The organism is Amycolatopsis sp. NPDC049253 (assembly GCF_040678995.1).
GTDB lineage: Bacteria > Actinomycetota > Actinomycetes > Mycobacteriales > Pseudonocardiaceae > Amycolatopsis.
The window spans coordinates 115,344-170,920 of the sequence record NZ_JBFAQX010000010.1 but is presented as its reverse complement, the minus strand read 5'-3'; the positions used below and the strand labels follow the sequence as shown (position 1 = coordinate 170,920).

At 70.3% G+C, this 55,577-nt stretch carries 56 protein-coding genes (2 of these 56 cut by a window edge); 30 read left to right on the top strand and 26 right to left on the bottom strand.

Translation table 11 applies throughout. The annotated features are described in order from the left end of the window. Together AB0K15_RS23850 and AB0K15_RS23845 are read right to left on the bottom strand one after the other, a co-directional pair. A protein-coding gene (locus AB0K15_RS23850; RefSeq protein ID WP_364054284.1) for an ABC transporter substrate-binding protein crosses the window boundary here: on the bottom strand, positions 1-306 show its start. 636 nt of this gene lie to the left of the window's left edge; the window shows 306 of its 942 coding nt (coding positions 1-306); its start codon is at positions 304-306; its stop codon lies off the left edge, out of view. Positions 307-541: 235 nt separating this feature from the next. Then, positions 542-1,972 (bottom strand): M20/M25/M40 family metallo-hydrolase, encoded by a 1,431-nt coding sequence (locus tag AB0K15_RS23845; RefSeq protein ID WP_364054281.1) that lies wholly within the window; start codon positions 1,970-1,972, stop codon positions 542-544. 351 nt (positions 1,973-2,323) lie between these two features. On the opposite strand from AB0K15_RS23845, the gene pdhA reads away from it, so the two are divergent. The 9 genes from pdhA (at position 2,324) to AB0K15_RS23800 (ending at position 11,655) form a co-directional block, all read left to right on the top strand. Beyond that, positions 2,324-3,553, top strand: coding sequence for a pyruvate dehydrogenase (acetyl-transferring) E1 component subunit alpha (gene pdhA, locus AB0K15_RS23840; protein WP_364054278.1), 1,230 nt, complete (start codon positions 2,324-2,326; stop codon positions 3,551-3,553). Beyond that, a complete protein-coding gene (locus AB0K15_RS23835) occupies positions 3,553-4,545 on the top strand; it encodes an alpha-ketoacid dehydrogenase subunit beta (protein ID WP_364054275.1) in 993 nt (330 codons plus the stop codon). Before pdhA ends, AB0K15_RS23835 begins: the two co-directional genes overlap by 1 nt. A gap of 16 nt (positions 4,546-4,561) precedes the next feature. After that, positions 4,562-5,905: a dihydrolipoamide acetyltransferase family protein gene (locus AB0K15_RS23830; protein ID WP_364054272.1), complete on the top strand. Its 1,344-nt coding sequence runs from the start codon at positions 4,562-4,564 to the stop codon at positions 5,903-5,905. 281 nt (positions 5,906-6,186) lie between these two features. Next, on the top strand, positions 6,187-6,753 hold the full coding sequence (locus AB0K15_RS23825) for a TetR/AcrR family transcriptional regulator (RefSeq protein ID WP_364054678.1): 567 nt from the start codon (positions 6,187-6,189) through the stop codon (positions 6,751-6,753). A gap of 62 nt (positions 6,754-6,815) precedes the next feature. Continuing rightward, the gene (locus AB0K15_RS23820; protein WP_364054269.1) at positions 6,816-8,702 is read left to right on the top strand and encodes an ABC transporter ATP-binding protein; all 1,887 of its coding nucleotides are present in this window, start codon (positions 6,816-6,818) and stop codon (positions 8,700-8,702) included. A 5-nt stretch (positions 8,703-8,707) separates the two neighbouring features. Further along, a complete protein-coding gene (locus AB0K15_RS23815; protein ID WP_364054266.1) occupies positions 8,708-9,298 on the top strand; it encodes an ABC transporter ATP-binding protein in 591 nt (196 codons plus the stop codon). Between the two features lie 225 nt (positions 9,299-9,523). Further along, on the top strand, positions 9,524-10,630 hold the full coding sequence (locus AB0K15_RS23810) for a hypothetical protein (protein ID WP_364054263.1): 1,107 nt from the start codon (positions 9,524-9,526) through the stop codon (positions 10,628-10,630). Positions 10,631-10,640: 10 nt separating this feature from the next. After that, a complete protein-coding gene (locus AB0K15_RS23805; RefSeq protein WP_364054260.1) occupies positions 10,641-11,141 on the top strand; it encodes a DNA topology modulation protein FlaR in 501 nt (166 codons plus the stop codon). 49 nt (positions 11,142-11,190) lie between these two features. After that, complete coding sequence (locus AB0K15_RS23800) at positions 11,191-11,655, top strand: FxsA family protein (RefSeq protein ID WP_364054257.1); 465 nt, start codon at positions 11,191-11,193, stop codon at positions 11,653-11,655. Here the strand turns inward: AB0K15_RS23800 and AB0K15_RS23795 are convergent. Genes AB0K15_RS23795 through AB0K15_RS23785 form a run of 3 tightly spaced genes read right to left on the bottom strand, consistent with a single transcriptional unit; the run spans position 11,652 to position 13,847 of the window. Next, positions 11,652-12,548: a YDG/SRA domain-containing protein gene (locus tag AB0K15_RS23795; protein WP_364054254.1), complete on the bottom strand. Its 897-nt coding sequence runs from the start codon at positions 12,546-12,548 to the stop codon at positions 11,652-11,654. The two genes, AB0K15_RS23800 and AB0K15_RS23795, sit on opposite strands and share 4 nt — an antisense overlap. 56 nt (positions 12,549-12,604) lie before the next feature. Continuing rightward, positions 12,605-13,207, bottom strand: coding sequence for an SCP2 sterol-binding domain-containing protein (locus AB0K15_RS23790; protein WP_364054251.1), 603 nt, complete (start codon positions 13,205-13,207; stop codon positions 12,605-12,607). 19 nt (positions 13,208-13,226) lie between these two features. Further along, entirely contained in the window at positions 13,227-13,847 is a 621-nt protein-coding gene (locus AB0K15_RS23785; RefSeq protein WP_364054248.1) for an SCP2 sterol-binding domain-containing protein, read from the bottom strand. 117 nt (positions 13,848-13,964) lie between these two features. Between AB0K15_RS23785 and AB0K15_RS23780 the strand changes: the two genes are divergently transcribed. Beyond that, a complete protein-coding gene (locus AB0K15_RS23780) occupies positions 13,965-14,639 on the top strand; it encodes a TetR/AcrR family transcriptional regulator (RefSeq protein ID WP_364054245.1) in 675 nt (224 codons plus the stop codon). Here AB0K15_RS23780 and AB0K15_RS23775 read toward each other — a convergent pair. Both AB0K15_RS23775 and AB0K15_RS23770 read right to left on the bottom strand, forming a co-directional pair. Then, positions 14,628-15,464 (bottom strand): MaoC/PaaZ C-terminal domain-containing protein, encoded by an 837-nt coding sequence (locus AB0K15_RS23775; protein ID WP_364054242.1) that lies wholly within the window; start codon positions 15,462-15,464, stop codon positions 14,628-14,630. The two genes, AB0K15_RS23780 and AB0K15_RS23775, sit on opposite strands and share 12 nt — an antisense overlap. 2 nt (positions 15,465-15,466) lie before the next feature. Continuing rightward, positions 15,467-16,801: a 3-oxoacyl-ACP reductase gene (locus AB0K15_RS23770; RefSeq protein ID WP_364054239.1), complete on the bottom strand. Its 1,335-nt coding sequence runs from the start codon at positions 16,799-16,801 to the stop codon at positions 15,467-15,469. Positions 16,802-16,895: 94 nt separating this feature from the next. On the opposite strand from AB0K15_RS23770, the gene AB0K15_RS23765 reads away from it, so the two are divergent. Then, on the top strand, positions 16,896-18,185 hold the full coding sequence (locus AB0K15_RS23765) for an acetyl-CoA C-acetyltransferase (RefSeq protein ID WP_364054236.1): 1,290 nt from the start codon (positions 16,896-16,898) through the stop codon (positions 18,183-18,185). A 41-nt stretch (positions 18,186-18,226) separates the two neighbouring features. Here the strand turns inward: AB0K15_RS23765 and AB0K15_RS23760 are convergent, their stop codons facing one another. Then, positions 18,227-18,730 (bottom strand): DoxX family protein, encoded by a 504-nt coding sequence (locus tag AB0K15_RS23760; RefSeq protein ID WP_364054675.1) that lies wholly within the window; start codon positions 18,728-18,730, stop codon positions 18,227-18,229. A 196-nt stretch (positions 18,731-18,926) separates the two neighbouring features. Here AB0K15_RS23760 and AB0K15_RS23755 point away from each other — a divergent pair, with 196 nt between their 5' ends. From AB0K15_RS23755 to AB0K15_RS23735, 5 genes are all read left to right on the top strand, one after another. Then, a complete protein-coding gene (locus AB0K15_RS23755; protein ID WP_364054233.1) occupies positions 18,927-19,676 on the top strand; it encodes a MerR family transcriptional regulator in 750 nt (249 codons plus the stop codon). 1,037 nt (positions 19,677-20,713) lie between these two features. Continuing rightward, positions 20,714-21,904, top strand: coding sequence for an ATP-binding protein (locus AB0K15_RS23750; protein ID WP_364054230.1), 1,191 nt, complete (start codon positions 20,714-20,716; stop codon positions 21,902-21,904). A gap of 256 nt (positions 21,905-22,160) precedes the next feature. Continuing rightward, positions 22,161-22,310: a hypothetical protein gene (locus tag AB0K15_RS23745; RefSeq protein WP_162836041.1), complete on the top strand. Its 150-nt coding sequence runs from the start codon at positions 22,161-22,163 to the stop codon at positions 22,308-22,310. A 245-nt stretch (positions 22,311-22,555) separates the two neighbouring features. After that, positions 22,556-23,485, top strand: coding sequence for a helix-turn-helix domain-containing GNAT family N-acetyltransferase (locus AB0K15_RS23740; protein WP_364054227.1), 930 nt, complete (start codon positions 22,556-22,558; stop codon positions 23,483-23,485). After that, complete coding sequence (locus AB0K15_RS23735) at positions 23,486-23,773, top strand: hypothetical protein (protein ID WP_364054224.1); 288 nt, start codon at positions 23,486-23,488, stop codon at positions 23,771-23,773. Here AB0K15_RS23735 and AB0K15_RS23730 read toward each other — a convergent pair. Further along, positions 23,761-24,330, bottom strand: coding sequence for a peroxidase-related enzyme (locus AB0K15_RS23730; protein WP_364054221.1), 570 nt, complete (start codon positions 24,328-24,330; stop codon positions 23,761-23,763). The genes AB0K15_RS23735 and AB0K15_RS23730 overlap by 13 nt on opposite strands. Before the next feature lie 70 nt (positions 24,331-24,400). Here AB0K15_RS23730 and AB0K15_RS23725 point away from each other — a divergent pair, with 70 nt between their 5' ends. After that, entirely contained in the window at positions 24,401-25,060 is a 660-nt protein-coding gene (locus tag AB0K15_RS23725; protein WP_364054218.1) for a hypothetical protein, read from the top strand. Between the two features lie 3 nt (positions 25,061-25,063). Here AB0K15_RS23725 and mctP read toward each other — a convergent pair whose 3' ends face one another. After that, positions 25,064-26,725, bottom strand: coding sequence for a monocarboxylate uptake permease MctP (gene mctP, locus AB0K15_RS23720; protein ID WP_364054215.1), 1,662 nt, complete (start codon positions 26,723-26,725; stop codon positions 25,064-25,066). Then, entirely contained in the window at positions 26,722-27,000 is a 279-nt protein-coding gene (locus AB0K15_RS23715; RefSeq protein WP_364054212.1) for a DUF3311 domain-containing protein, read from the bottom strand. The genes mctP and AB0K15_RS23715 overlap by 4 nt, the downstream gene beginning before the upstream one ends. A 373-nt stretch (positions 27,001-27,373) precedes the next feature. Here AB0K15_RS23715 and AB0K15_RS23710 point away from each other — a divergent pair, with 373 nt between their 5' ends. After that, positions 27,374-27,661 (top strand): helix-turn-helix transcriptional regulator, encoded by a 288-nt coding sequence (locus AB0K15_RS23710; RefSeq protein ID WP_364054209.1) that lies wholly within the window; start codon positions 27,374-27,376, stop codon positions 27,659-27,661. Here the strand turns inward: AB0K15_RS23710 and AB0K15_RS23705 are convergent. From AB0K15_RS23705 to AB0K15_RS23660, 10 genes are all read right to left on the bottom strand, one after another. Then, positions 27,658-28,233 (bottom strand): EndoU domain-containing protein, encoded by a 576-nt coding sequence (locus AB0K15_RS23705; RefSeq protein WP_364054206.1) that lies wholly within the window; start codon positions 28,231-28,233, stop codon positions 27,658-27,660. The genes AB0K15_RS23710 and AB0K15_RS23705 overlap by 4 nt on opposite strands. 45 nt (positions 28,234-28,278) lie before the next feature. Then, the gene (locus AB0K15_RS23700) at positions 28,279-29,556 is read right to left on the bottom strand and encodes a DUF6297 family protein (protein ID WP_364054203.1); all 1,278 of its coding nucleotides are present in this window, start codon (positions 29,554-29,556) and stop codon (positions 28,279-28,281) included. Continuing rightward, positions 29,550-29,951 (bottom strand): hypothetical protein, encoded by a 402-nt coding sequence (locus tag AB0K15_RS23695; protein ID WP_364054200.1) that lies wholly within the window; start codon positions 29,949-29,951, stop codon positions 29,550-29,552. Before AB0K15_RS23695 ends, AB0K15_RS23700 begins: the two co-directional genes overlap by 7 nt. Next, positions 29,945-30,550 carry an ABC transporter ATP-binding protein gene (locus tag AB0K15_RS23690; RefSeq protein WP_364054672.1) on the bottom strand — a complete coding sequence of 202 codons (606 nt, stop codon included), beginning with the start codon at positions 30,548-30,550 and terminating at the stop codon, positions 29,945-29,947. Before AB0K15_RS23690 ends, AB0K15_RS23695 begins: the two co-directional genes overlap by 7 nt. A 136-nt stretch (positions 30,551-30,686) precedes the next feature. Next, a complete protein-coding gene (locus AB0K15_RS23685; RefSeq protein WP_364054197.1) occupies positions 30,687-32,507 on the bottom strand; it encodes a phosphoenolpyruvate carboxykinase (GTP) in 1,821 nt (606 codons plus the stop codon). Positions 32,508-32,862: 355 nt separating this feature from the next. After that, positions 32,863-33,558 (bottom strand): hypothetical protein, encoded by a 696-nt coding sequence (locus AB0K15_RS23680; protein ID WP_364054194.1) that lies wholly within the window; start codon positions 33,556-33,558, stop codon positions 32,863-32,865. Between the two features lie 99 nt (positions 33,559-33,657). After that, positions 33,658-35,484 (bottom strand): dynamin family protein, encoded by a 1,827-nt coding sequence (locus AB0K15_RS23675; RefSeq protein ID WP_364054191.1) that lies wholly within the window; start codon positions 35,482-35,484, stop codon positions 33,658-33,660. Continuing rightward, positions 35,481-35,810, bottom strand: coding sequence for a nucleotide exchange factor GrpE (grpE, locus tag AB0K15_RS23670; protein ID WP_364054669.1), 330 nt, complete (start codon positions 35,808-35,810; stop codon positions 35,481-35,483). The genes AB0K15_RS23675 and grpE overlap by 4 nt, the downstream gene beginning before the upstream one ends. A gap of 204 nt (positions 35,811-36,014) precedes the next feature. Further along, a complete protein-coding gene (locus tag AB0K15_RS23665) occupies positions 36,015-36,641 on the bottom strand; it encodes a hypothetical protein (protein ID WP_364054188.1) in 627 nt (208 codons plus the stop codon). 32 nt (positions 36,642-36,673) lie between these two features. Further along, a complete protein-coding gene (locus AB0K15_RS23660; RefSeq protein WP_364054666.1) occupies positions 36,674-38,173 on the bottom strand; it encodes a dynamin family protein in 1,500 nt (499 codons plus the stop codon). A 197-nt stretch (positions 38,174-38,370) separates the two neighbouring features. On the opposite strand from AB0K15_RS23660, the gene AB0K15_RS23655 reads away from it, so the two are divergent. From AB0K15_RS23655 to trmB, 8 genes are all read left to right on the top strand, one after another. Then, positions 38,371-39,573, top strand: a complete 1,203-nt coding sequence (locus tag AB0K15_RS23655; RefSeq protein WP_364054663.1) for a sensor histidine kinase — start codon at positions 38,371-38,373, stop codon at positions 39,571-39,573. Beyond that, positions 39,570-40,226, top strand: a complete 657-nt coding sequence (locus AB0K15_RS23650) for a response regulator transcription factor (RefSeq protein WP_364054185.1) — start codon at positions 39,570-39,572, stop codon at positions 40,224-40,226. Before AB0K15_RS23655 ends, AB0K15_RS23650 begins: the two co-directional genes overlap by 4 nt. A gap of 204 nt (positions 40,227-40,430) precedes the next feature. Continuing rightward, positions 40,431-41,372, top strand: coding sequence for an ABC transporter ATP-binding protein (locus tag AB0K15_RS23645; protein WP_364054182.1), 942 nt, complete (start codon positions 40,431-40,433; stop codon positions 41,370-41,372). 39 nt (positions 41,373-41,411) lie between these two features. Continuing rightward, entirely contained in the window at positions 41,412-42,161 is a 750-nt protein-coding gene (locus AB0K15_RS23640) for an ABC transporter permease (RefSeq protein ID WP_364054179.1), read from the top strand. Between the two features lie 157 nt (positions 42,162-42,318). Next, entirely contained in the window at positions 42,319-43,227 is a 909-nt protein-coding gene (locus tag AB0K15_RS23635; RefSeq protein WP_364054176.1) for an ATP-binding cassette domain-containing protein, read from the top strand. Next, positions 43,224-43,967 (top strand): hypothetical protein, encoded by a 744-nt coding sequence (locus AB0K15_RS23630; protein WP_364054173.1) that lies wholly within the window; start codon positions 43,224-43,226, stop codon positions 43,965-43,967. Before AB0K15_RS23635 ends, AB0K15_RS23630 begins: the two co-directional genes overlap by 4 nt. A gap of 284 nt (positions 43,968-44,251) precedes the next feature. After that, complete coding sequence (locus AB0K15_RS23625) at positions 44,252-44,746, top strand: hypothetical protein (RefSeq protein WP_220245320.1); 495 nt, start codon at positions 44,252-44,254, stop codon at positions 44,744-44,746. Positions 44,747-44,867: 121 nt separating this feature from the next. After that, positions 44,868-45,575, top strand: coding sequence for a tRNA (guanosine(46)-N7)-methyltransferase TrmB (trmB, locus tag AB0K15_RS23620; protein ID WP_364054170.1), 708 nt, complete (start codon positions 44,868-44,870; stop codon positions 45,573-45,575). Positions 45,576-45,784: 209 nt separating this feature from the next. On the opposite strand, the gene AB0K15_RS23615 is transcribed toward trmB, so the two are convergent. Next, positions 45,785-48,049: an ABC transporter permease gene (locus AB0K15_RS23615; protein WP_364054167.1), complete on the bottom strand. Its 2,265-nt coding sequence runs from the start codon at positions 48,047-48,049 to the stop codon at positions 45,785-45,787. Next, on the bottom strand, positions 48,046-48,741 hold the full coding sequence (locus AB0K15_RS23610) for an ABC transporter ATP-binding protein (RefSeq protein WP_364054164.1): 696 nt from the start codon (positions 48,739-48,741) through the stop codon (positions 48,046-48,048). The genes AB0K15_RS23615 and AB0K15_RS23610 overlap by 4 nt, the downstream gene beginning before the upstream one ends. Before the next feature lie 179 nt (positions 48,742-48,920). On the opposite strand from AB0K15_RS23610, the gene AB0K15_RS23605 reads away from it, so the two are divergent. Continuing rightward, positions 48,921-50,720: a histidine kinase gene (locus AB0K15_RS23605; protein ID WP_364054161.1), complete on the top strand. Its 1,800-nt coding sequence runs from the start codon at positions 48,921-48,923 to the stop codon at positions 50,718-50,720. Beyond that, entirely contained in the window at positions 50,717-51,370 is a 654-nt protein-coding gene (locus AB0K15_RS23600) for a response regulator transcription factor (protein ID WP_360606276.1), read from the top strand. The genes AB0K15_RS23605 and AB0K15_RS23600 overlap by 4 nt, the downstream gene beginning before the upstream one ends. 62 nt (positions 51,371-51,432) lie before the next feature. Here AB0K15_RS23600 and AB0K15_RS23595 read toward each other — a convergent pair whose 3' ends face one another. Next, a complete protein-coding gene (locus tag AB0K15_RS23595; protein WP_364054158.1) occupies positions 51,433-52,455 on the bottom strand; it encodes a CHRD domain-containing protein in 1,023 nt (340 codons plus the stop codon). 140 nt (positions 52,456-52,595) lie between these two features. On the opposite strand from AB0K15_RS23595, the gene AB0K15_RS23590 reads away from it, so the two are divergent. Next, complete coding sequence (locus AB0K15_RS23590; protein WP_364054155.1) at positions 52,596-53,075, top strand: hypothetical protein; 480 nt, start codon at positions 52,596-52,598, stop codon at positions 53,073-53,075. 34 nt (positions 53,076-53,109) lie between these two features. After that, on the top strand, positions 53,110-54,417 hold the full coding sequence (locus AB0K15_RS23585) for an amidohydrolase (protein ID WP_364054152.1): 1,308 nt from the start codon (positions 53,110-53,112) through the stop codon (positions 54,415-54,417). A 4-nt stretch (positions 54,418-54,421) separates the two neighbouring features. On the opposite strand, the gene AB0K15_RS23580 is transcribed toward AB0K15_RS23585, so the two are convergent. Both AB0K15_RS23580 and AB0K15_RS23575 read right to left on the bottom strand, forming a co-directional pair. Further along, entirely contained in the window at positions 54,422-55,099 is a 678-nt protein-coding gene (locus tag AB0K15_RS23580; protein WP_364054149.1) for an SDR family oxidoreductase, read from the bottom strand. Between the two features lie 17 nt (positions 55,100-55,116). Then, positions 55,117-55,577, bottom strand: partial view of a hypothetical protein gene (locus tag AB0K15_RS23575; RefSeq protein WP_364054146.1) — the 3' end only. The gene runs 1,210 nt beyond the window's last position; only the last 461 of its 1,671 coding nucleotides appear in the window; the start codon falls outside the window, past its right edge — the gene reads right to left on this strand; it ends in the stop codon at positions 55,117-55,119.

Below are 55,577 nucleotides of genomic sequence, written 5' to 3'. Positions count from 1 at the left end.
GCCGAGGTCGACGTCGAAACCGGTGACCTTGCCGCTCTCGTCCTGGAACTCGTTGGGCGGGTAGCTCTGGTCCTGACCGACCAGGATCTTGCCGTCGCTGGTGACCGAAGCCGGCACCATCGCGGCGAGTTTGTCGTCCTTGGCCACGGCCGGGATGTCCGACGAGCCCCCAGGAGCCGCAGCCAACGGGCTGCCGCTCCCCGCATCGCCCGCGCCACTGCCGCCCGCGCCGCAGGCCATGGTCAGGCCGACCAGCGCGAAAGCCGGGAGAAGGGCGAGCGCCTTCATCTGGTGTCCTCGGGCCACTTCGTCACTCCTCGTAGTTCTCAACTGTCGAGAGCACGCATATTGCCACTCGTTAGCGGGTTAGCACAGCACCTGTACGTTACGGCGCAGTTTCACCCTATGCAGTCGTGACTCCCGGTGTCAGCTGAGACGCGAACAGTGTGTGGTCCAAACCACAGCACGTCTACAGTGGAGCACCCGCGGTTGGCAAAGTCCCGGCACCAGCCAACCGGCGCCGGGACTTTTCACCGCGACCTCAGCTGCGCGCGTGCGCGTCCAGGATGTGCGCGACGGCCTCCGTGACCTGCTGCGCGTAGTCCAGGTTCAGCCACTCGTCCGGCACGTGGATGTTGGAATCCGCGCCGCACGCGCCCGTGACCAGGAACTGCGCCTGCGGGTACTTCTCGCCGAGCAGGCCCATGAACGGGATCGACCCGCCCATGCCGGCGGCGCGGTGGGGACGGCCGAACACCTCGTCGCTGACGCGGCGCAGCGCCGCCGAGAGCCACGGGGCTTCCTCGGGCGCGTTCCAGCCGTTCTCGGCCTGCGCGTCGTCGTGGATGGTCACCGAAGCGCCGTACGGCACGTCCGTGGTCAGCGCGCGCTTCACGGCTTCGAGAGCAGGCGCCGCCTCGGCCGTGGGCGGCAGGCGAAAGCTCAGCGTGAGCGTGGTGCTCTCGCGCAGCACGTTGCCGGCGTTCGCGGGCAGCGGGAAGCCGTCGGCGCCGATGATCGACAACGTGGGCCGCCAGTAGTTGTTCAGCAGCAGCTCCAGCGCGTCTTCCGACATCGTCCGACCGCCGCTGACCAGCGGGAACGCGGTCCGCAGCTTCTCGGGCGCCACCTCGGCCACGGCCTCGATCTCGGCCAGGCGGCTCGCCGGCACCTCGACGTTCAGCTCCGCGAGCTTGATCTCGCCCGTCTCGCCGCTCTCGATGCGCTCCAGCAGCTGCCGCAGCACGCGGAACGACGAAGCGACCACGCCGCTGGCCAGGCCGGAGTGCTGCGCCGTCGCCAGCAGCTGCACGGTGACGGTGAGGTGCAGCATGCCGCGCAGGCTCGTCGTCAGCCACAGCCGCTCGTAGTCCATGCCGCCGGCGTCGAGGCAGACGACGAGGCCGACCTCGCCGAGCCGCTCCGAAAGGTGCTCGACGTATGCGGGCAGGTCGGGGCTGCCCGACTCCTCACCCGTCTCCAGGAGCAGCACGGTGTGTGCGTGCTCGCCGCCGGCCGCGCGCACGGCCTCCAGCGCGGACACGGCCGCGTACCCGGAGTAGCCGTCGTCGACGGAGCCACGGCCGTAGAGGCGGCCGTCGCGGATCACCGGCGTCCACGGGCCCAGGCCCTCGGACCAGCCGCCGACCGGGGGCTGCTTGTCGAGGTGGCCGTACATCAGCACGGTCGGCTTGTCCGTGGCGCCCGCGGTGGCGGGCACGTCCACGAACAGCAGCGGGGAACGCCCCTCGAGCTGCACGACCTCGATCGACACGCCCGGCAGGTCACGCCCGGCGATGAACGTCTTCACGTGTTCGACGGCCGCGGCGAGGTGACCGCTCGCGGCCCAGTCCGCGTCGAACGCCGGGGACAATGCCGGGATCGCGACGAGACCGGACAGGCTCGGCACGACCTCGTTGATCCACGTCGAGACGACGGTTTCACGTACGGATTTCTGTTCCACGCCGGCCATCCTGCCATGGTGACCGACCTCACGACCGCGGTCGAGGTCGTGAGGTCGACACCCGGACGCGACCGGTGCCCGCCCGGTGACGCCTGGTGGGCAGCGGTGCGGATTCCCGATCATCGTCCGTCCCATACTCGGATCTCCCAACGTTTTGCCTGTTCAGGCGCCCGGATCTCAGCAACAAATCAGCATCCGCGGCTCACCATCGCGGCGGGCTTCGTGCCAGGATGGCGGCGAGAACCGTCAACGCCGACGGTGGCCAGGCGCCCCGAATCCGGGGCGCAGGTCCCCGCCGGTGCAGTCGCTGTGGCCGCCACAAGCGGCCACCGCGGCACCGACACCGAGGAGATACAGCGCATGCCGTCCGAACAGTGGACGCACCCGGAACCTGGAGACGGGCCCGCCGCCGTAGCGGCCAAGCCCTCGCCCGAACAGGTGATCGCGGGTCTGCGAGCAACGAGCGAAGGTGGCGCTGAGCTGACTCAGCTGCTCACCCCCGAAGGTCAGCGAATCCCGTCGCCGCAGTTCGACAAGTACGTCACCGACGTCGACGACGAGGTGCTGCGGAACCTGTACCGCGACATGGTGCTGGTGCGCCGCGCCGACCGCGAGGCCAACGCGATGCAGCGCCAGGGGCAGCTGGGGATCTGGGTCCCGCTGCTGGGCCAGGAGGCCGCGCAGATCGGCTCCGGCCGCGCGCTGAAGCCCACCGACATGGCGTTCCCGAGCTACCGCGAGCACGGCGTCGCGTACACGCGCGGCGTGGACCTGCGTGAGCTGCTCGGCATCTTCCGGTGCACGGACCAGGGCGGCTGGGACTTCGCCGCCCACCGCTTCCACCCCTACACGATCGTCATCGGCAACCAGGTCCTCAACGCGGCTGGTTACGCGATGGGGCAGAAGTTCGAAGGCAGGGTTGGAAACACAGACGGGGACGGCAATCCTTCTGACACCGACGAAGCCACCATCTGCTACTTCGGCGACGGCGCCACTTCGCAGGGCGACGTGCACGAAGGCTTCGTGTGGGCCGCCGTCTACGACGCGCCGCTCGTCTTCTTCTGCCAGAACAACCAGTGGGCCATCTCCGAGCCGACCGAGCGCCAGTCGCGCCTGCCGCTGTACCAGCGCGCCCGCGGCTACGGCTTCCCCGGCATCCGCGTGGACGGCAACGACGTGCTCGCCTGCCTCGCCGTCACCCGGTGGGCGCTGGAGGAGTGCCGGCATGGCAACGGCCCGGTGCTGATCGAGGCCTTCACCTACCGGATGGACGCCCACACCACCACCGACGACCCCACCCGCTACCGGCTCTCCGACGAGCTGGAGGAGTGGAAGCTCAAGGACCCGATCGAGCGCGTGCGGGCCTACCTCGCGCGTGGCGGCGGCGCGGACCACGGCTTCTTCGACCAGGTGCAGGCCGAAGCCGACGAGTTCGCGACGCAGCTTCGCGACTACACGTTCAACATGCCGGAGCCGCCGCCCGAGCGGATCTTCGCCAACGTCTACGCCGAGCCGTCGCCGGTTCTCGACGCGGAGCGGGAAGAGTTCCTGTCCTACTTGGACGGTTTCGCCACGGCGGGTGAGCACTGATGGCCGACCTGCAGAAGCTCACGATCGGCAAGGCCATCAACCTCGGCCTGCGCCGCGCGATGGAAGAGGACCCGAAGGTCCTGATCATGGGCGAGGACGTCGGCAAGCTCGGCGGCGTCTTCCGCATCACCGACGGCCTGCAGAAGGACTTCGGCGAGCAGCGCGTGCTCGACACGCCGCTGGCCGAGTCGGGCATCATCGGCACCGCCGTGGGCCTGGCCGTGCGCGGGTTCCGGCCCGTGTGCGAGATCCAGTTCGAGGGGTTCATCTTCCCCGGGTTCGACCAGATCTCGTCGCAGCTGGCAAAGCTGCACTACCGCACGCAGGGCAAGATCAAGATGCCCGTGGTGATCCGCGTGCCGTTCGGCGGCGGGATCGGCGCGGTGGAGCACCACTCGGAGTCGCCCGAGTCGCTGTTCTCGCACATCGCCGGCCTCAAGGTCGTCTCGATCTCCAACGCGGTCGACGCCTACTGGGGCATCCAGGAGGCCATCCGCTCCGACGACCCGATCCTCTTCTTCGAGCCCAAGAAGCTCTACCACTCGGGCGCGCTGAAGATGGAGGTCGACACCGACACCTCGCCGGGCCGCGTGTTCGGCTCGCGCGTGGTGCGCGAGGGGACCACCGCGACCGTCGTCGCCTATGGTCCGTCGGTGAAGGTGGCGCTCGACGCCGCAGCGGCCGCCGAGGACGAGGGCAAGTCGCTCGAGGTCATCGACCTGCGCACGCTCTCGCCGCTCGACCTGGGTCCGGTGTTCGAGTCGGTGCGCAAGACCGGCCGGCTGATCGCCGTGAGCGAGGCCCCGTCCGAGTCGTCGCTGACCTCCGAGATCGCGGCCCGCGTGCAGCAGGAGTGCTTCTACTCCCTGGAGTCGCCCGTCCTGCGCGTCGCCGGTTTCGACACGCCGTACCCGCCGGCCAAGCTCGAGGAGCACTACCTCCCCGACCTGGACCGGGTGCTGCACGCCGTCGACCGCTCGCTGAACTGGTAAGGGGGAACGCACTGAAATGCCTGAGTACAAACAGTTCCCCCTGTCGGACACGGCAGAGGGGCTGACCGAGGCCGACATCCTCGCCTGGCACGTGAAGCCGGGCGACGCGGTCACGGTCAACCAGATCGTGATCGAGGTCGAGACCGCCAAGGCCGCTGTCGAGCTGCCGATCCCGTGGGCCGGGGTGATCACCGAGCTGCTCGTCGAGGTGGGCCAGACGGTCGAGGTCGGGGCTCCGTTGCTGACGCTGGACGTCGATCCCGACGGGAAGGCGGCGCCTGCTGCTGCGCCTGCCGAGGCCGCGGCTCCGGCCGAGGAGGAGATGAAGCCGCTGGTCGGCTACGGCTCCAAGGCGGTGGAGACGAAGCGGCGGGCGCGTAAGGCTGCTCCGGCAGCCGCGGTGGCCGTTGCCGCTTCGCCGGCTCCTGCGCCTGTTGCCGCTGCGCCGGCTCCTGCTCCCGCGGCTCCCGCCGGTGGTTACGTGCCGCTGGCCAAGCCGCCGGTGCGCAAGCTCGCCAAGGACCTCGGCATCGACCTCCACGCGCTCACCGGCACCGCCGACGGCGGCGTCATCACGCGTGAAGACGTCGAGCGCGCGGCCAACGGCTCGGCTCCGGCAGCTGCCGTGGCGTCCACTGTGGACACCACTTACGACGCCGCCACCCGCGAGCGTCGCGTGCCGATCAAGGGCGTCCGCAAGGCCACCGCGGCCGCGATGGTCCAGAGCGCCTACACGGCACCGCACGTCACGGAGTTCCTGACCGTCGACGTCACGCCGATGATGGAGCTGCGCGAGAAGCTCAAGTCCTCGCGTGAGTTCAGCGGCGTGAAGCTGACGCCGCTCGCGTTCGCCGCCAAGGCCGTGTGCCTCGCGGCGAAGCGCACACCCGACGTCAACGCGGTGTGGGACGAGGCGGCGCAGGAGATCGTCTACAAGGACTACGTGCACCTGGGCATCGCCGCGGCGACCCCGCGCGGGCTCGTGGTGCCGAAGATCTTCGACGCCGACGCGATGTCGCTCAAGCAGCTGGCCGTCGCGCTGACCGAGCTCACCGACGTCGCGCGTGAGGGCAAGACCACGCCCGCGGCGATGGCGAACGGCACGTTCACGATCACCAACGTCGGCGTCTTCGGCGTCGACACCGGCACGCCCATCATCAACCCGGGCGAGTCGGCGATCCTCGCGGTCGGCGCGATCCGCGACACGCCGTGGGTCGTGGACGGCGAGATCAAGGTCCGCAAGGTGATGCAGCTGTCGCTGAGCTTCGACCACCGCGTGGTCGACGGCCAGCAGGGCTCGGAGTTCCTCGCCGACGTCGGCGCGCTGCTCGCCGACCCGGCGGTGGCGATCACGTACTGATCCGTTCCGGCACGGTTGCGGCCCGGTGGTTTCCGGGCCGCAACCCGTTCACCGGTTCCTGCGCCACAGCCCGCGCAGGAACCCACCCCTCGCTTCGATCGCCACCGGCGGACAGGACCTCACGCGCCTGGCGCAGGCGTTCCGCGGTCGGCTCGTCGAACGGCTTGCCGCGATCCGGCGTCCCTACACCGACGGCACGTCGGATCGCGTTACCGAGTTGACGGAGTGAGCACTCACTCCGTAGCTTGGTCCGCATGGAGACGAGGAAACGTGCGCCGGGGATGGCACCCGACGACCGCCGCCGGATGATCGTGCGCGCGGTGCTCCCGCTGGTCGTGGAACACGGCCGGGGGGTCACCACCGCGCAGATCGCCCGGGCGGCCGGCATCGGCGAGGGCACCATCTTCCGCGTGTTCACCGACAAGGACGAGCTGTTCGACGCGTGCGTGGAAGCCGCGCTCGACCCGGGGGAGGCGTTGGAGATGATCGGAGAGATCCCGAGTGATCTGCCGTTGGAGCGGCGGCTCCTGGAAGCCGTCGACGCACTGACCGCGCACCTGCAGCGGATCGGTGCCGTGATGGGCGCGGTCCGGGCCGGCCGGACGCGCCCGGAGGAGGCGCGCAACCGCAAGTCGGTGACCGGCGACAGCCGGCGCGAGTCGTTCGAGGCGATGCACCGCGCCGTCCGCGAGCTGTTCGTCCCGGACGCCGACCGCTTGCGGCTGCCGGTGAACAAGGCCGCGGCCATGTTCCTCTCGATGCTGTTCACGCAGAGCCGGGCGATGCCCGGTTCGCCGGAGACCACCGAGCTGATCGACGTCTTCCTGCACGGCGCGGTGTCCGCGTGATCCCAGGCGGATTCCTCCCGGGCGGACGGCCCGGAGGCCGGGGACGCAGACCGGCACAGACGGTGCCCGACAGCGGCCTGACCGGTCCCGTCGACATTCCGGAATCCCCGCAGCCGGACCAGCCCAAAGACCTGAAGTCGCGGTTCAACCGGATGAAGACGTCGGTCTCCGGCACTGTCCGCGGCCTGCCGAAGGTCACGCGGCTGACGTGGCAGGCCAGCCCGACGCTCACCATCCTGCTGGCACTGGTCACGCTGCTGTCCGGCCTGCTGCCAACGGCCACGGCGTACATCGCGAAGCTGCTGCTGGACGCCGTGGTCGCGGCCATCCAGCACCAGGGCTCGATCGGCGACATCGTGCGGATCACAATGTTCCAGTTCGGCGTGCTGGCCGCGACGGCGATCAGCAGCGCGATCACGTCGATCGCGCAGACCCTGCTGCAGGAACGCATGACGCTGACCATTCGCCACCAGGTCATGGACCACGCGAGCAAGCTGCAGCTGGCGTACTTCGAGGGTTCGACGTCCTACGACATGCTGCGCCAGGCCGCGCAGGAGGCGCCCACGCGGCCGTTGTCGATGATGAACTCGGCACTGGGGCTGGTGCGCACGGCGATCACGTTCTCGAGCATGATCGCGCTGCTGGTGTCGATCAGTCCGTTGCTGGCGCTGGTGGCGCTGCTCGCGCCGATCCCGGCGTTCATCTCGCAGTCGAAATACGGGTCGCGCGCGTTCTGGCTGACGTTCCTGATGTCGCCGATCAAGCGGCGGATGGACTACCTGTCTTCGCTGGTCACCACGGACACGTATGCCAAGGAGACGAAGCTGTTCGGCCTCGGGCCGTACTTCGTGGAGCGGTTCCGGCGGCTCGGCGTGGTGTCGTACGAGCGGCAACGGCGGCTGACGGTTCGCCGCAACGTGAGCTCGACGTCGTGGGGGCTGCTGTCGACGCTGGCCGGCTCGGCGATCGCGTTGTACATCGCGCTGGAGGCCGTCGGCGGGCGCCTGACGCTGGGCGACCTGGCGCTGTACACGGCCGCGGCGACGTCGGTGCAGGCTTCGGTGTCGGGACTGTTCACGGCGTTTTCGGGAATGTACGAGAACAATCTGTACCTGGACACGTTGTACCGGTTCTTGGACACCTCGCCGGAGATCGTGGCGCCTGCGTCGCCACTGCCGCTACCGTCCACTGTGGAGGGACATATCCGCTTCGAGTCGGTGAGCTTCACCTACCCGGGCGCCGAGGAACCGGCACTGGACGGGGTTTCGTTCGAGATTCGGCCGGGCGAGACGGTGGCCGTGGTCGGCCGCAACGGCGCGGGCAAGTCGACGTTGTTCAAGCTGTTGTGCCGGCTCTACGACCCGACCGACGGCCGCATCCTGCTCGACGGCGTGGACATCCGCTCGTACGACCCGGACGAGCTGCGCACCCAGATCAGCGCGATGTTCCAGGACTACGTGACGTACCAAGGCACCGCGGCGGAGAACATCGGCCTGGGCGACCTCCACCGGCTGGAAGACCGCCCCCACATCGAGGACTCCGCCCGCCGCGCCGGCGCCGACGAACGCATCGAACGCCTGCCGTCCGGCTACGACTCGCCGTTGGGCCGCTGGTTCGACCAGGGCGTCTCGCTGTCCGGCGGGGAGTGGCAGAAGATCGCCCTCGCCCGCGCGTTCCAGCGCGAGGCCCCGATCCTGATCCTCGACGAACCCACGTCCGCACTCGACGCCCAAGCCGAACACGACCTGTTCACCCGGCTGCGGTCGTTGGCCGCCGGCCGCACGACGCTGTACATCTCGCACCGGTTCTCCACGGTCCGCCAGGCCGAACGGATTTTGCTGCTGGACCACGGCAAGGTCGCCGAGTACGGCACGCACGAGGAGCTGATGGCGGCTCAGGCGGGATACGCCGAACTGTTCACCTTGCAGGCGCAGGCCTATCTAGTGTGACGGGCATGCTGGTTCAGACGAGGGGGCTCGGCGTCACGGCCGGTCCGACGATGCTCTTCGAGGAGCTGGACCTGGCCGTCGACGCCGGCGAGTGCCTGGTCATCACGGGCGCGAACGGTGCCGGCAAGTCCACGCTGCTGCGCTGCGTGTACGGGACGCAGGCGCCGACGTCCGGCACCGTTTCCGTCTGCGGGCGCGCGCCGGACGAACGATCGGCTCCGTTCCGGCGGCGCGTCTCGGCGGTGCTGGACGACTCGGCGCTGTTCGACGAGCTGACCCCGCGACAGCACCTGGACCTGCTGGGCCGTTCGTTCGGCGGGTCCTGCGCGGTGCCGGCCTCGCTGGCCTCGCGCGCGGACGTTCCCGCGGGCGACCTTTCCGCCGGCCAGCGTCGGCGGTTGCTGTTGCACGCGGCCGTCGCGCGGCCGCATTCGGTGCTGCTGCTGGACGAACCGGAGCGTGCGCTGGACTCGGCCGGCCGCGCCGGACTGGCGGACCTGGTGTCGACGAGCCTGTCGTCCGGCGCGGCTGTGGTGGTGGCGACCCACGACGCGGTGTTGGCCGAGGCCGTGGCTGATTACGTAGTTGAGCTGTGAAGCGGTTCGTTGTGCTCATCGCGTGGTGCCGCGCAACGCAGCTCGGCGGCGAGACCCGGTGAACCGGTTGAGCCGCTTCGGCACGCCGCGCCCGGTCGGCTCCCGGCCTCTGCTCGTCGGTGCCGGCCGCAGCCACGTGGTGGCCTCGTTGAAGCGCCCCGACGTGCTGCTCGGCCTGTTCATCGCGGTCGCCTGCTCGGCTCGCCGCTCTACAACACCGCGCTCGTGCGGTCGCAGCTCATCGGCGCCGCGGCGGTCGGGCCGCACGGTTGCGTCGCCGTCCTGTGCGCCGGGCTGGCCCTCGCGTGGCGCGCGACGCTGCGGCGCGGCCACGTGTGGGCCGACCCAGCCGCGCTGACCTGGTCGGACTTCGACGGCGACCGCCCGCGTGTGCTGCGGCAACGGCTGCTGGCCGGCTGGGCCGCGCGGTTCGCGACGGTCGCGTACTTCTTCGTCGTCGCCGGGGTGCTCATCGGTTTTCCGCCGGACGTGGTGGGACCGCTCGCGCTTTCCGTCGCCGTGGCGGCGCTGGCGCTGGTGATGGCCCGCCGCCGGCCCCTGCTCGGCGAGGCCGCGCTGCCGTTCGTGCCGGCCGTCCTGGGCGTTTTCCCGAACACTCCACTGTGGATATTCACGGCGGCGGCCGCGGCCGCCGCGTTGCTGCTGGCCTGGTCACCGCCCCTTTTCCCGACGCGCGAGACCCTCGTGCACCACTTCCGCGAACGCCTGGTGCGCCGCACGTCGGCGGCGTTCCTCGACGTGTGGGCCCTGCTGCCCGCCGGCCGCCCCGTCCGCTGGCGCCGCGGGTTGGACGGTCGCTTCATCGTCACCCGGTTCGTCGTGACGGGGACTCTCGCACGCCGCCACGCGCTGGGCCTGCCGGTGTTCCTGGCACTCGCCGTGACGGCGACCCACACGACGTTCCCCGGCGTGCCGTCCGTCTGGCTGCTCGGGCTCGGCTCGTACCTGGGGTTGCTGCCGTTCGCGGCGCCGATCGCGCAGCTGCACCGCGTGGCGGGCCTGCGCCGCTGGCTCGACGCATCGGAACTGCGCCTGCGGCTGGTGATGGCTTCGGCGCTGGTCGTGCTGGCGGCCTGCTGGACGGCGGCGGTCGCGCTGCTCGGCGTTCCGGTGCCACTCGGCTCGCTCGTCGCCGTGGTGGTGGCCGCGTACTCCGTGGTGCGGACCGTCACGCGCGGCCCGCTCGAGTTCTCGTCGATGGGGCTGGTGTTGTACGAGGGCGTCCTCATCCCGACCGGTTTGCTGCGGCAGCTCACCCGTGGCCCTGACCTGCTGATAATTGGGCTGCTGCTCTGCGGGCTGCTGCCTTAGGGTTCACGCGGTGAAGCGGCGTGTCCTCGTCCTCGGCCCCTCCGGCAGCGGCAAATCCACCCTCGCCCGGCGCCTCGGCGCGATGCTGAACGTACCCGTCACCCACCTCGACCAGCTGTACTGGCGCCCTGGCTGGGTGCCGGCGCCGCCCGAGGAGTTCCGCGCCGCGCAGGCCGCCGCCGTCACCACGGACGGCTGGGTGATCGAGGGCAACTACAGCTCCAGTTTCGACCTACGCCTGCCGCTGGCCGACACCGTCGTATTCCTCGACGTCTCCCGCACGACGAGCCTGCGCCGCGTTCTGCTGCGCCACCTGCGCGAACGCGGCCGCGACACCCAAGCGCCCGGCTGCGTCTCGAAGCTGGACCTCGATTTCGTGAAGTGGATCTGGGACTGGCCGCGTACCCACCGCAGCCGCCTCCTGGCATCGCTCGCCGCGGACGCCCCGCAGGCCCGCCACCTCCTGCTGCGCACCCGCGCGGACGTCGCGGCTTTCCTGCTCTCGGTCTAGCCGGCTCACGGGCCGGGAGAAAACCGGACACCTCGTTCGTTGAGGAGATATGGCTGTCGCGTTCCTGCTCTACGTCATCGCCGAGGTCGCCGCGATCTGGGCCGTGGGCTCCCTGGTGGGCGTCCTCGGCACGATCGCGCTGCTCATCGCGGGCGCCTTCGTGGGCTCCTGGCTCGCCCGCCGCGAGGGCGGCAAGGCGATGCGCGCCTTCGTCACCAAGGCCCAATCGGGCCGCCCCGCCGACAAAGAACTGACCGACGGCATGCTCATCGCCGTGGGCGGCCTCCTGATCATGGTGCCGGGCTTCGTCAGCGACCTGCTGGGGCTGTTCGTGCTGCTCCCGCCCTCCCGCGCGCTGGTGCGCCGCTGGTGGCTGCGCCGAGCTGAGAAGCGCGCGATCCGGTACGCCAACACCCGCCGCGGCCCGGTGATGGTGGTGGACAGCGAGGTCGTGGCGGAAGACCCCCGGCCGACGACGCATCCGGTGATTGAGGGGCGGATCGTCGAGGGCTAGGACTCCTTGCGCGACTCACGGCGATGATTGAGGTACTCCTCGCCGACGAGGTGCTTGTCGTCCACGTGGAGCTTCCCCGCAGGGCTACCGTTCAGCACAGCTGGCTCCCCGTTGAGCAGCAATGATCGATCCTCCTCCACCGTGAGCGCGCCGCCGTCGAAGAGCACGTGGCAGTTTGGGCAGAGGCACAGCAGGTTTTCGACAACATCTTCGCCCTGGTGTAGGCCGCCCAATGGCCGGATATGTGCGCCTTCGGAGTAGCCACGGTTGCCCATGGTGAGTCGAGTGCCGCACATCTGGCACGTGTGGTCGTAGAGTTCCTTCACCCAGTCAGCGACGTTCGTTGCGCGAATGATGCGCTGAACGTTGGTGGAGCGTCGCCCCGGAGCAGGATTGCCGATCGGCTGACCGGCGTGGTGTTCCTCGGCCGAGAGCTTTCCCTCGATCGGCGCGTACGTGGCGTCGACAGCCTTATCGATCTTGGCCATCTCGAAGCGGCAGACTTTGAACTCCCCGCCGTCGGGATAGACCAGCATCGACTCCTCAACGCGGTAGAGCCCGTCGTATCGATAGCTGGTGCCCACCTTGCGGATGACCCGGACCGCCATCCCTTGGATCCGGCTAGTCTCCAGCGCCGCGTTGCCCGGTGAAGCGAAGCTCTGGTGTTTGGTCTGCTGACCTGTTGAAGCGTCCCGGCCGCCGTGCCCGGTGTAGAGAAGTCTCGCGCCGTCGTCGACATCGGGATAACCACCCGACACCACAACGGACTGCGCCCCCGTGGCAGCAGTTCCGACGATGCCGGCCTGCAACGCCCGATGCACGTGAGCGTCATAGGCTTCCCTGCGGCTGGCGAACAGCGTCCCCTCGGGTACCCCAGCGATCTCACCGAACATGCTGATCACTGTAGGACGCCCCACCGACAAAATCTGCAACTTGCCAATCGTCGTGGCTAGTTGCCAGTGCTGGGCTTCGGGATGTCGAAATAACTCGAGAACCGCACCGCCGGCGCGTACTCGCCCTTCACCTTCACCCGCCCGGTCACGAACATCGCCGCGGGGGCGGAGGTGCCAGTGGCCATGCGGATGAAGTCGTCGACCGAGAGGGTGAGGGTGGTGTCCGGGGTGCGGGACAGGTCGGTGCTCGAGACGCACGCGCCGGATTCGATGACGGTTTGGAAGCGGTCGTAGCCGTCGTCGCCGGTGCCGCCGGAAAAGCGCCAGGAAACGACGAAGTCGACGTGGCGGGCGCGGTCGGCGCGGAAATGCTCGGACATTCTGCGGAAAATCTCGTCGAGGAACACCGCGCGTAACTCGGGGTGGTCGGCGAGTGCCTTGAGTTGGTCGCGGGAGGCGCGGTGGACAACATCGACCAGGGCTTGGGTGGTCAGGCTGCTCAGTTCGATGCCGGCGCCCGCGTTTCCGAGCATGTGGAGGGTTTCCAGGACCTGCACGAACTGCGCGGGCGTGAGCTTGCCGACGTCCAGCTTGCGGGCGAAGCCGTTGACCGCGTGCCCCTCGGTGGCGGAGGAACGGGAACGCGAGAATCGGGACACGGAAACGAAGTCTAACGGCTCAGGCGGGCTTCGGGAGGTCGAAATAGCCGATCAAGCCGGCCGCGAATGCGAGGTCGCCTTTCACCTTGATTTTGCCTGTCACGAACAGCACGGCGGGAGTTGCCTGGTGCGTGATGAGGCGGAAGAAGTCAACCGGCGACAACGTGATGGTGACACGGGGGCGGGCGCCCTCGACGGTCCGCGAGACCGTGCACGCGCCGCCGGAGATGGCGGTGGCGTAGCGGTCGTAGCCGCCGGCGCCGGTGCCGCCGGAGAGGCGCCAGTGGATGACGGCGTCGAGCGAGCGGGCGCGGTCCACGCGGATGTGTGCGCCCATGCGGGCGAAGATCTCGTCGAGCACGCGTTCGCGGAGGGCGCGGGAGGCGACGACGGCCTCCAGCTGCGCTCGGGAGGCCCGCGAGACGAGCGTGGCGAAACGTGTCGGGTCGATCTTGGCCAGGGAGAAGGCCGGGGAGTCTTCCGACAGGCGCACGAGGGACGAGAGCAGGCGGCGGAAGTCGTCGCGGCCGAGTTCGCGGGGGTCGATGGCGTCGGCGACGGTGTTGACGTCGAGGCCGTCGAGCGCGACGCGGTCGAGGGCGTCGAGCAGGGCGGCGCCGCGCAGGCCGGCCAGGTCCATCGACAAGCCCCTTCCGTGATCTTCCAGCAAAGGCTACCCATGAGTAGGTAAGCGGGCAAGCACGCGCCGACCACGGCGGCAGGTACCGTCTCCTGCTGGCGAGAGGGAGGTCGGAGAGTGCCCGACGAAGATCAGCGCCCGCCCGAGCGGGCGCGGCGGCTGCCGCGCGCGGTGCGTGAGCGGCAGATCCTGGACGCCGCCGTGCGTGTGTTCTCCCGCCACGGCTACCACGCGGCCTCGATGGACGAGATCTCCGACGTCGCCGGCGTTTCCAAGCCGATGATCTACACCTACCTCGGCTCGAAGGAAGACCTCTTCGGCAAGAGCATCCAGCGCGAGGCGACGCGCCTGCTCGAGGCCATCCAGGCGGGCGTCCAGCCGGATCTTCCCCCTGACATGCAGCTTTGGCACGGGCTGCGGTCGTTCTACCGCTTCGTCGCGGAGTACCGCGAGTCGTGGACGGTGCTGCACCGCCAGGCGCTGACGGTCGGGGGCACCTTCGCTGCGGAGATCACGGCGATGCGCGGGCGGGCGATCGAGCTCGTCGCCGCGCTGGTGGTGTCCGCGGGGACGCGGAAGGGGCTCGGTGAGCAGGCCGAGTTCTCAGGCGCCGGGTTGGCCGCCGCCCTGGTCGGTGCGGCCGAATCGCTGGCCGACTGGGCGCTGGACCACCCCGAGATCTCCGACGGCGTGCTCGCGTCGTGGCTGATGAACCTCGTGTGGCTGGGCTTCAACGACCTCGTCGAAGGCGAGGTCTGGAAGCCGCTGCCCGAGATGAACTCAGAGAGCTGAGATCACACCGTCCAGATGAGGCTTGGGCTTCCGGGCATTCCACAGCTCGAAAGCCCACCCCTCGTCCGTCGGCCAGGCGGTGAAGGCCGCGCGGGCCGGCAGCAGCACGGGCTGCTTGAAGCGGACGTCCACCGTGTACGCGTCGGGCAGGCGGCCCTCGAACGACGCCAGGGCACGGGCCTTCGTCCACATGCCGTGGGCGATGGCGCGGGGGAAGCCGAACAGGCGCGCGGTCAGCGGGTGCAGGTGGATGGGGTTGCGGTCGCCCGAGACGTCGGCGTAGCGGCGGCCGATGTCGGCCGGGACGGTCCACAGGGCGGTCGGCGTCGGGGCGACCAGCGAAGCGCGCGGCCGCGAGGAACCCGGGGAACTCGAGCGGCGCAGGTAAGTCGACACCTCCGACCACACCAGCTCCGTGCCGGCCCACAGCTCGCTCACCATGTCGAACTGCCGGCCCTTCTCGTGCGGCCGCAGGTTCTCCGCCCGTACGCGCGCGGAAAACGTCTCGGTCAAGGACAACGGGCGCCGAACCGTGATCGAGTTCGCCACGTGCACCAGGCCGAGCAACGGGAACGGGAACCCGGGCTCCGTCATCAGCGCCATCTGCAGCCCGAACACCAGCATGTGCGGGTACGTCGCGGGCAGCACATCCGAATACCGGAACCCGCACACCTCCGCGTACGCAGCGACATGCTCAGCCGAGGCCGTGACCGACGGCCGCACCAGCTCCGTGTCCGGCAGCGTCGAGCCGCCGCCGCGGCGCAGCAGGGCCTTCGGGTACAGCGTCGCCAGGCTGGGTGCGCTGGTCAGCTCGCGAACGGACATCGTCACGCTCCCAGCAGGGCCTGGCCGCACACGCGGACCACGTTGCCGTTGACCGCGGCCGACGCCGGGTTGGCGTACCAGGCGATCGTCTCGGCGACGTCGACCGGCAGCCCACCCTGGCCGAGGCTCGACAGGCGCCGCCCGGCTTCGCGGATGAACAGCGGGACGGCGGCGGTCATCTTGGTCTCGATGAAGCCCGGCGCGACGGCGTTGATCGTGCCGCCGTACTCCGCGAGCTGCGGGGCGCCGACGTTGACCATGCCGATCACGCCGGCCTTCGACGTCGCGTAGTTCGTCTGGCCGACGTTGCCGGCGATGCCCGCGATCGACGAAACGCCGATGATGCGGCCGTTTTCACGCAGGACCTTGTCGGCGAGCAGCTTGTCGTTCACCGCGAGCTGCGCGGCGAGGTTCACGGTGAGCACGGCGTCCCAGCCACCCTCGGTCATGTTGCCGAGGGTCTTGTCGCGCGTGATGCCGGCGTTGTGCACGACGACGTCGACGCCGCCGTGGCGCGTGGTGAGGTACTCGGCGAGCTTGGCCGGCGCGTCGGCCGCCGTGATGTCGAGCTGCAGCGCGGATCCGCCGACGCGATTGGCCACTGTGGACAGATCCGCGCCCTGCGCCGGGATGTCCAGGGCGACGACGTGGGCGCCGTCGCGGGCGAGCGTCTCCGCGATGGCCTCGCCGATGCCGCGCGACGCGCCGGTGACCAGCGCGACCTTGCCGGCCAACGGCTTTTCCCAGTTCGACGGGGCCGCGGCGGAAGTTCCGTGCGTGCCGACGCGGATCACCTGCGCGTCGACGAACGCCGACTTCGCCGACAGCAGGAACCGCACCGTCGACTCGGTCGCCGCTTCGGCGCCCTCGGCCACGTACACGAGCTGGGCCGTCGCGCCGCGCTTCAGCTCCTTGCCGACGGAGCGCACGAAGCCCTCCAGCGCCCGTTGCGCGATCCGCTCGCGGCCGTCGACCAGCTCCGGCGGCGTGCCGAACACGACGACGCGGCCCGACGGCCCGACCTTGCGGATCACCGGGTGGAAGAAGCGGTAGACCTCACGCAGGTCGGCGGGGTCCTTGAGGCCGCTGGCGTCGAAGACGAGGGCCGCGTGGCGTTCGGCGGGGCTGCTCAGGACCTCGATGCCCGCGTCGTCGAGCTGACTCTTCAGGGTCTTTTCGAGCCGTCCGCCCGGCGCGGCGCCGAGGAGTGCGGGACCCTCGAGTGCGGGCTGGCCGGCGCGGTACCGGCGCAGCGTGGCGGGGTTGGGCAGGCCGAGCTTCGGCACCACGAACTTCCCCACCGGGGTCTTCGTGAACTGCTGGTACCTGTCAGCCATCGAGCGCCTCCCGTGCCGTCTGCGTCACGTCGCAGTCTAACCTACTCGCTAGTAGGTTACAGTGTGAAAGGGACGACTCAGAGAGGTGGACGTCATGGCGACCAGGAAAACCGCCGCGGTCCGCAAGGTCGCGATCATCGGCGGCAACCGCATCCCCTTCGCGCGGTCGAACGGCCCGTACGCGAAGGCGTCGAACCAGGACATGTTCACCGCCGCGCTCGACGGCCTGGTCAGCCGCTTCGCACTGCAGGACGAGGTGATCGGCGAAGTCGCGGCAGGCGCGGTGCTCAAGCACTCCAAGGACTTCAACCTCGCGCGCGAGAGCGTGCTCGGCAGCCGGCTCTCGGCCGCGACGCCCGCGTCCGACGTCCAGATGGCGTGCGGCACGGGATTGCAGGCCGTGATCAACGTGGCGCACAAGATCTCGTTGGGGGAGATCGACTCCGCCATCGCGGGCGGCGTGGACACGACGAGTGACGCTCCGCTGGCCGTGAACGCCGACCTGCGCAAGATCCTCGTGCAGCTCAACTCCGCGAAGACGCTGGGCGACCGCCTCAAGCTGCTCACGAAGCTGCGGCCGGGCCAGATCGTGCCCGAGATCCCGCGCAACGCCGAGCCGCGCACCGGCCTGTCGATGGGTGAGCACGCGGCACTGACGGCGAAGGTCTGGGACGTCACGCGCGAGGCGCAGGACGAGCTCGCCGCGGCCAGCCACCGGCACCTCGCCGCCGCGTATGACCGCGGATTCTTCGACGACCTCGTGACGCCGTTCCTCAAGCTGGCCAAGGACCAGAACCTGCGGCCGGATTCGACCGTCGAGAAGCTGGCCAAGCTCAAGCCCGTGTACGGCGGCGCGGACGGCACCATGACGGCCGGCAACTCGACGCCGCTCACCGACGGCGCGTCGACCGTGCTGCTCGCGACGGACGAGTGGGCCAAGGCGCACAACCTACCCGTGCAGGCCTACCTGACGTTCTCGCAGACGGCGGCCGTCGACTACGTCCACGGCGCCGAAGGGCTGCTGATGGCACCCGCGTACGCGGTGCCGCGGATGCTCGAACGCGCAGGGCTTTCCTTGCCGGACTTCGACTTCTACGAGATCCACGAGGCGTTCGCGTCGCAGGTGCTGGCGACGTTGAAGGCGTGGGAGGACCCGGTGTTCGCCAAGGAGAAGCTGGGTCTCGACGCACCGCTCGGCTCGATCGACCGCGCGAAGCTGAACGTCAACGGCTCCTCGCTCGCCGCGGGGCACCCGTTCGCCGCGACGGGTGGGCGGATCGTGGCGACGCTGGCGAAGCTGTTGCACGAGAAGGGATCCGGGCGTGGCCTGATCTCGATCTGCGCAGCCGGGGGCCAGGGCGTGACGGCGATTCTGGAGAAGTGACACGGCCGGGCCCCTCGCGTCGAGGGGCCCGGGTTTGTGTGTCAGCTGAGCTGCTTTTCGGCCTTCTTGCCGAGCTTTTCGGCCTGCTTGCCGGCCTTCTTCGCGGCGCGGCGGGCGCGCCAGCCGAGCGACGGCTTGCCCGCCGTGTCGCCCGCGGCCAGCAGCAGACCGCCGGCGATGCCCGCGTTCTTGAGGAACTGGACCTGCTGCGCCTGCCGCTCCGCGGGGTCCTTGATCTCCCAGAAGCGGTGCGCGGCGGCCGTCGTCGGCACGAGCGTGCCCAGCAGCGCGAGCGACGCCAGCCGCGGCGCCTTGCCCGCCGCGAGCGCGAGGCCGGCGCCGATCTTCACGGCGGCGTCGATGCGCACGAGCGTCGCGGGGTCGCGCGGCACCTGCTCGGGGACGAGGCCCTCGACCTTGTCGAACGTCTCGGTGAGGAACGGCTCGATCGCCTTCGCGTGCCCTTGGGTGTCGCGGAGCATGCCGATACCGCCGTAGATGAACATCGACGCGAGCAGTGGACGGGCCACCCGGCGCAGTATCACGGTCGTCGCCTTTCCTGCGAGGTCTTCGGTGCTGGTCAAACCTACAACCGGGATTCCCCGCCGGACGGCCGCCGAACCGCGCTAGCTTTTCCTAAGTGTTTATCGCTTTTTTTCTAGACTTGCTTAGACGGGTTTAGCGGCCCTGCTGCTTCCGATGCTTGACCTTGACGCTGCGTCAACTTCTACCGTTGACGGCATGGAGTGGTCGATCCAGGACATCGCCCGAGCGGCGGGCACGACCAGCCGGACGCTGCGGCATTACGACGCCGTCGGGCTGCTCGCGCCCAGCCGCATCGGCGGCAACGGTTACCGCTACTACGACTCGGCCGCCCTGGTGCGGCTCCAGCGGATCCTGTTGCTGCGCGAGCTCGGCCTGGGGCTGCCCGCGATCGCCTCCGTGCTCGACGGCGAACGCGACAGCGTTGTCGCTTTGTCGATGCACCTCGCACTGCTGGAACAGGAGCGGGCGCGCATCGGGCGGCAGATCGACTCCGTGCGGACCACGTTGCGGAAATTGGAGGGAGGTGAACCACTCATGGCGGAGGAGGTTTTCGACGGCTTCGACCACACCTTGTACGAGGCCGAGGTGACGTCCCGTTGGGGTGAATCGGCCTATCGCACTGGTGACCAGTGGTGGCGGTCGTTGTCGGCTTCGGAGCGTGCGGCGCATCAGCGGGAGCAGCGGGACATCGCGGCTGCTTTCGGTGCGGCGCGGGCTTCGGGGCTGTCAGTTGCGTCTGCCGAGGTGCAGGCCGTCGCGGGCCGGCTCCACGCCTGGCTGCGCCCGGCGGTGAAGACGGTGTCGCGCGGGTATTTCGCGGGTTTGGGGCAGTTGTATGTCGACGATCCTCGGTATGGGTCTTACGACGCCGACTTCGGCCCCGGCACGGCGGAGTTCATCCGGGACGCGATGCGGATCTACGCGGAACGGAACCTGCCGGAGTAGTGCGGCGTCGGAGTGAGCGCTGGGGGTGGGGATGGTCGGGGCTGCAGACCCGCCCATCCCTGTGGGTTGGGCTGGGTTGGACTGGGGGTTGGGTGCTGTCGTGCCCGCTTGACCGGCACGAACGGTCCACTCGCGCGGCGCCGTGCCTGCGAAGGGACCACTCGCGCGCTTCACGCCAGCGCGAGCGGTCCCTTCGTGCGGAGCGCTGCCACTGAAAAGTCCACTCGCGCACAGGACTCGGCACGAAAGGTCCACTCGCACGCCGGGGGAGCGGCGACCGGTCCACTCGCCCCGGTCAAGCAGGCACGAAAGATCCGTTCGCGCGCGCAGCTTGGCACGAAAGGTCCGTTCGCGCGGCGGCACCAGTGCGAGCTGTCCGATCGCGCCTTTCACGCCAGCGCGAGCGGTCCCATCGTGCGGCTCGAAGGCAACAAGCGGTCCACTCGCACACGCGACGCGGCGCGAAAGGTCCACTCGCACGCCGGGGGGAGCGGCGAACGGTCCAGCCGCCCCGGTCGACCGGGCACGAAAGATCCGTCGCGGGTTGGCGCGAAAGGTCCCCTCGCCTGGCCGCGGCGGCGCGAACGTCCCCTCGAGCGCGGCTTGGCGCGAAAGGTCCCCTCGTGGGGCGGCAGCGGTGCAAAAGGCCCGTCCGCGCACGGGGACCGGTGCGAAGGGCCCACTCGCGCGCGCAGCTTGGCGCGAACGGACCCCTCCTGGGGCGGCAGCGGTGCAAAAGGCCCGTCCGCGCACGGGGACCGGTGCGAAGGGCCCACTCGCGTGCGCGGGTTGACGCGAAAGGTCCGTTCGCGTGGCCGCGCCGGTGCGAAAGGTCCGTGCGCACCACGCGAGTTGGCTAGAGAGGTCCGTTCGCGTGGTGGCGCCGGGGCGAAGGGGCCGGTCGTGCGGGGTTGCGCGGCGGCGAGGGGGGACCCGTCATCCCGCGCGCACAGTCAACGCGCAGTGATCGGCGACACGCGCTAGCGGGATATGGCGCAATATCGGACCTGCGCTAGATACCCCGATACGGTGGCAGGGTGGACCCCATCCGCAATCCGTTCGCGCCCGGGGCTGGGCAGCGGCCGCCCGAGTTGGCGGGGCGGGAGCGTGAGCTGGGGGCGTTCGAGGTGGTACTGGAGCGCGTCGCGAGGGGGCGGCCGGAGCGGAGTCTGGTGTTGACCGGGCTGCGGGGGGTCGGCAAGACCGTATTGCTGGGGGAGCTGCGGTCGATGGCCATTCGGCACGGGTGGGGCGCCGGGAAGATCGAGGCGCGGCCGGATGCGGAGCTCAGGAGGCCCTTGTCGGCTGCCCTGCACAGGGCGATTCGGGATCTCGCGGTTCGGCACCGGGCGCCGGATCGGGTTGAAGAGGTGCTCGGCGTGCTGAAGGCGTTCGCGTTGAAGGCGAACAAGGCCGACGCGAAGCTGAGGGACCGGTGGCAGCCGGGAATCGAGGCGCCGGCCGCGCAGGGGCGGGCCGATTCCGGGGACATCGAGATCGATCTGGTGGAGCTGTTCACCGACGTCGCCGAGTTGGCCGCCGATGTCGGCACCGGGGTGGCGTTGCTCATCGACGAAATCCAGGACCTGCGGCCCGACGATGTCTCGGCTCTGTGCGCCGCGTGCCATGAGCTGTCGCAGTCCGGGGCGCCGCTCGTGGTCGTCGGGGCGGGGTTGCCGCACGTGCCGGCCGTGTTGAGTGCGTCCAAGTCTTACTCGGAACGGCTGTTCCGCTACGCGCGCATCGATCGCCTCAGCCGGGAGGACGCCGACTTCGCCGTGATGGCCCCGATCGAACGCGAGGAAGCCGGCATCGAGCCCGAGGCGCTCGACGCGCTGTTCGACGCGTCCGGCGGGTACCCCTACTTCATCCAGGCCTACGGCAAAGCGGCGTGGGACGCCGCGCCCGCGGATCCGATCACGGTGAAGGACGTGCAGGTCGCGGCGCCCGAGGCGGAGTCCGAGCTGGCCGTGGGGTTCTTCGGCTCGCGCTACGAGCGCGCGACGCCCGCCGAACGCGAGTACCTGCTCGCGATGGCCGAGCTGACGCAAGGCCGCGACGAAGCCGCCGGAACGGCCGACGTGGCCGTCTACCTGGGGCGCAAGCCCTCCTCGCTCTCGCCGGCGCGCGACAGCCTCATGAAGAAGGGCCTGGTCTACTCCGCCGAACGCGGGCAGATCGCCTTCACGGTGCCCCACTTCGGGCACTACCTGCTCGGCCGCGACTGAGCGCCGTCTTCCCTCCCCTACCGCTCTATGACGCTGCCTAGCGGCATCTAGCGATAACACTAGACGAGCCGATACGCGGCTAGGCCGTTACCTCGAAGTGACCCGAGACACTGAATCTGTCCGGCACTAACCGGAAGACAGCCGATGATTCATCGGCTAGTAAGCCACATCACCGATGATTCGTTGGCATCCTTGTGAAAAAAGGCGCATACTAGAGACACAGTCACCGAGAACCTCCAAAGGGGATGCAGAAACAATGAGCAACATCGCCGCCAAGCTCCGTGCTCGTCGCGCCGAGGCTCGTACTCGCCGGGCACTGAACCGGGCGATCGACACCGCGGCCACCTCGACGGTGCGCCAGGAGCTCATCGCCCTCGCCCAGGCGCGTCAGCCGTTCATGCGCTGACCCAGCCGTAACTGGTTAGTGTGTCACTCACATGAGTGACCTAGACCACAAAGTGCTGTGGGTGTAACGCCGCGCCTCGCGGCATCGATACCCACTACGACCCCGTGATGCTGGCGGACCCCCGACCTGGCAGCATCACGGGGTTTCCACATGTCTGGACCCTTTGTCCGATTCCGCAAAACCCTTGCGCGAACCAGCTTGCGGCGCGATGCTTGACTCCGTCAACGATTTGGTTGAGGTGGTCAATGAACGACGTGAGCCTGGCGGAGCGCGTCGCCACCGTGCGCGCGTTCAACCGCCTCTACACCGGGGTGATCGGCGTCCTCGACGAAGGACCGGCCGACGCCGAGTACTCGCTGAGTGAAGCGCGGGTGCTGTTCGAGGTCGCCCAACAAACCGAGCTCCACGTGAGTGACCTGCGAAAACGCCTCGACCTCGACGCGGGCTACGCGAGCAGGCTGCTCAGCCGCCTCGAAGGCCGCGGCCTGGTCCTGCGCGAACGCAGCGGCGAAGACGCCCGCCGCCAGATCGTCCGCCTGACCGACGCCGGCCGCGAAGCGTTCACCGACCTCGACAGCCGCTCGGTGCGCCAGATCGGCGGCCTCCTCGAACGCTTCCCCGACGAAGACCAGCGCCGGCTGCTCGGCGCGATGGGGACCATCACGCGGCTCGTCGGCGACCGCGCCCCAGACCCCACGCTCGTGTTACGCACCCCGCGACCGGGTGACCTCGGCTGGGTGGTCCACCGCCACGGCACCCTCTACGCGCGGGAGTACGGCCTCGACGAACGCTTCGAAGCCCTCGTCGCCCGCGTGGTCGCCGATTTCGCCGATCACCGCGACGATCCGCGCCAGGCCGCGTGGATCGCGGAGCTCGCCGGCGAACGCGTCGGCAGCATCTTCTGCATGCCCGGCCAGGACGAGCGCACCGCCAAGCTGCGCCTCCTGCTGCTCGAACCCGCCGCCCGCGGCCACGGCGTCGGCAAACGGCTCGTGCACGAGTGCGTCGAGTTCGCCCGCGGCCGCGGCTACGCGGCCATGGAGCTGTGGACGCTCTCGGCCCTCGACGCCGCCCGCGGCATCTACCGCAGCGCCGGCTTCCGGCTGGAACACGAGGAGCCCACCCGCGAGTTCGGCCCGCCGGTCACCGGTGAGACCTGGCGGATGGAGCTCTAGATGTTCGTCGTCTACTGCGCCGTCTGCGACCGCCGCACGCTGCTCGGCGTCGACGAAGTCGAGTGGGTCGAGAACCTCACGCGCGGCGTGATCTCCGTGTCCGGCCGCTGCCCGCGCGGCCACGACGTGGTGGTCCTGACCGGCGACGCGTTCACCCCGCACGAAGACCCTCGCTACTTCGGGCCGGCGCCGCGCATCTGGACCAAACCGATGAACAAGCTGCGCGCCTGGCTGCGCAGCCACTTCGAGGTGAGCCGCGACCTGCCCGGCCCGTTCTACCGCTTCTGACGCCCCATCAGGAAGAACTCCGGGTTCGGTTTCAGCGCGGTGAGGTGCGCCAGCCGGTTCGACATCGCGAACAGCGCCGTGATCGCGCCGACGTCCCAGATCTCGTCCTCGGTCAGCCCCGCGTCGCGCGCCGCCTCGAGGTCGGCTTCACCGAACAGCGCCGAGTCCTGCGCGAGCGCCAGCGCGAGGTCGACGATCGCCCGGCCGCGCTCGTCCAGCTCCACCTGCCACGGGTTCGCGGCGACGCGGTCGGACAGCTCCGGGTCCTTCGCGCGGATCCGCAGGATCGCCCCGTGCGCGACGATGCAGTAGGTGCAGTGGTTCGCCCCCGACGTCGCGACGACGACCAGCTCGCGCTCCGCCTTCGTCAGCCCGTCTTCACGCTCCATCAACGCGTCGTGGTAGTCCATGAACGCCCTCAGCTCCGCCGGCCGGTGGCCCAGCGCGCGGAAGATGTTCGGCGTGAAGCCGGATTTCTCCGCGATCGCGCCCACACGCGCGCGCAGGTCTTCGGGCAGGTCTTCGAGTTCGGTCACGGGGAACCGGCTGTCGCTCATAGCCCCACGCTAACGCCAAACACGCCACCCTTGGCACCACGCGTTCACCCGGGTGGAGTTTGCTTACCCCGTGAACTGGACCGCGTACGTGGACGGTTACTGCGAACGCCTCGCGCCCGGGCTGTGGGGTGAGCCGCTGAACGACGTCACCAACCTGGCGTTCCTCGTGTCCGCCATCGCGGTGTGGTGGCGCGCCGACGGGCGGCGGACCGGGCGGACGCTCGCGGTGCTCGTCGGGCTCGTGTTCCTGGCCAGCACGGTGTTCCACCTGCTCGCGACGCGCTGGGGCGGGGCCGCCGACTCCGGCTTCATCCTCGTGTTCGTGCTCTACTACGCCGCGAAGTTCCCCCACGTTTTCCTGGGCGTGCGGCCGAACTGGTCCTGGCTGGCGGCGCCCGCGTTCGTGGTGCTCACGGCCGCGCTGGCGGCGCTCGGCGGTGGGCTGTACCTGCCGGCGCTGATCGGGCTGGCGGTGTTCACGGGCGTGCTCGCGTACGCGCGCGACCCGTACTGGACGCACTTCGCCGTGGCGGGCGCGGTGTTCGCGTTGTCGCTGGCGTTCCGCACCATCGACGGTGTCGTGTGCGGCGATTTCCCCGCCGGCACGCACTTCCTGTGGCACCTGCTCAACGCCGTGGTGCTCTACGTGGTGTCGAACGCGATGATCGGCAAAGAGAAAGCCCCCTCACCGGAACCGAATCCGGCGAGGGGGCCATCCACAGTGGACTAGAACTCAGTGCACGCCGATCGGCCGCAGGTCCTTGTCGTGCTCGTCCGCGTGGTAGTCCTCCGGCTGGGTCTCGTCGACGCCGGGGTTCCACTTCGCCGCGTGCGCGATCGCCGAGACGATCACGGCGACGAGGATGTTCGCGATCAGCGCCACGAAGCCCGGGTAGATCTGCACGGTCGCCAGGCCGGTGCCCGAGAACGGGTGCCAGCCGAAGATCGACAGGTTGCCCATCGCGAGCGCCGAACCGCCGAAGTGCAGCTTTCCGTTGGCGGGGTTGGGGATTCCGTACAGCATGATCAGGCCCCAGCCCATACCCACGACCCAGCCGGCGATGAGGCCGGCCTTGTGCAGCCACCGCGTGTACAGCGCCAGCGCCACGGCCGGCAGCGTTTGCAGGATCAGCACACCGCCGATGAGCTGCAGGTCGATCGAGAACTGCGGGTCGATCAGGATGATCACCAGTACCGCGCCGAGCTTCACGATCAGCGACGCGAGCTTGGCCTGCTTGGCTTCCTGCTTCGGCGTCGCGTTCTTGCGGATGTACTCCTTGTAGATGTTGCGCGTCCACAGGTTCGCCGCGGCGATCGACATGATCGCGGCCGGCACCAGCGCGCCGATGCCGATCGCGGCGAACGCGATGCCGGCGAACCAGTGCGCGAACTGCGAGTCGAACAGCAGCGGGACGATGGTGTTGCCGTCGGGCTTGCCGGTGGCGTTGTTCGTCAGCGGCTTCACGCCGGCGCTGATGGCGACGTACCCGAGCAGCGCGAGCAGGCCGAGCACCAGCGAATACGCCGGCAGGGCGACCATGTTGCGCTTGATCACGTTGCGCCCGCGCGAGGCGAGCACGCTCGTGAGCGAGTGCGGGTAGAGGAACAGCGCGAGCGCCGAACCCAGGGCCAGCGTGGCGTACTGCAGCTGGTTGGCCGAGGTCAGCAGGATCGAGCCCGCCGGCTTGCCCGTGGCCGGGCTCGGCTTCGCGAGCGTGGTGGCCGCCTGGTTGAAGATGTGGTCCCAGCCACCGAGCTTGGAGGGCAGGTACACGATCGCCACGATGATCACGATGTAGATCAGGATGTCCTTGACGAACGCGATCAGCGCGGGCGCGCGCAGGCCCGACTGGTACGTGTACAGCGCCAGGATCAGGAACGCGACCAGCAGCGGCAGGTGCCCGACGATGCCGGAGCCGTTGATGCCCATCGTGCGCAGCACGGCCTCGAGACCCACCAGCTGCAGCGCGATGTACGGCATGGTCGCGACGATGCCGGTGATGGCGATGAGGAACGCGAGCGTCGGCGAGCCGAAGCGGCCGCGCACGAAGTCGGCCGGGGTCACGTAGCCGCGCGAGCGGCTGACGGACCACATGCGCAGCGCCGGCAGCAGCACGATCGGGTAGACGACGATCGTGTAGGGCAGCGCGTACATGCCGAGCGCGCCGGCGCTGAACACCAGCGCGGGCACGGCGACGAACGTGTACGCCGTGTAGAGGTCACCGCCCAGCAGGAACCACGTGATCCACGCGCCGAACTTGCGGCCGCCCAGGCCCCACTCGTCGAGGTGGTCGAGGTTCGCGCCGGCCTTCCAGCGCGACGCGACGAACCCGAGCACGGTGACCAGGGCGAAGAGGATGATGAAGATGGTCAGCTGGACCCACTGGATGGTCATCGGCTCTCACCCTCGTCGAGGTCGTCCACGCTCAGCTTGTCCGGCTCGTCACTGGTCGGCTCCTTGCGGGTCGCCCAGTAGACGATGCCGGTGCACAGCACGCCGGCGGCGACGAACACGAGCTGGAACCAGTAGAAGAACGGCATGCCGAAGAGCCGGGGGCCGTCGAAGTTGAACAACGGCGTGACCAGGATCAACAGCGGGACGATCAGCAACAGGTTCCACGGGCTGAACTGGAACCCGCGCACCCGCCCGTCCGGTTTTGTTGTGGACATCGGGACCTCACCTAACACTCACGCAACACGCGACGGGCCTGACCCTAGAACTTCGGCTACACGGGCGTCACGTGAACGGGACAACGATTTGATCAGCCCTGGTCAACGGCTTGGGAACGGTCTTCGGGGATGTTTGCAGGGCACTTGCACCGCCGCGGTCAATCCGGCCTTCAGGGGAGGAAGTGTCCGGATCCGAGCTGTGGACAAACTCGTGGACAGCTCCCTGGGGACGATTTCGGTGTTGATCTAGGGGCTGTGGGCGGCCGGCGCGGTGTCGCCCAGGTGTTGTGGTTGCGCGGCCCGCGGCGGTTTCCACACCTTGTGCACAGAGTTGTCCACAGGCGGTGGACAACTTTCGACTAGACTGCGGGGCATGGTTCGGGTGCCGTTGACGGACGAAGAGCGCTCCCGCGGTGAGCGCCTCGGGGTGGCGCTGCGCGCTGCCCGCGCGGGCCGCAGCATGGTCGACGTCGCGGCCGAGGCCGGGATCTCGGTGGAAACGTTGCGGAAGATCGAAACCGGGCGCATCCCGACGCCGGCCTTCTTCACGGTCGCGGCGATCGCCGACGCGGTGGGAGTGCCGCTGGACGTGCTGCGGACGGCGTGCGAGGACACCGAAACGGACCCTGCGTTCAAGGCCGCACTGTCCCAGGCCAGCTAGGCGCGCAGCTTCGCCAGGATGTGGTCCCGGTCGTTGATGAACGCGCACGCGCGCACCGGGAGGTCGAAGGTGTTCAGGAGCTTTTCGAAGTCCGAGAGCTCGTCCGGGTTGAGCGGCACGTCGGCGATGGTGATGTGCGCGGCGAGGGTGTCGGTGAGCTCTTCCCATTCGCCGGACCACTGCAGCGTGCGGTAGTGGGCCAGGTCCTCGGCCGGGAGGCGGTCGGCCAGCAGGTCGAGCAGGCTGTCGGTGAAGTAGCTGATGCGGTTCTCCGCGCGGTCGGCCACCGTCGGGTTCGCGGGGTCGCGCGCGGTGTCCGGGTTGCGGATCACGCCCGCGCCGGCGACGGGGTATCCCGTGTGGACGAAGCCCTCCGGGTCGACCAGCACCACGACCTGCACGCCGTAGCGTTCGCCGACGCAGCGCCAGCGGCCGTTGTACTGCCGGGTGCGGGGTTCGCTCGGATCGTTGGCGACGTCCTTGATCACCGCGATGATCTGCTCGTCGGTCCAGCCGGGTGGGAACTCGCTGGTTGCCCGGCGGCCGGTGCCCGGAGCGTGTCCACCACCCACGTCAGCTCCTCTCGTCCGGTGGGAGCCTAACCCGCCGGGCGCGGGTCAGCCGAGCAGCGAGAGGGCCGCGATTCCGAGCACCAGGAGGTCGGGTCCGCGGAAGAGCTGGCGGGCGAGGTTCGCGGGCAGCGGACCCGCTGGGGTGTCGACGAATCCGGCGCTGCTGTAGTCGACGGGTTTGCGGGTGACCGTGCGCAACACCGACAGCACAGCGAGTGCCACGGTCACCCACGACAACGCGGAGACCGACGTGCCGAGCGCCGCGAGCGCGGCCGCGAGCAGCGCCGACCACACGACGGCGACGCCGGTCAGCACCGCGCCGTGGGCGATGACGAGCTCGGAATCCGTGGAACCCAGCCAACGTCGGCGGCCCGGGTTGCGCCACAACACGCCGAGGCCGGCGCCGAACGGGGTCAGCGCGACGTACCCCCCGAGGCCCACGAGCACCGAGCCCGGCAACGTCGGCACGGCCACGTGTCCCACCGCGACGGCGAGCGCGACGAGCAACAGCATCCCCGCGTAACGCGAGCGCCCCGCGATGCCCGCGACGGCCAGCCTCAGTGGCGTCGGCCGCCCCAGCGACCACCGGCCCGACGCCGTGGCTTCGGGCAGCATCATCATCGGGTCGAGGAACGTGACGGCGACCGAGCGCAGCACGCGCGCGTTCCAGCCGTCCAGCAGGATCGCGCGGCCCGCGCGCGTGACCGGTTCGCCGCCGAACGACAGCGCGACGGCGCACAGCAGGATGCCGGCGCCCGCGTACTGCACCGCGATGGGCCCGAGGTGGGCGGCCGCGATCACGACACCCACCACGGCCAGCAGCACCGGCCCGGCGGTGTCGACGCGCAACGCCGTGCGCCGCGCGGTGGCGAACACGAGGACCGCGCTGCTCACGACGAGGGCGAGCGCCGCGCGCCACAGGTCCAACGAGCTGCCGCCCACGGCCAGCATCAGCCCGGCGAGGTAGGCGACGACGATCACGAAGCCGGTCAGGCCGCCCGCCAGCCGCGCCGCCACCACCCGGCGGCGGTCCACGCGGGCGAAGTCCATCCAGGTGAGTTCCGCGGGTTCGGTCCAGACGAAGCCTCGCCGAAGCAGGCTTCGCCAGCCCACCGCGCAGCAGAGCGTGACAAGCCCAAGCACGGCGGGGTAGTCCACAGGGGACGGTCCGAAAAGGACTCGGTGCCACGCGTCGGTGCGGAAGAACGCGGTGAAGAGGAAGCCGACGCCGAAGATCAGGACGAAGGTGGCGCTGTCGCCGCTGAAGATCCCGCCGAAGCGCTTCCGGCCGGGGACCCGGAGGCGGGTGCCGAGGGCTACCACGGGAGGGCCCCGCTTTCGGCCGCAGGAAACCGCGCGCCGACGGGGTGGCGGTTCGAGTGCACGACGCCGCCGCGATCACCCCGCGCCACTGGCGCATCCAGGCGCAGCGGCAGGCTCGCGGCTTCGCGCGCACCGCTGGCAGTCGGCTGCCGCAGCGCGAAGAAGCTGAAGGAGCTGGACCGGTTCGCATTCACAGCACCTGGCTGCGGCGCCGAGCCGGCGAGGTGCCGCGCGCGGGCGGTCGCAGGCATGCCCGCCACCGCGAATGGCGTGGGGGAGCCGGCACCCCACAAGCGCGAACCGCCGAACGCGCGCGACGCGGGGCCGGTGTCGGGCGCGGCACGGAGCAGCGGGCCGAGCGTCGCCGCGCTGCTGGGGGAGGTCGGGGTCACCACAGTTCGAGGACGCTGTCGGCCGCGTCGAGGAGGGGCTGGTGGTGGGTGGCGACCACGACGGCCGCGCCGGAGGAGGTGGAGCGTTTGATGAGGTCCACGAGCCAGTCCTTGCCCGCGGTGTCGAGGGCGCGTTCGGGTTCGTCGAGGAGCAGGACCTTGTGCGGGCGGGCCGTGACGCCGAGGAGCAGCAGGCGCCGGCGCTGGCCGGCGGAGAAGTGGCCGGCGGTGACGCGCGCGCGGTCGGCGAGGCCGGCGTCCGCCAGCAACGAGTCGAAGTCGCCCAGCTCGACGTCGAAGGAGCCGGCCAGGAGTTCCAGGTGCTGCATCGGCGTCAGCTCCGCGAAGAAGTCGGAGTCGTCGAACAGCACGGAGACCTTGCGGCGGAAGGCGACGCTGCGTTCGTCGGGCTTCTCGCCGTCGATGCGGACGCGGCCGCGCTGCGGTTCCTGCATGCCGTACAGACACCGGAGCAGCGTGGACTTGCCGACGCCGTTGGGGCCGACGAGCACGGCGCACTCGCCGGGGTCGACGGAGAAGTCCAGGTCGTCGAGCAGCCACAGGTCGCCGGCCTTCACGCCGAGGCCGCGGGCGTCGATGATCATCGGCGGGACCACCGTTGCGCGAAGGCTTCCATGCGGCTCACGCTACCGGGCGCTGCCGACGATCTTGGGGCCACCGCAGCACGAAGGGGACGTTCGCACCACAACGGCGCGAACGTCCCCTTCGGACAGAACGTCAGCTCAGGCGCTGGGCCAGCGCGTCGAGCTCGTCACGCAGCGAGGTGGGCACCTCGCCGATCTTCTCGAACCACTCCTCGATCAGCGGCAGCTCCGCGCGCCACTCGTCGGCGTTGACCTGCAGCGCGGCCTCGATGTCGGAAACCGGCTCGGTGAGGCCCTCGGTGTCGAGGTCCTCGGCGCGCGGCACGAAGCCGATCGGCGTCTCCACGGCGTTCCCGCGACCCTCGACGCGCTCGAGCACCCACTTGAGCACGCGCGAGTTCTCGCCGAAGCCCGGCCACAGGAAGCGGCCGTCGTCGCCGCGGCGGAACCAGTTGACGTAGAAGATCTTCGGCAGCTTGTTCGCATCGGCGTTCTTGCCCAGCGTCAGCCAGTGCTTGAAGTAGTCACCGGCGTGGTAGCCGAGGAACGGCAGCATCGCCATCGGGTCGCGGCGCACGTTGCCCACCGCGCCGGCCGCGGCCGCCGTGGTCTCCGACGACATCGTGGCGCCCATGAACACGCCGTGCTGCCAGTCGCGGGCCTCGTTCACCAGCGGCACCGTGGTCTTGCGGCGGCCGCCGAACAGGATGGCCGAGATCGGCACGCCCTGCGGGTCGTCCCACTCCGGCGCGAGGATCGGGCACTGCGACATCGGCGTGCAGTAGCGCGAGTTCGGGTGCGCGGCCTTCTCCTCGGACGCCGGCGTCCAGTCCTGGTGCTTCCACGACGTGGCGTGCTCGGGGGTGTTCTCCATGCCCTCCCACCAGATGTCACCGTCGTCGGTGAGGGCGACGTTCGTGAAGACCGTGTTGCCCTTCTCGATGGTGCGCATGGCGTTCGGGTTGGTGTGCCAGTCGGTGCCCGGCGCGACGCCGAAGAAGCCGAACTCCGGGTTCACGGCGTAGAGACGGCCGTCTTCACCGAAGCGCATCCACGCGATGTCGTCGCCGAGGGTCTCGGCGCGCCAGCCCGGGATGGTCGGCTGCAGCATCGCGAGGTTGGTCTTGCCGCAGGCGCTCGGGAACGCCGCCGCGACGTAGTGGACCTTGTCCTCGGGCGAGATCAGCTTGAGGATCAGCATGTGCTCGGCGAGCCAGCCCTCGTCGCGCGCCATGACCGAGGCGATGCGCAGCGAGTAGCACTTCTTGCCCAGCAAGGAGTTGCCGCCGTAACCCGAGCCGTAGCTCCAGATCGCCCGCTCCTCGGGGAAGTGCGAGATGTACTTGGTGTCGTTGCAGGGCCAGGCGACGTCCTGCTGGCCCGGCTCGAGCGGCGCGCCCACGGAGTGCAGCGCCGGTACGAATTCGCGCTCGGTGCCGTCGGGGTTGATGAACTTGTCCAGCGCCGCCTTGCCCGCGCGGGTCATCACGCGCATCGATGCCACGACGTAGGCGAAGTCGGTGATTTCCAGACCCAGCTTGGGGTTCTCGTCGGAGAGCGGTCCCATGCAGAACGGGATCACGTACATCGTGCGGCCGCGCATGCACCCGCGGTACAGCTCGGTCATCGTGGCCTTCATCTCCGCAGGCGCGACCCAGTGGTTCGTGGGGCCGGCGTCCTCCTCACGCTGCGAGCAGATGAAGGTCCGGTCCTCGACGCGAGCGACGTCGCCCGGGTCGGAAGTTGCCCAGTAGGAGTTCGGCTTGGCCTTCAGCTTCACGAAGGTCCCGGCCTCGACCAGCTCTTCGTTGATCTTCGCGGCCTCTTCGTCGGACCCGTCGACCCACACCACGCGGTCCGGGGTGGTCAGCTCGGCGACCTCCCGGACCCAGGACAGCACGCCACTGTGCGTCGTCGGCGCATTGTCCAGTCCGGGGATGGCGACTGCGGTCATCTCTACTCCTGACTTCCGAACTTCCGACGACAAATAAGCCCACACGCCGGACCGCGGTGTCCGGGTGCGGGCCTCGTTGCCGGCGACCGAATGGCTTCGCACACCGGGGGTGAGCCGGTGTGCGGGTTTTTGGGATTCCTCGACTGTAGCCGGATGACCGGCAGGTAACCGAGAGCTGACCTGTCGGTTCTCTCACAGGAACGATAAGGGAATCGATTCAGTTGTCACCGGATTGGGCCAGCGCCGGAAATCCTTTCGATGCGGGGTGCTCAATTCGGACGCCAGATCAACGGGTCCGGAAACGACAACGGACCCGGCGAGTGCCGGGCCCGTTGTGACGTGAGTTACAAATGGGTCAGTTGGGGCTGATCCATTGTCCGGTTCCCGAATCGATCTTCGCGACGCCCGAGAGCAACTGCGTGCCATCGCCGCCCCAGATCGAGTCGCTTGCCGGATCGGCCGCGCGGACGCCGGCGCTTTCGGCCTCGGTCCACTGGCCGGCCCCGGTGTGCTCGTAGGTGGTGGTGCTGCCGTCGGCGCCGATCTCCACCGCGACGTCGGCCTCGCCGTCGCCGTCGGTGTCGGTGAACGCCATCGTGCCGCCGTCCTTGGTCTCGACGATCGCGGTGTCGTTGTGCCCGTCGTGGTCGGTGTCGATCGTGGCGACGCCGGCGTCGACCTCGCCGTCGGGTAGGTCGGCGTGGATGTGGCCGGTCGTGGAGTCGTCCTGCGAGTGGGTGTCGGTGCCGCCCGGGTGCTCAGCACCGCCGGACTCGACCCACGCGCCACTCGATTCGTCGTAAACCGCCTGGTCCACGACGTGGCCGGAGCTGTCCAGCACGGCGTACTGGTCGGCGACGCCGTCGCCGTCCGAGTCGATGAACGCCTGCGCTGTGCCGTCGTCGTGCTCCACGATGGCGGTGTCGTTCACGCCGTCGGAGTCGACGTCGTAGTTGACCTCCGCCTGGTAGTCCTGGCCTTCGACGTGGACCGTCATCTCCTCGGGTCCGCTGGCGTCGGTGTCGGTGCCGCCACTCTCGTCGACCCACATGGGAAAAGCCCCCTTTTAGGACCGGGTCTCGCCGGCTGCGTTCTGCTGTCGATCGGTAGGACTCACGTTAGGCCGGTTCGGTTCCCGTCCACAAGCTGATCAACCCCGGTCACGCAGCGTTCGGATGCGCCCGAGCAGCGATTCCGCCCTCGCGTGGCCGTCGGTGGCCTCCTTCAGGCGCTTGGCGGTGATCGCGATGTTCTTGGCCCGTTCCTGCGCGCCCATCTTGATCGTGCGGTCCACGTCCTTGAGCTCGGCCTCGATCGCCTCGATGCGGCGGCTCAGCGCCTCGTCGAGCGCCATCGACAGCTGCTGCTCGGCTTCGATGAGCTGCTCGGCCACGAGCTGGTCGAGTGTGGAGCGCGCGTCGGCGATGGCCTCCACCAGCCATTGCTTCATGTGCTGCTTGTCGGCGGCGTGCTTGCGCGTGCGCGCCATCCACCAGCCGGCGCCGAGGCCGATGATGATCGTGGCCGGCAGCACCACCGGGTTCAGGATCGCGACGCCGGCCAGCGGCAACGCGGCGATCTTGCCCGCGCCGACCCCACCCGAGATGCCCATGAACACCAGCAGCTTGTCCTCGGCCGTCGGCGGCTTCTTGTCCGGCGGCCGCAGCACCACGGGCGGCCCGCCGGCCCGCGCGAACTGCGCGCGGATCACGTCGAGCTCCTCGGCGGAGAACAGCTCGGACAACGCCACGTTGGTCACGTGGTTCAGCCGTTGCGAAAGCAGCATCGAGACCCGCTGCGACGTCGTCTGCAACGCGAGGTCCACCTGCTGCGGCAGCGCGGCGAGCTCGTCGCGCTTCGCCGCGTCGATGAGCCGGCGGAAGTGGGTCTGGGCGTCGCGCATCTCGCGGCTGCTCTCGTGGCCGACCTCCACGCGGGTCCGCTGGATCTCACCGCGCAGCTTCAGCTGCCAGCCGCGGGTGGACGAACGGCGTTCGGCCTGCAGGTGGTCCCGGCGTTCGCGCAGCTGCTCCGCCTCGGCCTCACCCGCCGAGAGCGCCCGGCTCTCGGCCTGCAGCTTCGCCTTGATGCCGGCCAGCGCGCTGGAGAGCGCGCGCAGGGTGTTGGCCTCGGCCAGCATCATCGAGCGGCCGACGAGCATCTCCTGCAGCGCGACCTGCACGGCGGCGATGCCCGACTTCTCCCGCAGCATGGCCGCGACCTGCTCGTTCGGGGCTTTCGCCGCCGTCTCGAACACGCGCGCCGAGACGGGATGGAACACGGCGTCGGCGAAGCGGGGCGCGTGCTCGGCGAGCAGCCGGCGGTCGGCGTCGAGGATCTCGCGCCAGCCTCGGAAGGCGTCGGTCTTGGCCAGCACGAAGAGCACGGTCTCGACGCGGTCGGCCACGTCGCGCAGGAACTGCAGCTCGGTTGAGGTGAACGGCGCCGACGCGTCGAGCACGAACACCAGCGCCGTCGCGCTCGCCGCCGCCTCGCGGGCCAGCTCGCCGTGCAGCGAGTCGAGGCCGCCGACGCCGGGGGTGTCGACGAGCGTCACGCGCTCCAGCAGCGGGACCGGCCCGGAGACCTCGACGTAGCGTGGCGGGATCTGGCCCGGCGGCAGCTCGTGGGCGGCCGAGACCCAGTTGACCAGCTCGGTCAGCTGGATCGGCACGGGCGCGAGCTGGCCGGGGTAACACGCCTGCGCGCCCCACTGCTGGGCGTGCTCGAACACGAGGTACGTGGCCGTGGCGACGTCGGCGTCCACAGGGGACAGTCCCGGAGTCGCGAGCAGCGCGTTGACCAGCGTGCTCTTGCCGCGGTTGGTCTCGCCGACGACCACGACCGACGGTTTCGCCGCGCGCGCCCGGCGCACCCCCTCCACCCATTGGGCGGCCTGCGGGTCGGCGTCGCGGACCACGGTGAGCAGCTGCTCGCGCGCGGCCTGGACCTGGGCGGGAAGGCTGGGAGAGGTCACTGGGCTCGCTTCGCGTAGATGGTGACGATGGGGGCGCGCAGCAGCCGCTCGCCCTCGGCGAACCCGATCACCTCGGTCTCGGCGACCACGCCGTCGAGTGCCGGGTCGTCGGTGGGGATCGCGCCGCCGGCCTCGTGGCAGGAGGGGTCGAAGCGCTCGCCGTCGGGGCGTAGCGCCGTGACGCCGATGTCGGCGAGGCCGTGTTCGAGCCGCTGGACCACGCCACCGCTGCGGGCGCGGTCGAGCGCGTAGAGGCAGAGCTGGATGAGCGCCTGACGATCGGCCAGCGCGCGTTCGAGATCACCGGGGGCAGCTACGACGTCCACATCCGTGTTCGACGCGGACGTGTCGGTGGTGGTTCCGAGGTCCCCGTCGGCGGGTTCCGTGCCGCGGTTGCGGAACCAGGCCACACCCCTCACCCCCGCCTCGTCCCGCGGACCGTCCGTTCGGCCCGCCGGGATTCCACCAGTCTGGAGCAGATCTTCGCCGGTCGGGCGCGAATCCGAGAGCGCAAACGCTTGCGCCCGCCGTCAGGCCAGGTCGCGGATCACCGAACGCATCGCCTGCTCCAGCGAAGGCACGTCTTCGGCGAAGCGCGAAGACACGAGGATCTGGTCCTCGGCCGTGCGGAGCCACACGCGCCCCGCCACGGAGATCTCGATGACCGAAAGCCGAAAGGGCCGCGCTCGCCGGCCCAGGTCGACCTCGGTCTCGCGGACGAGCTGCCCCAGCCGGTCGCCCGCCACGATCTGCCGCCGGTAGAAGCCCGCGGCCCCCAACGCGGCGTGCAGCGCCGGCCGCCGGGCCTCCGTGAAGTGGCGCGCGGCGGCGGGCGTGAAGTGCTGGATGGCCAGGTCGATGGCCGAGCCGTCGCCGGGAGCGGGCCGGCCGAAGCGGCTGCGGGGCGTCCGCGAACCCGTTTCGCCGCGCAGGCGGATGAACTCCAGGAGATCGGTCCACCAGTCCGCCCACTGGGCCTGCACGGCGGCGCGGTCGATGGCCGGCGGCACGCGCACCGGCACCGCGGGCTCCACCGGTGGCAGGAGCTGGCCCTCGGCGACGGACAACGCAAGCACGTCCCGGAGGTACAGAGCGATGTCGATCTCCTGCTCGCTCCCCCAGGACGCCCGCCACGAGGTGGTGTTCTCCAGCCGCACGAAATCCACCCTACGCGTGAACGGCGACAAACCTAGGGCATGCGGATCTGTTGCCAGATCAGGAAATAGGCGCGGTGGACGACGTGCGCCACGCGGCTCTGCGCGGGCGTTGCGCCGAATGAGGCAAAGGAGCGCCACCAGCCCGCGCGTTCGAGGGCGTGGGCGGCCAGTTCCGGCCGGGCGGCGCCGGGGAGGCCGAGCTGCGCGCCGAGGTCGGCGTTGCTGCCGACGCGCAGCACCTCTTCGGCGAGGTCCTCCGGCATGTCGACGGCTCCGGAGGCCACCAGCGTCAACGCCTCCAGCAGCCGCAGCTGGTGCGCCTCCGGCTTCGCGAGCAGCACCTCGATCGCGTCGTGCACCCGCTGGCGTTCGCCGGGATCGCCCGACGCGTGGGCCAGCGCGGTCACGGACGCGAGCGCCGCGGCGGCCTTGATCCCGTCGGCGCGCGCGGCGAAGACGATGGCCAGGCGCCGGCGCACCGCGTCGAGCCCCGACGCGTCGAGCAGCACCCGACGCAGAGCCCCCGCGGTGATCGCGGGCTCGGCGCGGATGGCGTCGACGGCCCGGCGGACCCCGTACAGGTCGAGCTTCTCCAGCAGCCGCAGCCGGACGCCGGCGGGCACGTCGCACTCCCAGCTGGTGAAGATGTCGGCCGAGATGAGCATGGTCTCGAGGACGTCGTCGTCGAGACCGGCGAGCTGGTGCAGCGCGTCGGCGTCGGCCGAGGTGAAGCCACCCGACTCGGCCGACTCGGCGATCAGGCCGATCACCGGCAGCACGTCGGCCACGCGCGGCTTGAGCGTGCTCGCCTGCTTCTCCGCCAGCAGCTTCGCCGCCAGCCAGATGTCGCCGCCGGAACCCTCGACGGTCTCGGCGACGATCGTGTCCGCCTTGTTCAGCACCGCGATCGCGTTCACCGGGCCCGCCTCACGGCTCGCGGTGGCGGCGGTGAACGCGGCAAGCGCCTGCTGGTCGTCGGCGCGCACGCCCTGCGTCACCACGTAGAGCACGGCTTCCGCGCCGGCGACGGCGTTGCGAGAGGTGTCGTCGAGGTTGTCCGAACCGGTGTCCTCCTGCGCGGCGCCCAGCAGCTGTTCCGTGCGCGAGACGGACGCGGCGTCGAGCGAGCCCAGGCCCGGGGTGTCGATCACGGTCATGCCCTGCAGCACCGCGTTGGTCAGGTAGGCCTCGAGGTGCGAGACCTTGGTGATGTCCACGCCCAGCTCGGCCGGGATCGACCCGTCGGCGGCGAAGGGCAGCACCTGCTTGGTGCCGTCGGCGAACACGACCTCGACGCGATCGACCGTGCCGTACTGGAAGCGCGTGACCAGCCGCGTGCACTCACCGACGTCGGTGGGCGCGACCCGGCGGCCGATCAACGCGTTGACCAGCGTGGACTTGCCCGACTTGATCCGCCCGGCCACGGCGACCTGCAGCGGCGCGGCCAGCCGGCGCTGCACCTCGGCGAACCCGGCGGCGGTGCGCGGCGAGACCTGCGAGGTGAGCCGATGGCACAGGTTGGCGACCGACATCGACAGCGGGCCCGCGAGGCGCCCCTGCTCCGTCACGGCCCCGCCCCTCTCGTCCACTGGTCCCGCCGGGAAATCGTGCCATGCCCGGCCACCGCGAGTACGACCGACAGTGCTACCGGAGGATGACGCGGCGTGCCCGAGTGCGGACCTAATCTTGTCGGGTGCGACGGCTGAGCCTCTGGATGCGTGCCCACCCCATGGCGGGGGACACGTTGCTCGCCGTGGTCCTGCTGTTCATCGACTTCGTGCTGTTCGTCGGCGGCAGTGTCGGGACCGAGCACCACCCGCCGCCGTGGTTCATCGCGCTGCCGATCGACGTCGCCATGGTGGCGCCGCTGGTGTTCCGCCGGAAGAAGCCGCTGATCTCGGCCTACATCGTGTACTTCGTCGCCATCGCGCACGGGGCGCTGTCGCTCGGCTTCTCCTCCGTCGCGGCGCTCGCGATGAGCCTCTACTCGATCCTCGTCTACATCGGCCGCAAGCAGGGGCTGATCTACGTCGGTGCGCTCGTGCTGATGACCGGCGTCGAGGTGTTCACCGACAAGTCGACACCATGGCTGGGCAATGCCCTGTTCAGCGCCTTCGGCATCGCGCTGTGCTGGACGCTCGGCGAGTTCGTCGGGGCGCGGCGCGCGTACCAGCTGGAGGTGGAAGCCCGCCTGCACCTGCTGGAGACCGAACGCGACCAGGCCACGCGCATCGCCGTGGCCGAGGAGCGCGGCCGCATCGCGCGCGAGCTGCACGACGTGGTCGCCCACTCCGTGAGCGTGATGGTGGTGCAGGCCGACGGCGCGGCGCTCGCGTTGCCGACGAACCCGGAGCTGGCCGGTCGCGCGCTGCAGACGATCTCCGAAACCGGCCGCGGCGCCCTCGGCGAGCTGCGCCGGCTCCTCGAAGTGCTGCGCGGCGACCACGGCGACGGCGAGCCCCGCGTGCCGCAACCCGACGCCAACGCGCTCGGCGAGCTGGCCGAACGCATGCGCGGCGCCGGCGTCCCGGTGGATCTCGAGGTGGGCGACGGCCTCACCGACCTGCCCGCCGGCGTGTCGCTCGGCATCTACCGCATCGTGCAGGAGTCGCTCACGAACACGCTCAAGCACGCCGGCACCGGCGCTCGCGCCGAGGTCCACGTGCACCGCAAGGGCGACAGCAAGACCGGCGACGTGGTCGAGGTGTTCGTCCGCGACGACGGCGCCGGCCGCGCGCGTCAGCTCGAACAGGTGACGGTGGGCGCCGGAGCACCGTCGAAGAAGGCCCCGCGACTGCAGGTCGCGGGCGGGAACGGACTGATCGGGATGCGCGAGCGCGCCAACGTGTACGGCGGAACGCTGGAGGTGGGCCCGGCGCCCGCCGGTGGGTGGCAGGTGCGGGCCGTGCTGCCCGTTAGGTTGGCGCCGTGATCAAAGTGGTGGTCGTGGACGACCAGGAACTGATGCGCGTCGGCTTCCGCATGGTGCTCGGCGCGCAGGCCGACATCGACGTGGTGGGCGAGGCCGGCGACGGCGCCCAGGCGATCCGCCTGGCCGACGAGCTGCGGCCCGACGTCGTGCTCATGGACGTGCGCATGCCGGTGCTCGACGGGGTGGAGGCCACGAAGCAGATCGTGGCCGCCGGGACCGCGCGTGTGCTGGTGATGACCACCTTCGACCTCGACGAGTACGTCTACGCGGCCTTGCAGGGCGGCGCGTCGGGCTTCCTGCTCAAGGACACCCCGCCCGACCACCTCGTGTCGGCGCTGCGGTCCGTCGCGTCGGGCGACGCGGTGGTGTCACCGTCGGTGACCAAGCGGCTGCTCGACCGCTTCGTGGGCGCCGGCGGCTCCCCGGTGCGCGACGCGAGCGAGCTCGACGTGCTGACCGACCGCGAACGCGAGGTCCTCGTGCTCATCGCGAAGGGCATGTCCAACCTCGAAATCGCCGAAACGCTCTTTCTCTCCGAAGCCACAGTGAAGACGCACGTGGGCCGTATCCTGGCGAAGCTCGACCTGCGCGACCGCGTGCAGGCCGTGGTGCTGGCCTACGAGACCGGCCTCGCGCGCCCCGGCCTCGGCTGAGGTCTTGATCCACTTGATCCATTTCGGACGCTGAAGTTCAGGGTCGTCTCAGGGGTTTCACCGATCGCACATCCACCGCCGGAGCGGTTGGGTACTACTCAGGTCGGGTGACGAGTTCGACCCACAGGATGACGCGAAGACCGGTCTCGCTCGGTCACGATGTTGCGGGTACAGCGGCACAGCCGTCAACGAGGGAGCAGGGGAATGATCGAGGCATCAGGTCTCACCAAGCGCTACGGGAACACGCTGGCGGTGAACAACCTGTCGTTCAGCGTGGCCACGGGGAAGGTCACCGGCTTCCTGGGCCCGAACGGCGCCGGCAAGTCCACCACCATGCGCATGATCCTGGGGCTCGACAACCCCACCGCCGGCGAGGTCCGCATCGGGGGCAAGCGGTACCACGACCTGAAGGACCCGCTGCGCACCGTCGGCGCGCTGCTCGACGCGAAGTGGGTGCACCCCAACCGCTCGGCCCGCGCGCACCTGATGTGGATGGCGAAGTCCAACCGCATCCCGGCGTCGCGTGTGGACGAAGTCCTCGACGTCGTGGGTCTCACCACCGTGGCCGGCAAGCGCGCCGGCGGGTTCTCGCTCGGCATGTCGCAGCGCCTGGGGATCGCGGGCGCGCTGCTCGGCGACCCGGAGGTGCTCCTGTTCGACGAGCCGGTGAACGGCCTCGACCCCGAGGGCATCCTCTGGATCCGCAAGTTCATGCACCGCCTGGCCGACGACGGCCGCACGGTGTTCGTGTCGAGCCACCTGCTCTCGGAGATGGCGCTGACCGCGAGCGAGCTCGTGGTGATCGGCAAGGGTCAGCTGATCGCGCAGTCGTCCACCGAGGAGTTCGTGGCGCGGGCCGCGGAGAACACCGTGAAGGTGCGCTCGCCGCAGCTGCCCGTCCTGCGTGAGGCACTGGTGCGCGCCAGCGCCCAGGTGACCGACGCGGGCGAAGCGCTCATCGTGTCCGGGATGGACAGTGCCAAGATCGGCGAGCTCGCGGCTTCCGCGAACGTCGTGCTCCACGAGCTGAGCCCGCAGACCGGTTCGCTCGAACAGGCCTTCATGCAGATCACCGGCGACTCCGTCGAGTACCACACCGGGCTCGAGGCCGAGGCGCAGCAAGCCCTCCAGCCCACCGCCCGCTGACGACTACTCGTACAAACAAGGATTCCGGGGAAAAGAACCATGACTCTGCTCGCGGTCGAACGCATCAAGCTGTTCACCACCCGCTCACCGTGGTGGTGTGCCCTCATCGCCATCGTCCTCACGGCCGGCTTCTCCGCCCTCGTGGCGGGCGCGGCGCCGAGCACGGCGACCATCGACGTCGCGACGACGCAGTTCGGCTACCAGTTCGGCGTCGCCGTGATCATGGTGCTGGCGGCGCTCTCGGTGACCACCGAGTACCGCTTCGGCACCATCCGCACCACGTTCCAGGCCGTGCCGGGCCGCACCTCGGTGCTCATCGCCAAGGCCACCGTCGTCGCACTGCTTTCGCTCGTGATCGGCGAGATCGGCGCGTTCGGCGCCTGGGCGCTGGGCTACGCCATCCGCCCGTCGGACGCGCTGGCGCTCGACACCTCGGCCGAGTGGATCAACGTCGCCGGCGTCGGCGTGCTCTTCGCGCTCGCCGCGGTGATCGCGGTCGCCGTCGGCATCCTGATCCGCCACAGCGCCGGCGCGATCGCGCTGCTGCTGATCTACGTGCTGGCCGTGGAAAGCCTGGTGCAGCTGATCCCGACCGTCGGCCCGAAGATCCACGAGTGGCTGCCGTTCAACGTCGCGGAGAAGTTCCTCCGCGGTGCGGGCGGGGCGGTGCAGGGGCCGCCGCCGTCCGACGCGGTGCTCTCGCAGGGCTGGTCGCTCGCCTACTTCGCGGGTATCGCGATCGTGCTCCTGGCCGTCGCGATCGGCGTCGCGAAGAAGCGCGACGCCTGACAGGACCCACCACAGGGACGTTCGGGCGGAGGCGGCGGGGGCCGAAACCGGCTGAACGGGGGAAAAAGGGGAGAAGAAGAAAGATCCGGGTCGCCAATTCGGGGGGCGACCCGGATCTTTTCGTTCCGGGACACGCTCGGCTCGGTAGGGTGCCCGCGTGCTGGAGACCCACGGGCTGACCAAGTCCTACGGCGAAACCCTGGCCGTCGACGCCCTCACCTTCACCGCCGAAGCCGGTCGCGTCACCGGATTCCTGGGCCCGAACGGCGCCGGCAAGTCCACGACGATGCGGCTGCTCCTGGGCCTGGACACCCCCACGGCCGGCACCGCCCACATCGACGGCAAGCCCTACCGGCAGCTCGCCGATCCACTCCGGACGGTCGGCGCGCTGCTCGACGCGACCTGGCGGCACCCCGGCCGCAGCGCCCGCCAGCACCTGCGCTGGCTCGCCGCGACCAACGGCCTGCCCGACCGGCGCGTGGGCGAGGTCCTCGAGCTCGTGGGCCTCGGATCCGTCGCGAAGAAGCGCGCCGGCGAGTTCTCCCTCGGCATGCTGCAGCGCCTCGGCATCGCGACCGCGCTGCTGGGCGACCCGAAGGTGCTGCTGTTCGACGAGCCCGTGAACGGCCTCGACCCCGAAGGCGTGCTGTGGGTCCGGCAGCTGATGCACTCGCTCGCCGCCGACGGCCGCACGGTGTTCGTTTCGAGCCACCTGCTGCCGGAGATGGAGCAGACGGCACAGGACCTCGTGGTGATCGGCCGCGGCCGGCTCACCTACCAGGGCACCATGGCCGACTTCGTCCACCGCGCGGGCTCGCGCGGCGTCCGCGTGCACACACCCCAGGCCGACACCCTGCGCGCCGCGCTGGCCGAGCACGGGATCGCGTGCACCGGCGAGGGCGACGCACTTGTGGTGTCCGAAGTGGACAGCGATACCGTGGGTGACATCGCGTTCACGGTCGGTGCCACTCTCCACGAGCTGAGCCCGCTGGCCGGGTCGCTGGAGCAGGCGTACCTGGAGCTGACGGGGCAGACGGCCGAGTTCACGAGCGGAGGTGCCCGGTGAACGTGGTGCGGGCCGAACGGATCAAGCTCTTCTCCACCCGCGCGCCGTGGTGGTGTGGCGCGCTCTCGGTGCTCGCGCCGCTGGCGTTCACGACGTTGTTCTTCGCGCTCGCCGGCTCGGAGGTCACCGCGAGCGTCGGCAACACCCAGCTCGCCACCGGCATCGGCCGCACGGTCGCGCTGGTGCTGGCCGTGCTCGCCGCGACCTCCGACGCGAGCTGGGGCACGCTGCGGCTGACGTTCCAGGCCGTGCCGACCCGCGTGCCCGCACTGCTCGCGAAGGGCGCCGTGGTCGTGCTCGTCTGCGCGGTGCTCGGGCTGCTCGCGGGCGTGGGCTCGTGGGGCATCGCGTCGCTGGTCCGCCCGGACGCCGACCTCGCCCTGCACTCGGCGGCCGACTGGCGGCTGGTGCTCGGGCAGACGGTGACCTTCGCGTTCACCGGCCTCCTCGGCGTCGGTGTCGGGCTGCTGCTGCGGAGCACCGCGCTCGCGTTGACGCTCGTGCTCGTCTGGACCCAGCTCGTGGAAGGGCTGGTGCTGCTGATCCCGCGCGTCGGCCCCGACGTCTACCCGTGGCTGCCGTTCTTCGCGGCCGGGCAGTTCGCTGGTGGGGATTTCACGCAAGCGGCGCTGAACGTGACGCCTGCTTTCGGCCCGTGGGGCTACCTCGCGTATTTCGGCGGCATTTGTGTCGCGTTCTTCGTCGCCGGGGTCGTCACCGCGAACCGCCGCGACGCGTGACGAGAGCACATTCCCGTTAATCTGCACGTGCAGAACAGGTGTCCACGAGGCAAACGGATTAAGACCTCGTTAAGTCGTTGTGGCTTCTCTCACAGGGAGCGGACATACTGGCAAAGTCCCCAGGATATTCGAGATCAAGAGCGTGCTCGTCCGTCTCAGCTCCCCGGAGGTGAACCTTGACGGTGGACGCTGGTCAGGGGCTCATGAGTCCCATTCCCACGGCCCGCACAGAAGCGGCCTCCCTCAGCCACAGCGAAGCGGCGCCCCAACCCCGGCTCGAGCCGATGCTGGACCTCGAATGGTCTCAGGCGATCGAGCTACCGCGGTTCGCGCAGCCCGCGATGAAACCCGGCGACCTGCGCCAGGCGTGGGTGCACCGCGCGGCCGAAGACCTCGTGCTCGCCCTCTACCGCAGGGCCAGCGGCATGCAGGGGCCGCTGCCCGCGCCGTGGTGGCTGCGCGCCGTCGCGAGCGGGCGGCTCGAGTCCCGTGAGCTCGGGTTCCGCATCGAAGACCGCATCCAGCAACTGCTTTCCCGCCGCTCCGGCTGGGAGTTCGTGCCCTGGGCCGCCGACGGCGAATCGGGCTACTGGGAGTTCATGCCGTCCGAGCGCGGGAAGTCCGGGCACTCCGTCCCGACGACCGTGCTGAACACCGATCGCCACCCCGGCTGGATCGACGTGCTGCCCGCCCACACGGGCACGACGCCGCACCCGATCGCCGTGTCCGGGCTCGCCGGACTGCGGTCCCGGCTCGGGGAGTTCGAAGCCGTCCGCTAAACGACTCAGGCTGTGCCGACGGATACCGATCCGACCACAGTCACGGCCGAATGGCTTCGTGCAACGGTTACGTGCCGCGTGGGGGTCGGCCTACTTTTGGCCGGATCAGTATCGTGTCCGGGTGGAGAACGAGGACCAGCCCCGGCTGCGCAGCGTGGTCAGCTTTGTCAACCGCGGCGGCCGGATGACCGTCGGCCAGCAGCGCGCCTGGAACGACCACTGGCCGCGGCTGGGTCGCACGGTCGCCGACCTGCCGGCCGGACCGGTCGACTTCGCCGAGTGGTTCGGCCGCGAGGCGCCGGTGATGCTGGAGATCGGCTCCGGCATGGGCGAGACGACGTCGCAGCTCGCGGCGGCCGCGCCCGAGCTCAACTACGTGGCCGCCGAGGTCTACGACCCGGGCCTGGGCCAGCTGATGCTGCGCGCGGAGAAGCTCGGCGTCGAGAACCTGCGGCTGATGCACGGCGACGCGGTGGTGCTGCTGACCGAGCACGTCGAGCCCGGCGCGCTCGCCGGTGTGCGGCTGTACTTCCCGGACCCGTGGCCGAAGAAGCGCCACCACAAGCGCCGGATCGTGCAGCCGGACTTCGTGGCTCTCGTCGCGTCGCGGCTCGCCCAGGGCGGCACGTTCCACCTCGCCACCGACTGGGAGCACTACGCCGAGCAGATGCTGGAAGTGTGTTCGGCCGAGCCCGCATTGCGCAACCGCTACGCGGACGAACCGGGCGGCTGGGCACCGAGGCCCGAATGGCGGCCGCGGACGAAGTTCGAACAGCGCGCCGACGTCGAAGGCCGAGTGTCACACGACCTCATTTTCGAGAAAATCTGACAGCGTTGTTGCTTACCGATCCGACCACAGTCACGGCGGGAACGGTTGCGCGGCGAGGTGACCTCCGGTTGCGTACCCGCCCTGCTTTTGGTCGGATCGGTAAGTGTCAAAAAAGGGCCGCTGCCGGGTTCCCATCCCCGGCAGCGGCCCTTTTTCTCCCCTTTTTCACCCCCGGCGTCCGCCCCACCCCGTGAAGGGCGGACCGCCCGCTACTCGTCGGCCAGCGGTTCCGCCTGCACGCGCCGCAGGGCGGGCGTGCAGATCGAGGCTCCGAGCAGCGCCACCCCGACGCCGAGCACGACCGGGGCGAAGATCCACGGGCTGAACACGACACCGTCTTCGCCCGCCGTGCTGAAGAGCCCGATCCCGACGAGGATGCCGACCACGCCGGCGCCGATCGTCGCGACCAGCGCGGGCAGCGCCGTCTCCATCCGCAGCGCCCTCGCCAGCACCTTCACCGGGGTGCCGGCCGCCATCAGTGCCCCGAACGTCCGGCGCCGGTCCATGATCGAGCCGGCCGTGGCGACGGCCGCGCTGCAGCCGGCGAGGATGCCCGCGGCCACGAGCCCGATCACGGTCACCCGGCGCAGGTCCGACAGCTGCGTCTGCTGGTCGTAGAGGTGCTGGTCGCGGCTGCCGACCTCAGCGCCCGGCGCGGCCGAGACCAGGGCGGTGCGGACGATCTCGCGGTCGGCGTCCGTCGTCGGGGCGATCACCGTGGCCGCGCCGAGCTTCACGCCGGCCGGCACCGCCGCCGGGTCGAGGAGGTAGGAGCTGCTCACGTCGTCGCTCATCTTGAACGTCCCGACGGGCACCGAACCCAGCGGCTGACCCGGGTCGGTGGGCTCCGGATCGCCGACCACGTGGTACTCGGCGGCGTTCAGCTCGGACGGCGCGTACAGCCCGACGCCGGGCTTGCAGTCGGCCGCGGTGATCCCCAGCCGCGTCAGCCGGGCCGCGTCGGCACACGACATCACGAGTGCCCGCTGGTACGACCGCTCGTCGCCCGTGCCCTGCACGAGGTACACCTGGCCGACGGCGACCGCGCGTTCCTGCTGGCCGTAGCGGGCCAGCGCGGAGTTGGCGTGGTCCACGACGGCCGCGGCCTTGTCCGGGCTGCTGTCGGCGTAGAGCACCGAATCGGCGTACGTCCGCCCGCCACCGGCGAGCGACTCGAACGACGGCAGCAGCGTGAGCGCCATCGAGCCGGTGAACACCGCGAGCACGATGCCCGCCGTGGCGCGGTAGGCGCCCTTCGGGTCGTCGCGCAGCCGGCGCCCGGCCAGCAGCGCCGACGGCCCGCGCCAGCCCCGCACGAACGTGCCGCCGACCGCCGAGGTCACCCACGGCCCGACCACGATCGCCGACGCGACCAGCAGGAACAACCCAACCAGGATCAGGGTGGCTCCGCCGCCGTCACCGGCTCTGGTCACGGCGAACAGGAAGAACAGGCCCGCCACCGGCAGGACGAGCAGCCGCCACCAGCGCAGCGGCTTCACGCTGTGGCCGCCGGTCGCGAAGAGCGGGTTGCGCAGCACGCGCCGCAGGCCGAGTACGCCGGCCAGCACCACGAGCGCCGGGATGGCGATCACGATGAAGACCGCGAGCGGGATCGGCAGCGTGAAGTCCGTGGCCAGCCACGTGCCGCCGTCCCACGGGACGAACGTCGCCAGGCCGTGCAACGCGGGACTGATCGCCAAGCCGAGCAGGGCCCCGACACCCGCCGACAGGATCGTTTCCCCCGCGACCATCGACGTCACCTGTCCCGGCGTCGCGCCGGCCAGGCGGATCGCGGCGAGCCGGCGTTCGCGCCGGGCCGCGGTGAGCCGCGCCGACGACGCGACGAGCACCAGGCTCGGCACCAGCAGCACGATGATGCCGACCCACGCCAGCAGTGTCAGCAGCGGATCCACGTCCGCCCGCTGGTCCGGGAACGCGCTCACCGGCTGTGCGACGGCTTCCGTCGCGCGCTCGGCCTCCGTCGCGCTGAGCTCCTGCTCGCTGTGGCCGACGAGCGCCACGAGCTGTTCCGGGTACTTCAGCGCCTGGTCGCCGAGCGCGGCGACGGGCTTGCCGAAGCGGTCGCCGAGCTGGTTGGCCGGTGTGTTGTTCAGCAGGCGGCCCAGCGCGGGCGACACGAGCGTCTCGCCCGGCCCGGGCAGCTTCGGGATGCCCGCCGGCAGCTTCAGCCCGGCAGTGTTGCCGGTGGCCGCGACGTCGACCCGGGTGATCTCCTGCCCGTTGAAGTAGTCCTTGGACCCGGTGACGAGCATGACGGGCGTGCCGCTGGTGTCGAAGTTGTAGGACTCCTGCCAGATTCCGCGCTGTTCGCGCACCTGCGTCGCGAAGGGCAGGGAGGCGAGCAGCAGCACGAGCCCGGTCGCGACCGCGACGCCGACCGCGGTGAGGATCGCCGAGGTGCGGGTCCGCCGGTCGACGCGGAGCACGCGCAGGGCGAGCTGGAGCGAGTTCATGCCGCCAACCTCGTCGCGATCAAGCCGTCGCGGATGGCCACGGTCTTGGGCATCGACTCGGCGAGCTCGCGGTCGTGGGTCACCACGATCACGGCGGCGCCGGACTCCTGCGCGGCACCGAGCAGCGCCTGCATGGTCTCGCGGCCGGTGCGCGTGTCGAGGGCGCCGGTGGGCTCGTCGGCGAAGATCACTTTCGGCCGGTGCGTCAGCGCCCGGGCGATGGCCACGCGCTGGGCCTCACCGCCGGAGAGCTCACCCGGGCGGCGGGTCTCCTTGCCGGCGAGGCCGAGGCGCGCCAGCCACTCGCGACCCGCGGCGATCGACTCGCGCCGGCCCTTGCCCGCGAGCAGCGACGGCAGTGCCACGTTCTCCTCGGCCGTCAGCTCGGACACGAGCATCCCGGACTGGAAGACGAACCCGAACTCGGTGCGCCGCAGCTCGCTGCGCTTCTTTTCGTTCAGGTTGTCGATGCGCCGGCCCATGAGGTGGATCTCGCCGCCGTCGGCGCGCAGGATGCCGGCCAGCACGTGCAGCAGCGACGTCTTGCCCGACCCGGACGGGCCCACGATGGCCACCGCGTCCCCGGGCTGGATGTCGATGTCGATACCGGCCAGCGCGTACTGCCCGCCGTACCGCTTCACCAGCCCCCGCCCCGACAGCACCGGGCCGGAAGTCCACTGTGGATTGCTCATCCGGGGGTCTCTCCCTCATTGGTCTGCGACTTCGTTGGGAACCACCTTCACGGATCGGGGCAGGTGTCCACTTCGGGCAGACGGCCAGTCCGGCGATCACCGGCATCGGCCGATCGGCCGATGCGGCTCGAACCACCTGGCCAAGGTGCGCGTGGCCCGAGATCCTCTACCGTTCGGTTGTGTCCCAAGCTCCGCCGTCTTCCTCGTTCTCCACGCGCGTGACCGAGCTCGTGCGCCGCCTCGGCATGCCCGTGGTGGTGCTGCTCGCGGCGCTGCTGTTCGACCTCGTGTTCGTGACCGACGCGGCGCTGGACGACCACGGCCCCAAGTTCGTCGACTTCGCCTTGTTCCCCGGCATCTTCGCGATGGCGGGGTGCGCGATCTGGGCCCGCCGGCGCGCGGCGGTGGCGGCGATGGTCGCGGCCTTCGCGCTCGCGTTCTTCACGATCTTCCAGCGCTACCTGCACACGCCGGCGTATTCGAGCGTGCTCGCGAACCTCTCGATCACCGATGTGGTGGCGGGCACGGAGATGGTCTACTACCTCGCCCGGCGGGCCCGCCCCGGCGTCGCGTTCGCGGCGATCTCATCGCTCGTGATCGGCGCGCTGATCGCGGTGTTCGGGCGCTACACCTACGGCGACGTCTCGTCGTCGGCGATCGTGTCCGCGATGCTGTTCGGCGCCACCCTGCTCGCCGCGGCCGTCGTGATCGGGGCCGCGGGCCGCACGCAGTCGGACGGGCGGCGCGAGGTGCGCGAGGAGCGGCTGCGCAAACTGCGCCGCGCCAACGCGCTGGCGATGGGGCAGTGGCCGCTGATCGGCGCGCTCGCGATCACGCTGCTGTTCGAGTTCGGCTTCGCCTACGACGGCGGGCCATCGGGCTTCCCGGTGCTGTTCTGCTCGATCGGCGCCGCGGTGGTGGCGGTGCTTTCGCCCCGGCGGCCGGGCGACGCGATGCTCGGTGTGGCCGGGCTGATGCTGCTGTCCGCGCTGGTGATGCCGTTCCTGAAGCTGGGCTACGACTACCAGCTGGCGGGCGGGATCCCGCCGGCGCAGATGGCGGCCGGGATCGGCGTGGTGGTGAACCTCGTCCGCGCCGTGCCGCTGGTGAAGGCGTGGCCGCGGATCGCGGTGCTGTCGGCGGTGGTGGCCGTCGGAACCATCCTCAACACGCGCCGGTCGAGCTTCTCCCCGCTCACCGATCCGCAGGAGATCGGCTCGTTCGCGCTGGGCGCGGGCCTGGTGCTCGGCATCTCCATCGCGGTCGGCATGTTCCTGCGTTCGCGCGATTCCGAGCGCACGCAGGTGATGAGGGCCGCGGTGACCGACGCCCAGACCACCGAGCGGATGGCGCTCGCGCGCGAGCTGCACGACGTGGTGGCCCACCACGTCACCGGCATCGTGGTGCAGGCACAGGCCGCGCGGATGATGGGCGAGAAGAACCCGCAGCTCGCGCTCGAGGCCATGGGCCGGATCGAGGACGCCGGGACCGAAGCGCTCGCGGCGATGCGCCGGCTCGTGCGCAGCATGCGTGGCGACGCGCCCGCCGGCGCGAGCGACCTGAGCGAGCAGGCCACCACGGATCTGGCCGCCGACCTGCGCAAGCTCGTCGACGGCGCCAACCACGGCATCAAGACCACGCTGGTACTGGACCTGCCGCCGAACCTGCCGCACGAGGTCGGGCGCTCGGCGCTGCGGCTGGTGCAGGAGTCGCTCACCAACGTCGGCAAGCACGCCGCCGACGCGACGGAAGCGCTGGTCCACGCCGAGGTCGCCGGCCGTGAGCTGCACCTGTCGGTGCGCGACGACGGCCGGGAGAAGGCTCACCGACCGGCCGGTGGGTCGGGCGGCTACGGTCTGGTCGGCATGCGCGAGCGCGTCGCCCTGCTGCACGGCCGGATCACGGCCGGACGCGGGCCTGACGGCGGCTGGCGCGTGGAAGCTTGGCTGCCACTCGAGGCGAACGGGGATGACGGGTGATCCGGGTACTGATCGCGGACGACCAGGAGATGGTGCGGATGGGGTTCCGCATGATCCTGGACGCGCAGGACGACATCGAGGTGGTGGCCGACGTCGCCGACGGCGTCTCCGCCGTCACCAAGGCGCGCGAGCTGCGTCCGGACGTCTGCCTGCTCGACATCCGCATGCCGGGCCTCGACGGCCTCGAGGTCACCCGGCAGCTGGCCGGCCCCGACGTCACCGACCCGCTGAAGGTCGTGGTCGTGACCACGTTCGACCTCGACGAGTACGTGCACACCGCGCTGCGCAACGGCGCGAGCGGCTTCCTGCTCAAGGACGCCGGCCCGGCGCTGCTGATCGAGGCCATTCGCGCGGCCGAACGCGGTGACGCGCTCGTGTCGCCGCAGATCACCGTGCGGCTGCTCAAGCACTTCGACGGTGCGAACGGGCACAAGCGCGACGTGCCCCCGCCGTCCGAACCGCTCACCGCGCGTGAGCTCGACGTGGTGAAGGCCGCCGCTCGCGGCCTGACGAACACGGAGATCGGCGCGGAGCTGTACCTCTCGCTCTCGACGGTGAAGACGCACCTGGCTTCGGTGCAGGGCAAGGTCGGGGCGCGCAACCGCGTGGAGATCGCCGCGTGGGCCTGGCGCAGCGGGGTGGTGGACTGAGGTTTCCCACCACGGAAAACGGGGGCCGGCTGGTGAGCGGGCCCCCGTTTTCCGTTGCCGGATCAGAAAAGCTGGCCACGCGCGGCGCCACCCGGGAAGGCGGCGTCGTGCAGGTTCGCGTAGTACGACAGCGGGTGCCGCGCGATGTCCTTCACCAGCGCCGGGTCGAGGCCGGTCGCGGTGCCGGACACGGCGAACACGCCCGCGGGCACGGTCGTGCCGATCAGCGGCACCACCACGGCGCCGTTCTTGCCGAAGTTCCCCTTGTGGATGTGGGCGAGCGTCGGCTGCAAACCGAACCACGCGAAGGAGAACTGCACCTGCGTGCCGGTCGGGCGGACGAAGCCGACGGCGTTGGCCTTCGGGTCACCGGCCTTCGGCTCGCCCGGGGCGGCCTTGACCTCCTGGCTGCCGGACATGAACGCGTGCAGGCCACCGCCCTGCAGCAGCTTCAGCATGTCGACCGAGGAGCGCAGCGGCGTGAGCTGCCCGCGGACGGCGCCGCCGGGGAACTCCTTGGTGTGCAGGTTGAGGTAGAAGCCCGACGGGTTCTTGCGCAGGCCGTCGGCCGTCGCCTGGTCGGTGATCGTGGCGGTGCCGGCGGCCGCGGTGACGGTGTCGGGCATCGCGGTGCCGAACAGCGGCACCTTCACGTCGCCGTTCACACCGGCTTTGCCCTCGTGGATGTGGCCGAGGGTGGGGGCGCTGATGCCCTTCCACGAGAACGCGTAGGTCACCTTGTCGCCCTGCACCTCGACGATGCCGGTGGCGCTGCCCTTCGGGTCGCCGACGGCGGGCTTGCCGGCCACCGGGACCTCATTGGCGCCGGTGAGCTTGGCCTGCAGGAAGATCGGCTTCTGCTGGGAGCGCTGGATGGCCGTCGACAGGCTGGCCGGCGCCTTGGCCGGGGTCGAGGCGCCCTGCCCGGACACGTCCATCCCGGGCATGTCCATGTTCATGCCGCTCATCCCCGGCATGTCGGGGGTGGTCGGGGTGCCGGGCATCGGGCTGGCGGTGGCGGTGACGGCGCCGAGCAGGCCGAGGCCGGCGGTCAGCGCGGCCAGTGCCGCGATTCGTGCTCGCATGGGTTCGTCCTTTCACATCGGATTCCGCAGCCGACACGGAAACCGGCGTTCGGTGGTTCACGGGAAAACTCGGTTGAACCGGTTCGCCGCGCCCGCCGTGTCTCGTCGCGAATTCGACGTGAATCGGTGGAGGAGTTCTCATGCGTGTCTCGATCGTCCTGGCCGGTGCCGCCCTGCTCGGCACCCTCGCTGCCTGTGGAACCACCGCGACCAGCGGATCTGCTTCCGCGCCCGAAGGTTCGGCGCCGGCGTCCCCGGCTTCGTCGGGTGACGTGAAAATCGGCCAGTCCGGCCTCGGTCCCATTCTCACGGACTCCTCGGGGAGGACCCTTTATGCCTTCGCCGATGACATTTCGGGCACCAGCACGTGTGGCGACGGCTGCCTCGCCACGTGGCCCGCGCTGACCGGCGACAAGGATTTCCACGCGGGTGCGGGCGCGGATCAGAAATTGCTGACGGCCACGGAACGGACCCCGGGTGTCGAGCAGGCGAAGTACGGGAAGTGGCCGCTGTACTACTACGTCGGTGACCAGGGTCCGGGCGACGTCGACGGCCAGGGGGTGGACAACCTGTGGTTCGCCGTGGGCGCCGACGGCAAGCTGATCAAGAAGACACCCTGACCACAGCCGTCTGGGACGCCCGTACTATCTCCGCATGTCGCACCGTTTCCACGCCCCCGTTGTCCTGCCCGCCGACCCCGCCTGCTCGCTGCTGCGCGACGCCGTCGTGGACGTCGACGACAGCGGCCGGATCACGTTCGTGGGCCCGGTCGCCGAGGCACCCGAGTTCACCGGCGAGGTGACGCGGCTCGGCGGGATCCTGCTGCCCGGCCTGGTGAACGCCCACGCGCACAGCCCGATGACGCTGCTGCGCGGCATGGGTGGCGACCTGCCGCTGCTGCGGTGGCTGCGCGAAATCATCTGGCCGACCGAGGCGAAGCTGCGGCCCGAGGACGTGCGGACCGGCATGCTGCTGGGTTCGGTCGAGATGCTGCGCCACGGCGTCACGACCAGCGCCGAGATGTACTTCGAGGGCGAGCAGCTCGTGGACGCGGTGCTCACCACCGGCGGGCGCGTGCTCGTGGCGCCGCCGGTAATGGAGCTGCCCGGCATGGACTGGCGCACGTCGCTGGCGGCCATCGACCGCTGGATCGACGCCGACGGCCTGCGCTTCGGCCCCGGCGACCGCATCGAGCTGGGTTACGGCCCGCACTCCGCGTACATGCTGAACCCCGACGGCCTGCGCGCCACCGCGGAATCGGCGGCCGCACGCGGCGCGTTGGTGCAGATCCACGTGGCGGAGGCCGCGAACGAGGACCTCGCCCAGCGCGAGGAGTACGGCTCGGTGCCGAAGCTGCTCGACTCGCTCGGTGTGCTCGCCGGCCGCACCCTCGCCGCGCACTCCATCCACCTGTCCGACGAGGACATCGCGCTCTTCGCCGCCCGCGGCGTCGGCATGGCCCACTGCCCGGGCTCGAACGCGAAGCTCGCGTCCGGCATCGCGCGCATCAAGGACCTGCGTGCGGCCGGTGTCGCCGTCGGCCTCGGCACCGACGGCCCTGCATCCAACGACGACATCGACCTGTGGGAAGAGCTCCAGCTCACGGCCATGCTCGCCCGGCTCGCCAACGACGACTCCACGGTCCTGACCGCCGCCGACGTGTTCGTCATGGCGACCCGTGGCGGCGCCGACGCGCTGGGCCGCGACGACATCGGCGCCCTCGAGCCGGGCCGCTGGGCCGACCTCGTCCACGTCGACCTCGACGACCCGGCCTTCGCCGCCGGCTTGGACGTGCCCGACGAGCAGCTGCTGTCCAACCTCGTGTGGGCCGCCGGTTCCCGCCGCGTGCGCGACGTGTGGGTCGCGGGCGAGCAGGTCGTCGCCGACGCCGAGCCGACGCGCGTGGATCGCGCGAAGGTCCAGGCGTCGGTCGCCGACACCGCTGCGCGACTGCGCGCCTGATCGGTCAGCGGGGGCGGAGGATCACTTCCGTCAGGTGCGCTTCCGGGCTCGCGCTGACCGCGGTGAGCACGGCCGTCGCCACGGAGTCCGGGCGGAGGAAGCGCGCCGGGTCGTACTCGCCGCCCTCGTGGGCGATCACGGCGCGCTGCATGTCGGTGTCGGTGCGACCGGGGTACACGGTCGTGACGCGCAGGTCCGGTTCTTCCTCGCGCAGCGCGTCGGCGAAGGCCCGGGCGGCGAACTTGCTCGCGGCGTACGGGCCCCAGCCCGCGCGGGAGGTGCGGCCCGAGCCGGAGTTGATCACGACGACCTGGCCGCGCGCGGCGCGCAGGGCAGGCAGCAGCAGGCGCGTGAGCTCGGCGACGGCGACGACGTTGACCTCGTAGTTCACGCGCCAGTCTTCGACGGTCGCGTCGGCGACGGTGTTCAGCCGGGCTGCGCCGGCGGAGTGCACGACGACGTCGAGGCGCTCGATCCGCGAAGCGGCAGTCGCCAGCGAAGCCCCGTCGGTGAGGTCGACGCGCCACGGCTCGGCGCCCGGCAGCTCGGCGGCCACCTTCTCGAGCGCGGCCTCGTCGCGGCCGCCGAGGAGCAGGCGGTGCGTCGGGGCGAGCTGGTGGGCGACGGCGGCGCCGATGCCACGCGAGGCACCGGTGACCAGGGCGAGCGGAAGATCGGTCATGCGATCCACCGTAAGCGTCAGCAGGACGCCGCCGCGCGGGGGTCGCGGTCGAAGCGGATGCCCGTACGGCTGAAAGATCCCGCGAGATTGTCGACAAACCGACCGAAGGTCAACGGGGTGCGCGTCGAGGTGAGCACGTCCTGCTCGCCCTGGCAGCGCAGCGCCTGCCGGGCGGCTTCGATCTCGGCCGGGGTGAAGACGTGCATCTGTCCGTCGGTCGCGACGTCGCCGCGGCCGGCGTCGGCGATCTCCCACGCGGCCGTGAGCCACTTCGAGTGCCCGGGCCGTCCGCCGGGGATCGACGTGGAGTGCGAGCCGAGGTCGCTGGCGAGGCCGTAGCCGTCGTGGACGCGCACGTCGAGCGACACCAGGTTGCTGATCGCGCCCATGCTGTCGGCCGCGAGCGTGACGTACGGCCGGTCCGTCGGGAACGTGTACCAGCGCTTTTCCCCATAGCTGTACACGAGCACGGCCGGCG

Coding starts and splice junctions, on each gene's coding strand:
- AB0K15_RS23845 (WP_364054281.1), bottom strand. CDS start 1,972: ATGGCCGGCGTGGAACAGAAATCCGTACGTGAAACCGTCGTCTCGACG.
- pdhA (WP_364054278.1), top strand. CDS start 2,324: ATGCCGTCCGAACAGTGGACGCACCCGGAACCTGGAGACGGGCCCGCC.
- AB0K15_RS23835 (WP_364054275.1), top strand. CDS start 3,553: ATGGCCGACCTGCAGAAGCTCACGATCGGCAAGGCCATCAACCTCGGC.
- AB0K15_RS23830 (WP_364054272.1), top strand. CDS start 4,562: ATGCCTGAGTACAAACAGTTCCCCCTGTCGGACACGGCAGAGGGGCTG.
- AB0K15_RS23825 (WP_364054678.1), top strand. CDS start 6,187: ATGGCACCCGACGACCGCCGCCGGATGATCGTGCGCGCGGTGCTCCCG.
- AB0K15_RS23815 (WP_364054266.1), top strand. CDS start 8,708: ATGCTGGTTCAGACGAGGGGGCTCGGCGTCACGGCCGGTCCGACGATG.
- AB0K15_RS23800 (WP_364054257.1), top strand. CDS start 11,191: ATGGCTGTCGCGTTCCTGCTCTACGTCATCGCCGAGGTCGCCGCGATC.
- AB0K15_RS23795 (WP_364054254.1), bottom strand. CDS start 12,548: ATGTTCGGTGAGATCGCTGGGGTACCCGAGGGGACGCTGTTCGCCAGC.
- AB0K15_RS23785 (WP_364054248.1), bottom strand. CDS start 13,847: ATGGACCTGGCCGGCCTGCGCGGCGCCGCCCTGCTCGACGCCCTCGAC.
- AB0K15_RS23775 (WP_364054242.1), bottom strand. CDS start 15,464: ATGTCCGTTCGCGAGCTGACCAGCGCACCCAGCCTGGCGACGCTGTAC.
- AB0K15_RS23770 (WP_364054239.1), bottom strand. CDS start 16,801: ATGGCTGACAGGTACCAGCAGTTCACGAAGACCCCGGTGGGGAAGTTC.
- AB0K15_RS23765 (WP_364054236.1), top strand. CDS start 16,896: ATGGCGACCAGGAAAACCGCCGCGGTCCGCAAGGTCGCGATCATCGGC.
- AB0K15_RS23755 (WP_364054233.1), top strand. CDS start 18,927: ATGGAGTGGTCGATCCAGGACATCGCCCGAGCGGCGGGCACGACCAGC.
- AB0K15_RS23745 (WP_162836041.1), top strand. CDS start 22,161: ATGAGCAACATCGCCGCCAAGCTCCGTGCTCGTCGCGCCGAGGCTCGT.
- AB0K15_RS23740 (WP_364054227.1), top strand. CDS start 22,556: ATGAACGACGTGAGCCTGGCGGAGCGCGTCGCCACCGTGCGCGCGTTC.
- AB0K15_RS23735 (WP_364054224.1), top strand. CDS start 23,486: ATGTTCGTCGTCTACTGCGCCGTCTGCGACCGCCGCACGCTGCTCGGC.
- AB0K15_RS23730 (WP_364054221.1), bottom strand. CDS start 24,330: ATGAGCGACAGCCGGTTCCCCGTGACCGAACTCGAAGACCTGCCCGAA.
- mctP (WP_364054215.1), bottom strand. CDS start 26,725: ATGACCATCCAGTGGGTCCAGCTGACCATCTTCATCATCCTCTTCGCC.
- AB0K15_RS23715 (WP_364054212.1), bottom strand. CDS start 27,000: ATGTCCACAACAAAACCGGACGGGCGGGTGCGCGGGTTCCAGTTCAGC.
- AB0K15_RS23710 (WP_364054209.1), top strand. CDS start 27,374: ATGGTTCGGGTGCCGTTGACGGACGAAGAGCGCTCCCGCGGTGAGCGC.
- AB0K15_RS23685 (WP_364054197.1), bottom strand. CDS start 32,507: ATGACCGCAGTCGCCATCCCCGGACTGGACAATGCGCCGACGACGCAC.
- AB0K15_RS23680 (WP_364054194.1), bottom strand. CDS start 33,558: ATGTGGGTCGACGAGAGTGGCGGCACCGACACCGACGCCAGCGGACCC.
- AB0K15_RS23660 (WP_364054666.1), bottom strand. CDS start 38,173: ATGTCGGTCGCCAACCTGTGCCATCGGCTCACCTCGCAGGTCTCGCCG.
- AB0K15_RS23655 (WP_364054663.1), top strand. CDS start 38,371: ATGGCGGGGGACACGTTGCTCGCCGTGGTCCTGCTGTTCATCGACTTC.
- AB0K15_RS23645 (WP_364054182.1), top strand. CDS start 40,431: ATGATCGAGGCATCAGGTCTCACCAAGCGCTACGGGAACACGCTGGCG.
- AB0K15_RS23640 (WP_364054179.1), top strand. CDS start 41,412: ATGACTCTGCTCGCGGTCGAACGCATCAAGCTGTTCACCACCCGCTCA.
- AB0K15_RS23625 (WP_220245320.1), top strand. CDS start 44,252: ATGCTGGACCTCGAATGGTCTCAGGCGATCGAGCTACCGCGGTTCGCG.
- AB0K15_RS23615 (WP_364054167.1), bottom strand. CDS start 48,049: ATGAACTCGCTCCAGCTCGCCCTGCGCGTGCTCCGCGTCGACCGGCGG.
- AB0K15_RS23610 (WP_364054164.1), bottom strand. CDS start 48,741: ATGAGCAATCCACAGTGGACTTCCGGCCCGGTGCTGTCGGGGCGGGGG.
- AB0K15_RS23595 (WP_364054158.1), bottom strand. CDS start 52,455: ATGCGAGCACGAATCGCGGCACTGGCCGCGCTGACCGCCGGCCTCGGC.
- AB0K15_RS23590 (WP_364054155.1), top strand. CDS start 52,596: ATGCGTGTCTCGATCGTCCTGGCCGGTGCCGCCCTGCTCGGCACCCTC.
- AB0K15_RS23585 (WP_364054152.1), top strand. CDS start 53,110: ATGTCGCACCGTTTCCACGCCCCCGTTGTCCTGCCCGCCGACCCCGCC.
- AB0K15_RS23580 (WP_364054149.1), bottom strand. CDS start 55,099: ATGACCGATCTTCCGCTCGCCCTGGTCACCGGTGCCTCGCGTGGCATC.